The sequence below is a fragment of the Streptomyces sp. NPDC088812 genome (assembly GCF_044750285.1).
In the GTDB taxonomy this organism is placed as follows: Bacteria; Actinomycetota; Actinomycetes; order Streptomycetales; family Streptomycetaceae; genus Streptomyces.
In genome coordinates, this window is the sequence record NZ_JBIVJP010000023.1 from 59,735 (window position 1) to 117,405 (window position 57,671).

Here is a 57,671-nt window from a genome sequence, read left to right on the forward strand (position 1 = left end):
GAACACCCGACGGGCTGCGAACGGCCCCCGGCGCGGGCAGGCCGAACACCCGACGGGCTGCGAACGGCCCCCGGCGCGGGCAGGCCGAACACCCGACGGGCTGCGAACGGCCCCCGGCGCGGGCAGGCCGAACACCCGACGAGCTGCGAACGGGCCCCGGCGCGGGCAGGCCGAACAGCCGACGAGCTGCGAACGGGCCCCGGCGCGAGCGGGCCCCGGCGCGGGCGGCGGACGGCCGTCGGTCTCCGCGCTGCCGGTGCCCGCGCCGGCACCTCAGGGACACCGGATGCAGCGCATCGGCGCCGGAGGCGGCGCCCGCGCCGGCATCGCCGGTGACGCCGGACCAGGCGCTCCCGGTGACCCGCTCGGGGGAACCCCGCTCGGGGGAACCCCGCTCGAGCCGATCAGGAGATCCCCGCCACACACCCCTACGGCTCGACCGGACCGTCCACGTACCGTCGAGGCATGAGTCCCGCTCCCCCCGTCCGACGCCTGCGCCTCGGGATGCCCCGGCGCGTCTTCTCGCAGGTGCTGCTCATGCAGCTGGCGATCGCCGCCGGAGTCGTGGTGCTCGCGACGGGGCTGTTCCTCGCCCCGCTCGGCGACCAGCTGGACGACCAGGCGATGCGCCGCGCGCTCGCCATCGCCCAGACCACCGCGGCGGTGCCGCAGATCGCCGAGGACCTGCGCGACACCCCGCCCTCCGCGGACGGACCGGTGCAGCGGGAGGCGGAGCGGATCCGCCAGGCCAGCGGCGCCGAGTACGTCGTGGTGATGGACGTCCACGGCACGCGCTGGTCCCACACCGACCCCGAAGCGGTCGGTGGTCACGTCTCCACGGACCCCAGCCAGGCGCTGGCCGGCCAGGACGTCATGGAGATCGACGACGGCACCCTGGGCCGCTCCGCCCGCGGCAAGGTGCCCCTGCGCGACAGCGGGGGCGGGATCGTCGGGGCGGTCTCGGTCGGCATCGAGTACGACAGTGTGCGCGCCCGGCTCGTCCACGCGATCCCGGGGCTGTTCGCGTACGCCGGCGGCGCGCTCGCCGTGGGCGCCCTGGCCGCCTGGCTGATCTCGCGACGGGTCCAGCGGCAGACCCGCGACCTGGCCTTCTCCGACATCTCGGCGCTGCTCGCGGAGCGCGAGGCCATGCTGCACGGCATCCGGGAGGGCGTGGTCGCCCTCGACCGCGCGGGGCGCATCCGTCTGCTCAACGACGAGGCGCAGCGTTTGCTGGGCATCGGGGACGAGACGGTGGGGCGCTCGCCCGACGCGGCGCTCGGCGAGGGCCGTACGGCCGACGTCCTGGCCGGCCGGGTGACCGGCAGGGACCTGCTCACCGTGCGCGGGCAGCGCGTCCTGGTCACCAACCGGATGCCCACCGGCGACGGGGGTGCCGTGGCGACCCTGCGCGACCGCACCGAGCTCGAACAGCTGGGCCGCGAGCTCGACTCCACCCGCGGTCTGATCGACGCCCTGCGCGCCCAGGACCACGAGCACGCCAACCGCATGCACACCGTGCTGGGCCTGCTCGAACTGGAGATGTACGACGACGCCGTGGAGTTCGTGGGCGAGGTCGTCGGCGACCACCGGGCGACCGCGGAACAGGTGACCGAGAAGATCGCGGACCCGCTGCTGGCGGCCCTGCTCGTCGGCAAGGCGACGGTCGCGGCCGAGCGCGGTGTCGCTCTGCGGATCTCCGACGGCACCCGGCTCCCCGACCGGCTGGTCGACCCGCGCGGGCTGGTCACGGTCGTCGGCAACCTGGTGGACAACGCCCTCGACGCCGTCGCGGGCACGCCCCACGCGCGCGTGGAGGTCGAACTGCGCGCCGAGGGCGGCACCGCCGTGCTGCGGGTCCGCGACACGGGGCCCGGGGTCCCGGCCGAGCACCGCGAGTCGGTCTTCACCGAGGGCTGGTCCACGAAGGAGCCGCCGGCACACGGCGGGCGCGGCATCGGTCTCTCCCTGGTGCGCCGGCTCGCCGAGCGGCAGGGCGGCAGCGCCCGGGTCGGTCAGGCGCGCGGCGGCGGGGCCGAGTTCACCGTGGTCCTGCCCGACGCGCTGACCGGGTCCGGTCCGGAGACCGTTCCGGCAGGCAGCGCGCGGAGCGCGGTCGGAGAGGAGCCCCGATGATCGAGGTCCTGGTCGTGGACGACGACACGAGGGTCGCCCGGGTGAACGCCGCGTACGTGGAGAAGGTGCCGGGCTTCCGCGTCACGGGCGTGGCACACGGCGCGGCCGAGGCGCTGCGCCGGTTGGAGTCGTCGCCGCGTCCGGATCTGGTCCTGCTGGACCACTACCTCCCCGACGGGACGGGTCTGGAGGTCGTCCAGGAGATGCGCCGCCGTGGCCACCAGACGGACGTGATCATGGTGACGGCGGCGCGGGACGTCTCCACGGTGCAGGCGGCGATGCGGCAGGGCGCCCTGCAGTACCTGGTCAAGCCGTTCGCCTTCGCGGGCCTGCGCGCCAGGCTGGAGGCGTACGCACAGCTGCGCCGTACGCTCGACGGCGGCGGCGAGGCCGAACAGGCCGACGTGGACCGGATCTTCGGCGCGCTGTCCGCTCCGTCGGAGCCGGAGCTGCCCAAAGGGCACTCCCCCACGACCGCCGAGCTCGTACGTCAGTCCCTGATGGCCGCGCCGGGCCCGCTGTCGGCCCAGGAGATCGCCGACCGGACCGGCGTGAGCCGCCAGACCGCCCAGCGCTACCTGAAGCTCCTGGAGCGCACCGGCAGGGCCCGCCTGACCCTGAAATACGGTGACGCGGGCCGCCCGGAGCACCGATACGCGTGGGCGACCCGCACCTGAGGGAACGGCCCGCGTCGACGGCGCGCGCCCGCCCCTCGTCCCCTCCGAACAGCCCCCCGCAGCAGTTGCGTTGCCTCTGCCCCCGTCGCCTCCGAGCAGCCCTGCTCGTCTCCCGCGTCGCCCTCTAGACAGCGCCCGCTCCGGTCAGGGACCGCACCTCGGTCTCCGCGTGCTTGGCCTCGTCGGCGGCCTCGGCCGAGGTCACCGTGCCGAGCCAGCCCGCGAGGAAGCCCGACGGGATCGAGACCAGGCCGGGGTTGTCGAGCGGGAAGAGCTGGAAGTCGAGGTCGGGGAAGAGCGACGCGGGGTCGCCCGACACCACCGGCGACAGCAGGACCAGGCCCAGCGCCGGGACGAGACCGCCGTACACCGCCCATACGGCACCCCGTGTGGTGAAGCCCCGCCAGAACAGCGAGTAGAGCAGGACCGGGAGGTTCGCGGAGGCGGCGACCGCGAAGGCGAGCCCCACCAGGAAAGCCACGTTCAGGTCGCGGGCGAGCAGGCCGAGGCCGATGGCGACGACGCCGATCCCGACGGCGGCGACCCGGGCCACCGCCACTTCACCGCGCGGCTCGGCGCGCTTGCGCCGCAGGGAGGCGTAGAGGTCATGGGCCACCGACGCCGAGGAGGCGAGCGTGATCCCGGCGACCACCGCGAGGATCGTGGCGAAGGCGATGGCCGCCACGAGGGCGAACAGGACCGTGCCGCCCGTCGAGCCGGCCCCGCCGCCCAGGTCGAGCGCCAGCAGCGGCACCGCTGTGTTCCCCGCCGCGTTGGACGCGCGTACGGCGTCGGGCCCGACGATCGCCGCCGCACCGAACCCGAGGACGATCGTCATCAGGTAGAAGCCGCCGATGAGCCCGATCGACCAGACGACGGAGCGTCGTGCGGACCGTGCGGTCGGCACGGTGTAGAAGCGGGACAGGATGTGCGGCAGCCCGGCCGTGCCCAGCACCAGCGCGAGGCCCAGGCTCATGAAGTCCAGGCGCGCGGTCCAGTCCCCGCCGTACTTCAGCCCGGGCGCCAGGAACGCGGCGCCGTGGCCGCTGCGTTCCGCCGCCGTGCGCAGCAGCCGGTCGACGTCACCGTGGAAGCGGACCAGGACCAGCACGGTGAGGGCGACGGTGCCGCCGAGCAGCAGGACCGCCTTGACGATCTGGATCCATGTGGTGGCCCGCATCCCTCCCATCGACACGTAGATCACCATCAGGGCGCCGACACCGACGACGGTCCAGGCCTGGGCCGACTCACCGGTCTCGCCGAGGAGCAGCGCGACGAGACTGCCCGCGCCCACCATCTGCGCCACCAGGTAGAGAACGGACACGGTGACCGAGGAGGTTCCCGCCGCGATCCGCACCGGTCGCTCGGCCATCCGCGCGGCCACCACGTCGGCGAGCGTGAACCTCCCGCAGTTGCGCACCAGTTCGGCGACGAGGAACAGCACCACCAGCCACGCCACCAGAAAGCCCACCGAGTACAGCAGCCCGTCGTAGCCGAAGAGCGCGATGAGTCCGGAGATGCCCAGGAAGGAGGCGGCCGACATGTAGTCGCCCGCGATGGCAAAACCGTTCTCCATGGGGGAGAACAGCCGTCCGCCGACGTAGAACTCCTCCGCGGAGCCGTGCCGTTTCCGGCTCACCCACGTCGTGATGCCCAGCGTGACCGCGACGAACGCGCCGAACAGCAGCAGTCCCAGCGTCTGGTGGTCGCCGGTCATGACGCACCGCCCCCTGCTTCGCGCGTCAGCTCCTGTGTCTCCCAGCGCACCTCGAGCGCCGCGCGGTCCCTGCGCAGGCGTGCGTGCCGGGAGTAGGCCCAGGTGAGCAGGAAGGTGCTGAGGAACTGCCCGAGGCCCGCGAGCAGCGCCACGTTCACCGCCCCGGCGACGGGCCGTGCCATCAGTGAGGGGGCGGTCGTCGCGGCCACGACGTACCCCACGTACCAGAGGAGGAAACCGACGGTCGCCGGAATCACGAACCGCCGGTAACGGCTGCGCACCTCCTGGAAGGCCGCGCTGCGCTGCACCTCCAGGTAGACCCGGGCCGCCGTCGCGCCGGCGTCCTGCCGCTGCCGGCGGGCCGGCGGGATGTCGGCGGCGGGCCCGCTCGGGGTGTCCGACTCGCCCCAGCCCGAGGCGAGCGCGTCGTACCACGGATCCTCGTACCGCACGTCGCCGGCGGTCGGGGCGAACACCGGTCCGTGGTCCTGCTCGTGTTCGCCCGATCTTGCGGAACCGTCCCCGACGTCGCGGGGACGGCTGTTGCTTGACTGCATGCCCAAGAATGGGCAGAACGGGAAGATCGCCGACTCTCGTTCCCCCCGCTCTTCACCCCATCAGGTGACCGGGACGCCCGCGCTCCCCCTCTTCCGTGTGATCGGTCCGCCTGTCGACCCGCCGCCCGGTCCCGTCGGCCTAGGCGTCGATGCGCGAGCGGTCCAGCGTGGCCGCCGAGCTGGAGATGAACTCCTTGCGCGGTGCCACGTCGTTGCCCATGAGGAGGTCGAACACCTGCTCCGCCGCCTCCAGGTCGGAGAGGTTGATGCGGCGCAGGGTGCGGTGGCGCGGGTCCATCGTGGTCTCCGCGAGCTGGTCGGCGTCCATCTCGCCGAGACCCTTGTAGCGCTGGATGGTGTCCTTGTACCGGACGTTCTTGCTCTGGAACTCCATCAGCTTGTCGCGCAGCTCACGGTCCGAGTACGTGTACACGTACTTGTCCTGGCCCTTCTTGGGCTGGACGAGCTCGATGCGGTGCAGCGGCGGTACGGCCGCGAAGACCCGTCCGGCCTCCACCATGGGCCGCATGTAGCGCTGGAAGAGGGTCAGCAGCAGGCAGCGGATGTGAGAGCCGTCGACATCGGCGTCGGTCATCATGATGATCTTGCCGTAGCGGGCCGCGTCGATGTCGAAGGTGCGACCGGAACCCGCTCCTATGACCTGGATGATCGCGCCGCACTCGGCGTTCTTGAGCATGTCGGTCACGGAGGACTTCTGGACGTTGAGGATCTTGCCGCGGATCGGCAGCAGCGCCTGGAACTCGGAGTTCCGGGCGAGCTTGGCGGTACCGAGGGCGGAGTCCCCCTCGACGATGAACAGCTCGCTGCGGTCGACGTCGTCGCTGCGGCAGTCGGCGAGCTTGGCCGGCAGGGAGGAGGACTCCAGGGCCGTCTTGCGGCGCTGTGCGTCCTTGTGCTGGCGGGCCGCGATGCGGGTGCGCGCGGCGGCGACCGCCTTCTCCATGACGACCCGGGCCTGGGCCGCTGCGTCCCGCTTCGTGGACGTCAGGAACGCCTTGAGCTCCCGGGTGATCACGGTGTTCACGATCCGGCGGGCCGCCGAGGTGCCGAGCACCTCCTTGGTCTGCCCCTCGAACTGCGGCTCGGCGAGACGGACGGTGACGACCGCGGTCAGGCCCTCCAGAGCGTCGTCCTTGACGATGTCGTCCTCGGCGACGCGCAGCAGCTTTTTGGCGCGCAGGACCTCGTTCATCGTCTTGGCCACGGCCTGCTCGAAGCCGGCCACGTGGGTGCCGCCCTTGGGGGTGGCGATGATGTTGACGAACGAGCGCAGCGTGGTGTCGTAGCCCGTGCCCCAGCGCAGCGCCACGTCGACGCCGAGTTCGCGGGTGACCTCGGTCGGGGTCATCTGGCCGTGGTCGTCCAGGACGGGGACGGTCTCCTTGAAGGTGCCCTGACCGGTGAAGCGGAGGACGTCGCAGACGGGCTTGTCGGTGGCCAGGTACTCGCAGAACTCGCTGATGCCGCCGTCGAAGCGGAAGGACTCCTCGCCCTTGCTGCCGCCCTCACCGAGGCCGTACTCGTCGCGGACGACGATGGTCAGGCCGGGCACCAGGAACGCCGTCTGGCGGGCGCGCTGGTGCAGGTTCTCCAGGGAGAGCTTGGCGTCCTTGAGGAAGATCTGGCGGTCGGCCCAGTACCGCACGCGCGTGCCGGTGCGGGTCCTGGGGATCTTCTTGGCCTTGCGCAGGCCGCCCTCGGCCTCGAACCGGGCGTCCGGACCGTCGGCCGTGAACGCGCCGGGGACACCGCGGCGGAAGCTGATCGCGTGCGTGTGCCCGCCGCGGTCGACCTCGACGTCGAGGCGGGCGGACAGGGCGTTCACCACGGAGGCGCCCACGCCGTGCAGACCGCCGGAGGCCGCGTAGGAGCCGCCTCCGAACTTGCCGCCGGCGTGCAGCTTGGTCATGACGACCTCGACGCCGGACAGGCCGGTCTTGGGTTCGACGTCGACGGGGATGCCCCGGCCGTTGTCGCGGACCTCCACCGAGCCGTCGTCGTGGAGGATCACCTCGATGTGGTCGCAGTAACCACCGAGGGCCTCGTCGACGGAGTTGTCGATGATCTCCCAGAGGCAGTGCATCAGGCCACGACTGTCGGTCGAGCCGATGTACATACCGGGGCGCTTGCGTACGGCCTCGAGGCCCTCGAGGACGAGCAGGTGCCGCGCGGTGTAGTTGGAACCGTCCCTGTCTGCTCCTGCCAGCAGCGCAGTGGACGGCACGGACGTCTCGGCGGTCACGCGGTTCGCTCCTCGCTGAATTTCAAGTGGGCCCTCATGGGGAAGGGCGCGGCATCGTTCGCCGCCAAGAGGGTACCGAGGCCTGGTAGAGCCGTTGTAACGCCACCCTCGTCTGAACGCAGACTAGTCCAGAGTCGTATGAGTGTTCGATCCCTCGATGGAGTGAAGTACATATCACGTTCCCTTCGAGGCATGAACCATTTAGGCTCCGGGCACGTCCTCCTGAACAAACCGGCAATCCAGCCGGGAGGACGCGACCATGACCGACAGCGCGAAACCGTAAGACACACAGACACGCAATACGGCACATTCGCCGCCAAACCGGCAGCAGACGGCCACCTCGGAAGATTTTTTCGGGGAGAAGCCACGAGCGGGAACGTTTTGGGGCTGGTTGGATGTTGACCCTGGTACGACAGCTCGTCGAGCTAGAGAAGAGGCGACGTGACTACTGTTCTGACCCCCGCGAGCCCGCTGACGGCCGCTGACCGCTGCGACCGCTGCGGCGCCCAGGCGTACGTGCGCGTCGTCCTGCTCAGCGGCGGAGAACTGCTCTTCTGCGCCCACCACGGCCGCAAGTTCGAGCCGGAACTCAAGAAGATCGCCGCTGAGATACAGGACGAGACGGAGCGGCTGACGGCCGCTCCCGCTTCCGCCTCCGAAGAAGAACGCTGACCGTTCGCGTTCCACGCGTTCCACGACGAGCAGCTCCGGCGCAGGCCGGCACGTGGGCGGCCGCCCCTGTATCCCAGGGGCGGCCGCCCGCATGTCGTTGCCCGAAGCTTCCGCCCGGCCGCGTCAGGCGGTCCTGGGCAGCTTTCGGGAGCCGGTGCTCCAGCCCAGGGTCCGGACCAGGTCGGACACCCGTGTGTAGACGCCCGGGCTCCCGGCCCGGCCGCAGCCGCTCCCCCAGGACACGAGCCCGACGAGACGGCCCTGCGCCACCAGCGGTCCGCCGCTGTCGCCCTGACAGGCGTCGCGGCCGCCCCGCGCCTCGCCGGCGCACACCATGGTCCGTGCCACGTACCTGCCGTCGGTCGGGCCGGGATACGCCGCCTCACAGAGGCTGTCGGCCAGTACGTGGACGCGGGCGGCTCTCAGGCTGTGCGCGTAGGACCCGATGCCCGTGGTGTCGCCCCAGCCGTAGACCAGGGCCTCCGTCGCGGGCGCGTAGGCCGGGTCGCCCGCCGCGGCCATGCCGATGACCGAGGACCGCGGGAGCGGCTCGGTGAGCTTGAGCACGGCGAAGTCCCCCGAGTTGGTCGAGGTGTCGTAGGCGGGGTTGACCCAGACCTCCCCCACGGGGATCTCCCGGCCCGTGTCCGAGTAGAGGTCGGTCCGGCCCGCGACGACCTTCAGATCGGTCGCCCTCGGCTCCCCCAGGACTTCCTCCCCCATGCAGTGGGCCGCCGTGAGCACGGTGGACGGCCCGACGACCACACCCCCGCAGAACTGTCCCGACCGCATACCGCCGAACCGGTCACGGCTGGACAGCGCGACGGCCCAGGGGCTGGTGGAGACATCGACCGGGAAGCCACCCACGACGACGCCGTCCGACGGCGCCGGAGCGGCGGGTACAGCCGCGACCAGCGGTATCGCCATGGCCGCGGCTGTCAGGACCAACGGCCGGGCCAGGGCCCGGACAAAGGAACGACGCATGAACGCTCCTCACTCTGGAGTGATCGATGAACACCCAGGGTGAGGCAGCTCGTGACACCGCGCACCCGCGCGAGCACGCCGAAGGCCCGGCCCCCGCAGGGGGAACCGGGCCGTCGCTGTCGTCGTGGACGGGCCGCGTCTCAGTCGAGGTAGTCGCGCAGCACCTGCGAACGGGACGGGTGGCGCAGCTTCGACATCGTCTTGGACTCGATCTGGCGGATCCGCTCGCGCGTGACGCCGTACACCTTGCCGATCTCGTCGAGGGTCTTCGGCTGACCGTCGGTGAGACCGAAGCGCATGGAGACGACGCCCGCCTCGCGCTCCGAGAGCGTGTCGAGGACGGAGTGCAGCTGCTCCTGAAGGAGCGTGAAGCTGACCGCGTCGGCCGGGACGACGGCCTCGGAGTCCTCGATGAGGTCACCGAACTCGCTGTCGCCGTCCTCACCGAGGGGGGTGTGCAGCGAGATGGGCTCGCGGCCGTACTTCTGGACCTCGATGACCTTCTCCGGGGTCATGTCGAGTTCCTTGGCCAGCTCCTCCGGGGTGGGCTCACGGCCCAGGTCCTGGAGCATCTGGCGCTGGACGCGCGCGAGCTTGTTGATGACCTCGACCATGTGCACCGGGATACGGATGGTGCGGGCCTGGTCGGCCATGGCGCGGGTGATCGCCTGACGGATCCACCAGGTGGCGTACGTGGAGAACTTGTAGCCCTTGGTGTAGTCGAACTTCTCGACCGCGCGGATCAGACCGAGGTTGCCCTCCTGGATGAGGTCCAGGAAGAGCATGCCGCGGCCGGTGTAGCGCTTGGCCAGGGAGACCACGAGGCGGAGGTTGGCCTCCAGGAGGTGGTTCTTGGCGCGGCGGCCGTCCTCGGCGATGATCTCCAGCTCACGCTTGAGCTTCGGGGCGAGCTTGTCGGCGTTGGCCAGCTTGTCCTCGGCGAAGAGACCGGCCTCGATGCGTTTGGCGAGTTCGACCTCCTGCTCGGCGTTGAGCAGGGGGACCTTGCCGATCTGCTTGAGGTAGTCCTTGACCGGGTCGGCGGTGGCACCGGCGGCCGCGACCTGCTGTGCGGGGGCGTCGTCCTCGTCCTCGTCGGAGAGCACGAAGCCGGCGCTCTCGGCGCCCTCGGGCTCGTCGCCCGCCTTGGGCGCCTCCTCCAGCACCTCGTCCTCGAGGAGCTCGACGTCGTCCTTCTTGGCGGAGGTCTTCTTGGCCGCCGTCTTCTTGGCGGGGGCGGCCTTCTTCGCGACCGCCTTCTTGGCGACCGTCTTCTTGGCGGCCGCCCTCTTCGCGGGGGCGGATTCGTCTGCGGGGTCGTCCGCAGCGGGCGCGACCGGGGCGGCGGGGGTGGTGGCCTTCCTGGTGGTCACCGTCTTGGCCGCGACCGTCTTGGTCGCGGTGCGCTTGGCCGGACTCTTCGCTGCGACGCTCTTTCGGGTGCGCTTGGGCTCCGCGGCACTGACCATCAGCGTCACACCCTCTTCCTCGAGGATCTGGTTGAGGCTGCGCAGTACGTTCTTCCACTGAGTGGCCGGAATCTGGTCAGCTTCGAAGGCCCGACGCACATCGTCGCCGGCGATCTGCCCCTCAGCCTTTCCCCGCTCAATGAGCGCCATGACAGAGACGGACTCGGCGATCTCCGGCGGGAGCGTACGGGATGTGCTGGCCGACACGAACAACCTCTCGGAACGTTGGAAAACGGCTTCCGGCCCCGTCCGGTGTGGACAGGAGCCGACCACCGGCCTGGGGATGGGCCGACGGTGCGGGCGGGGGCCGGGGAGTTCCACAGCGCCTTGAACGGCGTCCGTATTCCCTCCGCGGCTGTCACCTCTTAGGTCATCGCGTTGTTTCCACAAGCGTTACGCCCAATCTTCGTGGCCCGAGTCACACCCCGTAAGCGCTCAAAAACGGTCAGACGCAGGCATAAAAGGTCACCAGCGACGTCTACCCATGCCGCGGCGACCCAACCCGCCCCGTCGCACCGTCGGACCCCGCAGGCCCGTGATCGGGTCCTGCGGGGTCCGACGGAGGGCGGGGCGGCAACTGAGGAGGACACGGTGGGCTGCGGGTCTCACCGACCCTGCCGCCCGCGGTGCGCGCTCAGTGCTCGCGTGGCGCCGGAACGACGCGTTCCACCTCGGGGTGGACGGTGAGCAGCTGGCGCATGGCCGCTTCCGCCCCGGCGCCGTCGCCCGCGGCCAGGGCGTCGACGATCCTGCCGTGGTGCGTCAGGGATGTCTCGGTCGGCCGGTCACAGCCCGTAACGGGGCCTCCCGAGACCTGCAGGGCGGCCGACACGATCCCGGAAAGGTGCTCCAGCATGCGGTTGCCCGCGATCTGGATGAGCAGCGAGTGGAACTCGGCGTCGGCGCGGGAGTAGGTGAGCGCGTCGCCCTGCCCCATGGCGTGCCCCATGATCTCGACCATGTCGGCCAGCCGCTGCTGGACCTCCTCGCGCCCGTGTCCGGCGGCGAGGCGGGCGGCGAGCGGCTCGATCGTCCACCGCAGCTCGCTCAGCTCGCGCCGTTGGTCGTCGCGCTGCGGTCCGAAGGCCCGCCATTCGATGATGTCCGGATCGAGGAGGTTCCAGTCGCTCACGGGGCGCACGCGCGTGCCCACGTTGGGCCGGGCGCTGACCAGGCCCTTGGCTTCGAGGACGCGGAGCGACTCGCGCACGACGGTGCGGGAGACCTCGAAGCGCTGGCCGATCTCCTCGGGCACGAGCGGGCGGTCGGCGCCCAGATCGCCGGACACGATCATCTGGCCCAACTGCTGGACGAGTTGGCCGTGCAGCCCGCGTCCGCGGCTGCCCGCGGCACGTCGGCCCACACGGCCCAGCTCGGGGTCCGCGCCCTCCCAGACGGGGGCTCCGAGGCGGTCCGCGGCGGGAGTCTCGGCGTAGGGGTAGCGGTCGAGATCGCCCGGGCCGGCCAGACCGGAGTCGGCGGAGCGGGCGGCGGTCATCATGGTGTGCGCAAGGGTACTCACGCATCCTTTGTCGGCGTCGTCCTCAACTCCCTTGAGGTCTTTGGTGAAAAGCACACGAAAGGGTGATCGCTCACGACGCCGTAATTGACGCCTTATCGGAAAGAAACGGGCTTTCTGCGGGGAGTTGTGCACATGCGGAGTCCGGATGCGCACGGACGGTCGTCATCGGACCCGGCTGCGCAGGGTCGTGAGCACATACGTGCACAGCAACGCGGCCAAGGCCAACGCCAGCGCTCCGCCCACCGGTTGACCGACCACCCGGCCCGCCGCGGTCAGGTAGCGTTCCCCGCCGAAGGGCCACTGCAACAGGAACACCTCGCGCGCACGGACCGAAAATCCTGCCGCGGTGCGCACGGACGCGCTCTCCACCGCTCTCTGCACGAGGGGTACACCGACCACGGGCACGGCGAGGACCGCGGCGAGCCCGGCCGTGGTGGACCGGAAGACACCCGCCGCCAGGACGCCGGCCCAGGCGCAGCCGACCACGAGTGCGACCCAGCTCGCACTCAGCGCCGGCCAGTCCGCGGGAACCTTGGCGAACTCCCGTCCGTGGACGAGGTAGAGCACTTCGGCGTCACAGCCCACGGTGAGGAAGGCCATCGTCACCGCGGTGACCGCGGTGACGACGAGTTTCGCGGTCAGCAGGCCCAGTCTGCGGGGCACGGTGCCGCGGTCCGCGGCGAGGGCGGGGTGGCGGAACTCGTCGCCGAAGGCGAGCGCGCCGACCAGGCCGGCACCGAGCGCCGCCGGGGGCAGCGGCAGGTGCGCGGGCCAGGCGGCCAGCAGCCGTGGGTGGGAGGTGTGGCCGATACGGGCCAGCAGGAGGGCGGTGACAGCGGAGACGATCAGCACGGCGGCCGTGGTGAGGAAACCGGTGCTGATGCCGGAGGCGCGGCGCACCTCGTAGCGCAGGGGGCGCAGGGGGCTGGGGGCGGGGCGGACGGAGATGGGGGGCGGAAGGGCGGGCAGGGAGTCGAGGGACCGGGACGGACCGGGACCGTTCGGCCCGCCCTCGCTGGGACGGGGGGCTCGGGCCGAGGGGTGGGCGACTTGGGTGGGGACGGCGTCCACCGGCGACGGGGGGGTGTCGGCGGCAGGAGCCGGGGGCTTGGCGGTCGCGGGATCGGTGGAGGCGGATGGGGGCGCGGCGGAGGCGGTTGGGGGCTCGGTCGCGGGGGCTGCCGGCTTGGCGCAGGCCGCCGCGGGATCGGTGGAGGCGGATGGGGGCTTGGGCTTGGCGGCGGGGGCCTGGGCGTGGGTGACGACGGTCGGTGGCGTGTCGGAGGAGTGTGGCGGTGCTTCACCGGTGGGCGAGGAGGGCGTTGCACCGGTGGACGAGCGTGGCGCATCTCCCGTGGGTGAAGGCGGTGCTTCGCCGGTGGCGGCCGCCGGTGCCTCGTCTGTGGTGGGCCGAGGTCCGGTGGCGGATGCCCGGGCTCCGGTGGCAGTGGTGGGGACGGGGACGGGGGCCGCATCAGCCGTGCCGGGGGGCGTGGCCTCGGCGGCCGGAGCGGAGGGCTCGGTCCGGCCCCTCTTGCGGGGCGCGCCCGTGCCGCGGGAGGCCGCCCGGTTCACGGGCTGGTGCGGCACCGGCGAAGGCCGCCGCTCGCCGCCGACCGCGGCGAGGGCCGGGCCGGTGGCCAGGGTTGGCACGGCCAGGGTTTGCGCGGCCTCGCCCGGCGGGCGGTCGCCCTCCCGGACCTGCGGGCACTCCTCTGCGGCACCCGGCCCCATGTCTCCGGTCTCGTCCGCGAGTTGGTGCACGAGGATGCCGTGCCGGAACGCCGTCTCGCCCACGTCGGCGCACGTACTGCCGTAGACGGAGAGCCGGTTGCCGCCTTCCTGCACGACCTCGACGGAACGCCGCCCGGTGCGGGCCTCCTTGGCGAGCAGGGCGGCGAGGCGGGCGGCGTGGGGGCTGCGGACGGCGACACGGGGGCGCAGCCGGGTGCGGGCGAAGTCGCAGGCTTCCTGGTCGGCCACGAGTCTGCCCTGGTCCAGGGTGACGACCCGGTCGGCGACGCGCGTGGCCTCCTTGGAGTCCGCCGTGGTCGACAGGACCGTGCCGCCCTGGGCGGCGTGCGCGCGCAGCATGCCGTGCAGCCACCGGCTCTCGCGCTCGGAGAGCCCCTCGGCGGGGTTGTCGAGCACGAGCGTATGGGGGTCGGCTAGAAGGGCGCAGGCCAGCCCGAGCCGGCGGTCCATGCCGCGGGAGAGTGTGCCGAGACGCTCTTCGCGGAGGCTGACGATGCCGACCACCTCGAGGACTTCGTCGGCCCGGCGGGCCGGAACGCCCGCGGCCGCGCACAGCATGCGCAGATGGCCGCGGACCGTACGGGCGGGATGTCCCGGCACGTCCCCCAGGAGCACGCCGACCTCGCGCGAGGGATGGGCGATGCGGTGCAGGGGGCGCCCTCTGAAGTAGGTGACGCCACGGCCCTGTTGGAGTTCGAGCATCAGCCTCAGCGCCGTGGTCTTGCCCGCGCCCGGCGCACCGAGCAGCACGGTGACGCGACCGGCCCGCGCCTCGAAGGAGACGTCGTCGAGGGCGGGCGGAAGCTCGTTGCGGGGATTGCTGGTCAGTCCGAAGGCCTGGATCACCCGTAGCAAGGTAGCGCAGTATGTCCCATTTTCTGGTATCGCGCGCCTGTATGTGCAGTTAGTGATGGGCGCCTGTCACACCTCGGGGCGCAGCATCGGCGGGTTGAGCAGGGTCGCGCCGCCGGCCCGGAAGAGCTGGGCAGGGCGGCCGCCCTGCCGTGTGGTGGTGCCGCCCGTCGGAACCAGGAAGCCGGGGGTGCCCGTCACCTTGCGGTGGAAGTTACGCGGGTCCAGCGCCACGCCCCATACCGCTTCGTAGACGCGGCGCAGCTCACCGACGGTGAACTCGGTGGGGCAGAACGCGGTCGCCAGCGACGAATACTCGATCTTGGAGCGGGCGCGTTCCACACCGTCCGCCAGGATCTGGGCATGGTCGAAGGCCAGCGGTACGGCCGGTTCACCCTCGCGGCCGTAACCGCCCGGTTCCAGCAGTTCCTCGACCGGTGCCCAGCGCGCGTTGCTTGCGTCGCCGCCGGCCCGGGGGGCGGGCAGGTCCGGGGCGAGCGCCAGGTGGGCGACGCTGACGACACGCATCCGGGGATCACGCTCGGGGTCGCCGTAGGTGGCGAGCTGCTCCAGATGGGCGCCGTAGTCCTGGGCGGGGGCGGAAGGGTCGTGGGCGTGCAGTCCGGTCTCCTCCGCCAGTTCGCGCGCCGCGGCCTGGGAGAGGTTCTCGTCGGCCCGTACGAAGCCGCCCGGCAGGGCCCATCGGCCCTGGTACGGCGGCTCTCCCCGGCGCACCGCCAGCGCGCACAGGGCATGGCGGCGCACGGTCAGCACGACCAGGTCCACGGTGACGGCGAAGGGCGGAAAGGCTGACGGGTCGTAGGGCATGCGGTGATCATAGTCGTCTCCCTGACGATAAGCACTCCCTTCGCCGGCCGCTTCGGCGGCTGATCGACTCCGGTCCGGCAGGGCTGTCGGGGTCCGGTCCCCGCTGCTGCCGAAGCCGAGCGTCATTCCAGTTCACACCCCCAATTGCAGTCCGTCGGCCGCTTCCTCCACCAGGGCGAGTCCGAGCCTGCTGACCCGTACGGAGAACGGAGCGCCCGCGACCCGCAGGCCCGTCAGTGCGATCTCCCCGAGGGGTGCGCTGCGCATGGGACGCAGGGTGACGGTCCCCGACGGAGCGTCCGGGCGGATGCCCACCACGGTGGCCAGCATCAGGATCCCGGCGGCGGCCGCGGTGGCCGCCGGACGGCACGCGGCCGGGTGGGGCAGCGGCACGCTCCCCTCGGTGCGCTGCTCCCCCGCGTACATCTCGGGGAGGCGGTGTCCGAAGGCCTCGGCCGCGGACAGGATGCCGCGCAGCAGGGAGCCCGCCTCCTTCTCGTAGCCCGCGGCGGTCAGGCCCGCGACGGCGACCGCCGTCTCGTGCACCCGCACGGCGCCGCTGCGGTGACCGAAGGGGTTGTGGCCCGTCTCTCTCGCGCCCAGTCCACGCAGCCCCCAGCCCGAGTCCATGACCGGGCTGCCGAGGAGCCGGGCGAGCTGCTCGGTCCGCACCTTGTCCAGCAGCCCGGGGGCGTGCTCGCCGCCGCCCAGCAGCCCCGTGTCCAGCAGGTGAGCGGCGGTCGCGCCCAGGTACGGCACCGGGCGTCCGTCCGGCGTGCGGGCGGCGGCGGGCCGGCCGCCGCCCGGGTCGTCGATCCAGAAGCCACGCCGGAACGCGGCCCGCAGCGCCCCCGCCCAGTCCCGCAGCCCGCTCCCGCCCGGTCTGCCGCAGGCGTCGAGGAGGTCGGCACCGAGCAGTGCCGCGCGGTGGGCGTGGGCCTGCGTCTCGCAGCGGACGGGTCCGCCGGGCTGGGGATCGGGCAGGTGGGTTCCCTCCCCCACGGCGGCCCGTAGCCAGGCGAGGCAGCGTTCGGCCGCCGGCAGCAGTTCCTCGGTCTCCCGGTCGGGCAGTCCCCAACGGCGGGCCTCCGCGAGGAGCACCGGGAACAGCAGGGTGGCCTCGGTACCCGTGCAGCCCGGCGGCAGGTGCGGCCCCGCGTCACGCCGGGGCCCGGGGATCAGGCCCGCTCTCGGTCCCCGGCCGGTGATCTGGGTGCGGGCGAGGGTGCGGAGCGTGCCCGCGGCGAGCCGGGTACCGAGGGGCAGCGCCATACGGGCCGCGGCGAGCGCCTCGGCCGGTGCGAGCCCGCAGCGCCACGGTGCTCCCGCAACCAAGTGTGTGTCCACGGGGTGTGCGGGGTCGCGCACCAGCAGGGCCCGCAGGTCCTCGACGCTCGTGCTCAGCAGTACGGGGACACGCGGGTCGTCCGCCGTCGCCCGCGCGGCGGCCAGCGGATTGGTCGCGGCGCGGGCCACGGCTCGCACCGGCCCGGCGCCGTCCAGACGGACCTTCAGCTCCACGGTGACGCTGCCGCCGGGCGGCACGTCGAACTCCCATCGAAGGAGCCCCGCGGAGGCGAGCGCGTCGGCGGGCGGCGGGTCGGCGGTGACGGACGACGTCCCGCCGTCGCCGGTCCAGCGCAGGCCGGAGTCATGGACGCTGGCCGGCAGCTCGGGACCGACGGCGCCGGCCGCGATCGCCCCGAGGTCGGCGAGATCCGTGCCGAGGGACACCTCGACCGGCAGGCGCAGCGGACGCGTGGCGGCGCTGTGCAGGGTGATCCGCTCCGTCCCGTCCGCGGTGCGGGTCCGTTCGACCACGATGTCCGGGTCCGGACCCCCGTGCGGGGTGGCCCGCAGAGTGCCGACGAAGCGGGCCCGGTCGGCCGAGGTCATCCGTGCCTGCACCCCGAGCGGTTCGCGTCCGGCCACCCGGACCTGGCAGCGGGCCAGGATGCGCCGCCCCGACCGGTAGTACCCCTCCAGCCCGTGTCCGGTCAGCTGCCCCCGCTCGGTGGAGACGGCGAGTCCCGGCAGGGCGACGCAGATCATCGCCGTGTGCGTGGCGGGCAGGTCGGTGGAGCGGCGCGGCACCGAGGCGACCGGCGGCACCGCACCCCGGTGTGCGGCGGGGGCGGGCGGACGTGCTGTGCCGGGCGGCGGGAGGGGCCCGTCCGTGAACGGCGGTTCGTCGGCCGGGGAGCGGAGAGGCTCGTCCCCGTCGGAGGCGGGACATGGGTCGACGGCGGAGGGCGAAGTCGGCTGATGCATACGGTGGCTTCTTCTGCTCTCTGTGCGCCTCGGGCATGGTCGGCGCCGGTGAAAGGCTCCGGCACGAAGGGTGCGCTGTGGCGGCACGCCCCGTACGGGCGCTCCGCCACTCAGGTGAACGGGGCGGGGCTCCCCCAGGTCACGCCCGGAGGCGGAGGCCACCACCGAATGGCGGCGCAGGCGGGGTGGCAGTCGGCGGGTCGGCAGCCGACGGCCGGCAGCCGACCGCCGCAGGTCACCGGCCACAGGTCACAGGCCGCAGGTCACAAGCCGCAGGTCACAAGCCGCAGGTCACAAGCCGCAGGTCACAGGCCGCAGGTCACAGGCCGGTTCCTCGGCGGGGCGGTTCGCAGGAGGGACGGCCGTGGGACGGGTCGCCAGGCGGTCGGGCGCCGAGCTACCGCGGCGGGACGGACGCCGGGCGGCCGCTCGGCGTCGCGTGTCGGACGGCCACTCGGCAGCCGGGTGATCGACGGCCGGGCGCCGGGACGACCGCTCGGCGAAGCGGTACCGGACGGCCACTCGATGAAGCGGTGCCGGACGGCCGCTCGGCGAACCGGTACCGGACGGCCACTCGGCGAACCGGTACCGGACGGCCACTCGGCGAACCGGTACCGGACGGCCACTCGGCGAACCGGTACCGGACGGGTGCTCGGCGAACCGGTGCCGGACGGGTGCTCGGCGAACCGGTGCCGGACGGGTGCTCGGCGAACCGGTGCCGGACGGGTGCTCGGCGAACCGGTGCCGATGGTCGACCGCCCGTGCGTCGGCTTCGCCCGGCGCGGTACCGACGGAGCCTCACCCCACCTCTTTCGTCTCAGCCCCGTCGGCCTGCACGCCGTCCGTGCAGGCACCCCGAGGCCGACCTGAGGTTCGGGTCGCGCCCCGGGAACGAGGTCGGGACTCGCCCCGTGCGGGTGCGGCGGGACCGGTGCCACGGGCAGGGGTGCGGGGGCGGAGCGTGTCGGCTCGCGGCTCGGGACGTTGCCCTGCCTCCGCCCGCGGGTGACCGCCGACGGCCCCCGAGGAGCGCGTACGGCGGCGGCGACGGCCCGTCGCCGACCCGGTCGCCGCCGGAGCCGTCGCCGCCGACTCGGCCACCGGTGCGCTCACATGCGGCGGGCCGGACGCGGTGGCATCCTCCGCCACACCGGGAACATCGAGGCCATCGGCCTCGCCGTCCGCATGGCCTCCGCACCACCCGCCGGCCCTCTCCCCTCCCGTGTCCTCGACCGAAGGGTCGGCCCGTTCCGTCACGCCCCGGCCGCGCCCCGCGCGTTCCGAGCGCAGGCAGCGCCGGACGGACTCCGGGTCGAGGCCCTCGTTGCAGGCCTGGTGCAGCAGGCGTGCGAAGAGGTAGTCGGGATCCGCTCCCAGGGCCATGGCGAGGGCCTCCCGGGCCTCCAGCTCGTCACCGCTGGACCAGGCGACCCACCCCGCGAGCGTGAGCGGCGCCGCCGCGTGTTCCGCGTAGGACCCGACGCAACGGCGTGCGAGCGCGCGCCACAGCCGTAGAGCGGGTGCTGCCTCGTCCCCCTCCATCCATTCGGCCGCGCGGTCGCGCGTCACTCGGTCCTGGAGGCCGAGAATGAGCGTCGCCGCCTCGTCCGGGGCCAGCAGTTCGTCGTCCCGGTGATCCGCCACGAGGGCCCCGGTCACGGGCGGCGCCTCGGCGAGGCGCCGCATGACACGGGCGGCCAACGTGATCGTCTCCTCCCTCACGGCCGCACGGCTCTCGTCCTCGAGGATCCGGGGCACCAGCCCCCTGCCGGCGGTGTCGAGCGCGAGTTCCTGTTCCAGCGCCGCACCGTTCTCCAGCGGGAGCAGACGGGCCCTCAGCTCCCTCAGTGTGCCGCGGACCTGGATGCCGGCGTAGGTGGCCGCCGCTGCCATGACGGACGTGCCGGGCAGGCCCATCGGCACCCCCTCCACCGGGCAGCAGCCCTGGCCCGCGCAGCAGTAGGACCAGAAGCGGCCCTCGGAGATGCACAGAGCCTCGATGACGGGGATGTCGAGCCGGCCGCATTCGATGCGGAGTTGCTGGGCCAGCGGCCGGAGCCGCTCCATGACCTGGCGGCCCGTCCCGTCCTTCGCCGGTTCCTGGCAGAGATAGGCGACCATCTGGGCGGGACGGGCACCCCTGCGTTCGCTGCCCGTCACCAGTCCCTGCGCCAACTGCCTGGCCACGGCGGCCCAGTCGCCCGGGCTCGTGGGGATGCCGAGCCGGGCGCGCCCTCCGAACCGGCCCCGCCCGCCCCGGTCGTGCAGGGCGACCAGGACGATGCTGTCCTCGGGCCGGTATCCGAGCAGGTAGGGAAGGGCGTCGGCGAGTTCCGCCGGGGTGCGCAGGGTCACCTGGTGTGCGGGGCCCGGGTCGTACGACGGTTGCCGCCCTTCGTGCGGGGCTCGCTCGTCGTGCGGGGCTCGCCCGTCGTGCGGGTCATGACCGTTGTGTGGGTCATGGCTGTCGTACGGGTCATGGCCGTCGTACCCCGCCCGACCGTCATGAGCAGGTCCGTCATATCCGTCAGCGCCGATGATGTCGCCGTTCTCAGAGGATCCCGTGGTTTCGCTGTGGTTCGTCATGCGACGACGATCTCGCGGATCGCCATCCTCCGCTTCGCCCTGTGGATAAGTCCGATCAGGAACACGTCACTCAAGCGACCGTTCGTCATGGCGTGCGCGTGCTCTGACATCCTTGGGGGGTGCTCCTGACCGATCCCACGGGCGTCGCGTTCTTCGACGTCGACGGCACCCTCGTCCCCGCCACGAGTTCCTCGGCTCATCTGTCCGGCTTCCTCGGCCACCGCGACGTGCTGGTCCGGGCCGAGGAGGGCTACGCCCAGGGCATCCTGGACAACCGGGAGGTATCCGAGATCGACGCGGCGGGATGGGCGGGCGTGTCCGAAGGGGAAGTGCTCGGCTGGCTCGACGAGCTCCCTGTGGTCGTGGGCATCACGGAGACCGTGACCTGGTGCCGGCGCAGTGGACTGGTGCCGGTGCTGGCCACGCTGGCCTGGTCGCCGGTCGGTGGCTATCTGGCCGACCGCTTCGGCTTCCAGGCCTTCTGCGGGCCTCGGCTGGAGGTCTCGGACGGCCGGTACACCGGTCGCGTCGCCCGTCATTTCGACGAGTACGACAAACGTGACTTCGCGCTCGCGCAGGCGCGGCGCCTCGGGCTGCGCTCCAGTTCGTGCGCGGCGGTCGGGGACAGCCGGTCCGACCTGCCTCTCTTCGCCTGCGTGGGGCTGAGCGTGGCGTTCAACGCGTCGTCCACGGCACGTGCGGCGGCGACGGTCACGGTGGACGACGACGACCTGCGCAGCGTGATCCCGGCCCTGAGCCGCCTGACCGGCCGCTCGGACCCCGAGGTGGCTCGCTGACGTGGGCCGGGTATGACGTAGGCCGTTCCGGACGGTGGCGCGTACCGATCGCGGCGGTGGCGCGTACCGATCGCGGCCATGGCGTATGCCGCTTCGGGCTGACCGTCGGGCCGCCCCCGCCGTACAGCCCGCCATACAGCCCGCCATACAGCCCGCCATACAGCCCGCCGTACAGCCCGCCGTACAGCCCGCCGTACAGCAGGTGGCCGGTGGTCCCCGGCGGGCGGTCGGTGCGTCCCGTCAGGCGGTGCTGTCGCCGCGCCATGACGTCCACAGCCGGCTGTACACGCCTTGGGCGGCGAGCAGTTCGTCGTGTGTGCCCGCTTCCACGACGCGGCCCCGGTCGACGACGGCGATGCGGTCGGCGTCGTAGGCGGTGTGCAGCCGGTGCGCGATCGCCACGACCGTCCTGCCGGCCAGGACCCGGTTGAGCCCCGATTCGACCTCGTGCGCCGCGGTGGGGCTCATCATGGACGTCGCCTCGTCGAGGACGAGGACGTCGGGCCGGGCGAGGAGCAGCCGGGCCAGGGCGACCTGCTGGAGTTGGGCGGGCCCCAGGTCCGTGCGGTGTCCGCCGACGGGGGTGGCGAGCCCTTCGGGGAGGGCGTCGGCCCATTCCGCGGCGCCGACGAGTGTGAGGACCCGCTCCAGTTCGGCGTCGTCGGCCTGGGGACGGGCCATGCGCAGATTGTCCGCGAGGGTTCCCAGGAAGAGGTGCTGCTCCTGCGTCGTCAGCAGGACGGTGGCGCGCAGCCGTCGGTCGGTCAGCGAGGTCAGCTCCGCTCCCCCGGCGGTCGCCGTACCGGTGTCCGGTGGATGGATGCCCGCGATGATGCGCCCCAAGGTGGACTTGCCGGCGCCGGTCGGGCCGACCAGAGCCAGTCTCTCGCCCCGTCGGACCGTCAGGTCGACCCCGGTGAGCACGGGGCGCCCGGGTGCGTAGCCGAAGTGGACGGCTTCGAGCCGCAGGACGGGATCAGCGCCCGGTGCGGGCACCGCGTCGGAGACACTCCGGTCGGACGGAATGTCGGCGACGCCGACGAGACGGCGCAGCGACGCCGATCCCAGATGCAACGAGTCCAGGCTCCTGACCACTTCGACGACCGGTGCCGCGAGCATCTGCATCATCAGTGCCACGGTGGCCACTTCTTGCAGGCCCACCCGTCCGTCGGCCGCCAGGAGGCCGCCGAGGAGCAGCGTCGTCATGCAGGGCAGCAACGCGCCGAGGTCGAGTGCCGGGAAGAGCACGCAGCGCAGACGGAGCGTGCGGCGCTGGGCGGCCCACATCCGTTCGACGCGCTCCTGTGTCCGCGCGGTCCGCCGCGCCTGCCAGCCGAGGGCCTCCACGCTCGTCGCACCGTCCGCGGTCTCGGCGACGGTCGCCGAGAGCTCCGCGTGCCGGGCCAGGACGTCGGCGAACGCGGCCGGGGCCCGGCGCAGGTACCAGCGCACCACCGGAAGCAGCACCGGGACGATCACCAGGACGGCCAGGGTGAGGGACGGGGACGTGGCGAAAGCTCCCGTCACCACCACGCACGCGGTCACGGCGTTGCCGAGGAGTTGCGGAAGGGCTTGCTGAGCGGTGTGGTTGACCTCGCCGGTGTCCAGGGTGGTGCGCGCCAGCAGGTCGCCGGTGCCGGCGCGCTCCACGACGGAGAGGGGCAGGTGCACGACCCGCTCCATGAAGTCCAGGCGCAGCCGGGACGCCATGCGCTCCCCGAGGTCGAAGGTGGCGCGGGCCGCGGCGAAGGTGAGCGCCGTCTGGAGCACGAGGGCGGCGCCCACCCACAGGGTGAGTTTGTCGAGCCGGTCCACGAGCCCGTCGGGATGCCGTGCGATCAGGTCCGTCATCCGGCCGAGGAGGTGCGGCACCACCAGTGCGGCGCCGGCCGCGGCGGCGTTGAGCAGCAGGACGGTCGCCACCTGCGCCCGCGCGCCGCGCAGCAGGGACCGCGCGTAGCGACGGGTGCGGACGGGCGACGCGACGGGCAGCCCGGTACGCGTCGCGCTCAACGGGTCACCGCCTTCGCGTAGTCGGGGTGGCGCATGAGGTCGGCGTGCGGTCCGGTGAGGATCTCGTCGCCCAGGAAGACGACGGTGTCGCAGGCGGCCAGCAGGTGCGGCGACTGGGTCCGGATCGCCGTGGTGCGCCCCGCGCGGTGACGGGCGAGCCGGGTCGCGATCCGGGCTTCCGTGTAGGCGTCGCACGCGGACGTCGGCTCGTCGAGCAGCAGCACCTCCGCGTCGGTGAGGAGGGCGCGTGCCAGGGTGAGGCGCTGGCGCTGTCCGCCGGACAGCCCCCGTCCGCGCTCGGTCAGCGGGAGATCGAGGGTGAGGGCGTCGGCGTCCGGGAGTTCCCCGTCGTCCGTGCGGGCCGGGTCCAGGCCGACGACGTCGAGCGCCGAGGCGGTGTGCAGTGCCCGGACGACGTCCGCCGTGGTGCGCCGCCCGTCCACGTCCAGCTGCTCGTCGAGGCGGCCCTGGAACAGGTGGGCGTCGCCGGTCAGGAAGTGGATGTGCCGGCGCAGTCCGGCCGTGGCGTACGCGGTGACGGGGCGCCCACCCAGCACGGCGGGCCGCTCGGGGTCGTATCCGGCGAGGCGTTCGAGGAGCCCGTCGGTGCGTCGCGCCGAATCCGCGGCGACGCCGGTGATCCGCCCCGGGGCCAGGTGGAGGCCGGTGACCGGATCGCGGAGGGCGTCGTCGCGCCGGGGGACGGCGGTCCGCGCGGTGTCAGCCAAGTCAGTCCGCGCAGCGTCGGCCGGGTCGGGCAGCGCGGTGTCGGCCGGGTCGGGCAGGGCGGTGTCGGCCGGGTCGGGCAGGGCGACGACGGCACGCAGGCGGCGCGCGGCGACCAGGGCGCGGATGGTCCCGTCGATGCCGAGGATGGCGAACTGCACGGGCCGGGTGAGGAACATCAGGTAACCGAAGAGGGCCGAGAACTCGCCGGTGGTGAGGGCGCCTTCGGCGGCCAGGTGACCCCCGGCCCACACCACGGCGAGCAGCAGCGCACCGGGCAGCACCACCCGGGCGGCCTCCAGGACCGCCCGCGTGCGCGCCGCCCCCAGCCCCGCGTCCCGTACCCGGGCGGATCCGGCGCGGTACCGGTCGAGGAAGTACTCCTCCCCTCCGACCCCGCGCAGCACGCGCAACCCGCGGACCAGGTCGACGGCCTGCGAGGAGAGGTCACCCAGCCGTTCGCGCTGCACGCCCTGCCGTGCGTCCATGCGCAGGAACAGGGGGCGCAGCGTGAGCATCAGTACCGGCATCCCCACCGCCACCAGGACCGCCAGGTCCAGGGCCTGGGTGGCCATCAGGACGACGGCGAGGACGAACGCCACGAGCGCTCCGGCCAGCAGGCCGAGCTGCTCGGCGAACGTGCCCAGCGCGGCCGCGTCCACGGTGGCCGCCGCGACGACGTCGCCCGGGTCGACGTGGTGGCGCAGCCGGTGGCCGAGCGCCACGATCCGCCGTACGAGGAGCTGCTGGGTGCGGAAGAGCGCGTCGAGGCGGCACCGCACCACCAGCAGATGGCTGGTGATGCCGGCGCCGGCCTGGACCAGGACGACGACGCCGAGGGCGGCGCCCCACCAGGCCAGGCGTCCCGTGTCGCGGGCCAGAACGCCCTCCTGGAGTCCGCGTCCGACGACGTACGGCACGAACTGCTGGCTGCCGAAGAAGACCGTCGCCACGGCGGCCGAACGGACGAGCCGCCCCGACTGGGACCGGACGACCCAGCCGAGGACGGCCGGCTCGGGCCGTCCGGTGATCCGGGGAGCGCCCGGGTCCGTCGCGGGGAAAGGTGCCTTCACCCGTCCTGTTCCCCCAGTCGTATGCGCAGCGGGACGCAGGCGCTGCTGATGCTGGAGCGGTACAGCTCGTTCCAGTCGTCGCCGGGGGGTTCCAGGAACCGCCCTGCCTGGAGCAGGGCCGGGACGGTGCCGGAGGCGTCGCGGTGACGTTCCAGCACGGCGGTGGGGAGGGTGACGCGGACCGTCCAGCCGTCGTGTTCCACGTGCCAGGTCGCCGTGCAGCCGGTGTCGGCGGGCGGCAGCCGGAAGTCCGAGCGGTAGACGTCGTACGCGGTATGGACGATCTCGTTGCCGAAGAACAGGACGAACTCGTCGAAGAACACACCGGGGGCGCCGGAGGCGTGCAGCTCGAGTACGACGTCGTCGGCGTCCCGCCCGATCACGCAGTCGAAGTCGAACCGGCCCCGTTCGGGCCGTGCCGTGGCGGAGTGCAGCACCGCGAACGAACCGCCGGCCTCCGCGCGGGTCGCCCTTGTGGACACGTGGTTCGTGTCCCGGCCCAGATCGACGTCGACCGCCCCGAGCCGGTCCAGCACCTGTCCGTGGTGGTCGGACCGGACGAGCAGGTCGGGCAGGGCCGTGCGGGCGTCGACGAGAAGGCCGAAGCCTATCTCCTGCGGGTAGGAGGCCGGTTCCTCCAGGGCCGGGTCCAGGTCCCGTAGGGGTCGGTGTGGTACGTCCAGGGACGCCAGCAGGGTGCGGGAGAGCGCCGCCGCGTCCTGTGCATGATGGTCGGTCACCAGCGTCCCGAACAGCGTGGTGTCGAACTGGGGGTGGGCGAGCAGGTCACGCAGTTCGCACAGTTCGGCCAGCCTGACCTTGGCCACCGGCTGGCAGAGGGCAGGCGCCACGTAGTCGTGGAAGATGTGCAGGACCAGCACGAACGCGGTCATCGTCACGTCCGTGACCCGCAGCAGGCCCGACCGGTCCTCGGGGTGGGGCATCGACGCGGCGAGCACGGTGTCGTAGGTGAGCCGTTCGGCCCGTACCCAGTCCGACATGGTCAGCTCGTACCCGTCGGGTGACCGTCGGTGGTAGGCCCCGCGTGGGTAGCGCCACACGGGGAAGTACCGGTGCAGGTCGACCGAGGGGCTTCCGGGGCGGTCCAGCGACGCCTCTTCGTGGCAGAAGGCGTGTCCGGACGACTGGAAACCGAGCTTCTGCAACCGCAGGGAGGTCTCCCCGGGGTCCGCCGCGAGCAGGTCCAGGTCCGCGGTGGCGCGGTGCACCCGGGTACCGGTCAGGAACCGGGCCGCCGAGTTCCCCTTCAACAGGATCAGAGGGGAACGGTCCTGCTCCGCCCGGGCACCGAGTTCGGTCACGAGGCGGAGGGCGTGCTGTTCGAGGGCCACCGCCTCCGCCTTCTGGTCGCGGTAGCGGGACTCGAGCGAGGCGACGACACCGTTCGGAACGGCCAGGCCGCTCGGGGCGGTGGCGGAACCGCCCGGGGAGGTGCGACCGCTCGGGGCGGTGCGACCGCTCGGGGCGGTGCGACCGTTCGGGGCGGTGGCGGGGCCGTCCGGGGAGGTGCGACCGCCCGGGGAGGTGCGACCGCTCGGGGCGATGACGGAACCGTCCGGGGCGATGACGGAACCGTCCGGGAAGGTGCGACCGCTCGGGGCGGTGGCGGGGCCGGCGAGACCGGCGGCCTCGAGGCGGTCGAGGAAGCGGCCGGTCACCCGGTGCTCGTCGAGCAGCGCGTGGAACGGCGGGTGCGCGGCCAGTTCGGGGGTCATACGGCCGGCCGGCGCGCCGCCGGCCCAGAGCAGCCCGGCGACCAGGTCGGCGTGGGCGAAGGCGTCAGCCATGGGCGGTGCCCACCTCCAGGGAACCGATCGCCGCCAGGGTCCTGTCGTCGAGCCGGAGCCGGGCCGCCGCCGCGTTCGTCTCCGCGTGGCGCGGGTTCCTCGTGCCGACGGCGGCGGCGACGACACCGGGCTGCCGCAGCAGCCAGGCGAGCGCAAGTTGAGCGATCGTGCAGCCGGCCTGCTCGGCGAGCGGACCGAGCGCGCGGACGACCGACAGGTGCCGGCGGCGGGCCCGGGGGGCGAAGAAGCGGGGGTGGTTCTCGGCGCAGAAGAAGTCATGGGCCATGACCTCGCCGCCGCGCCAGTCGTCGAAGACGGTCTCCTCGTCGACCGCTCCCGTCAGCAGGCCGTAGGCGAGCGGTCCGTAGGCGAGCAGCCCGATGTTCCGCTCGGCGCACAGGGGGCCATGGGCGTCGAGTTCCTCGCGGTGGAGGAGGGAGGCCTGGATCTGGACGTAGTCGACGGCTGCCAGGTCGGCGCAGCGGGCGACGTCCTCCACCGGATAGTTGGACAGCCCGATGGCGCGCACGAGGCCCTCGTCGCGGAGCCGGGCCATCGCCTTCCAGGTCACTTCGAGGGGCAGTCGCTGTGCCGGCCAGTGGAGCAGGTACAGATCGACGCGGTCCCGTCCGAGGCGCTCGAGTGACAGTTCCAGCGCCTGTCGCAGACCGTGCTCGGTGTACCGCTCGTCGTCGGGCTCGGGGGCGACCTTGGTGCAGATCCCGACCTGCGGCAGATCCCGCAGCGCCTCGCCGACCACGCGCTCGGCGCCGCCTCCGCCTCCGTACACCTCTGCGGTGTCGACCCAGTTCATGCCCAGCGCCACCGACCGGTGGACGGCCGCCACCACCTCCTCGTGCGAGGTGTTGGGGCCCCATGTGGTGCCGCCTCCGGCCTCCCAACTGCCGTATCCGAGCGGCGACAGTCCGAGCCGGTTGCGTATGGAGGAGGACATACGACTTCGCTCCCTTCCGGGGTGGTTCACGTCGGGCTTCCGGGGTGGTTCACGTCGAGCTTGCGGCGTGGTTCACGTCGAGCTTGCGGCGTGGTTCACGTCGAGCTTGCGGCGTGGTTCACGTCGAGCTTGCGGCGTGGTTCACGTCGGGCTTGCGGCGTGGTTCACGTCGGGCTTGCGGATGGTGTGCCTCATGCTTCCGAGGTGGTGAGGTGGTTCACATCAGGACGGGGACCGGGAGGTCCTTCACGGTCTCCCACGCCTCGCCCGGCGCCGTGTCGACGGCACGGACCGCGCAGGCCAGGGCAGTTCGGTACTGCTCGCGGTGGTCCTCGACGTGCCGCTCGACCGCGGTGCGCCACTCGGCGAGGGGAAGCCCGATGTCGTCGGCACGGACCAGGTGCCGGAAGAGCAGGCGCCCCCAGCCGTTGAGGCGGCACTGCCGTTCGTCCCCGTAGGCGCCGCGGAACTTGAAGGCGACCGGGAAGCGGTAGAGCAGCTCGAACGACTGGAGTTCCTCGATGTGGCGGGTGAGCGTTCCGCTTCTGCGCGCCCCGGCGACCCCGAGCAGGGCGTCCACGGCGCCTTCGCTGGCCAGGTAGGCGTTTCCGTCGAAGACGCCCTGCACCCGCAGCGTCTCGTCCCACAGGGCCATGCACACGACGATGTCGAGCAGGGGACGCATCTCGGGCGTGGCGCGGCCCGACGTCAGCAGGGCGAGGAGCGCGGCCCCCGACACGGGTCCCTGACGCACGGAGACGGTGACGTCGTCGAGCTGGGCGAGCAGCGGGACGGGCAGGTCCTGCCGCCCGTCCGGCACACGCACCCGGAGCGGGGTCCGTCCACCCCGTCCGTTGAGGCCGGGCCAGGCCAGCAGGCGCAGATGCGGAGGCAGGGCGCGCAGCGGGACGCTCGAGGGACCGCCGTCAGGCCGTGGCATGGACACCCTCCCGCTGCCAGGTGCAGTCGCCGCCGCTGCGTACGGCCGTGGCCCACGACAGCAGGCTCCGCCGGTGACGGTCGTCCGCCGCCGTCCGACGGGAGGCGACGAGCCAGACGTCACCCCGGAACAGTTCCTCGTGGACGACCAGGCCGTGGCGCTGGAGGGAGCGTCCGGTCTCGACGCACTCCACCGCGAGATCGGCCAGGGTCGGCACGTAGGACTCGCAGGCACCGTGCACCTTGCGGACCGTGGCTCCCGGATGGCGCTGTGCGGCGTACTCGGTGGCCAGGGTGGGATATTCGGAGACGATGCGCCGGGCGGTGGCCGGCTCCTGGCCGGGCAGTCCGATGGCGCACACGCGGATGTGGTACCAGCACAGCGGCATCAGCCGCTCGACGCCGGCGCCGGACTCCCTGATCCACTCCTCGGACGTGATGCCCGCGTCCAGGGACCCGTCCGCCACGAGGCCGGGGATGTCCTGCAGACGCAGGAGCCATGAGTCCGCTTCCTGCGGCGCCGTGGCGCGGGCCGCTTCCGACTGGCGAAGAAGCCGTCCTTTGGGCAGGCCGATCCTCATGCGGTCATCTCCTGGGAGGTGTAGGGGCGTAATTCTCCGTATGTGCTCAACTGGCGGCTGTGTTCTTCGTGCAGGGCGCGCGACAGCGAGACGCCCAGGTCCACGCGCGTGATGTTGGCCATGCACAGGCACCATGCGGCGACCTGGCCGAGCTCCTCCTCGATGCGCGCGGACGGCTCCGCCCGGCGCACCGCCTGGGCGAGTTCGCCCAGTTCCTCCAGGAACCAGGACAGGGCCCGCTCCGGTTCGAGCTCCCCGTACAGACGGCGCGCCTGGTGCTGGAGGTCACGCAGTCCGTCGAGGGCGGTCGCGATGTCCAGGCGTTGCCCGGCGTGCGCGGCATGGGCGGCGTCGAGCGGCAGGGACCTCGTGACGGCCGGCAGGGTGCGCCGCGCGGTGCCGGCCGCGAGGGCGAGGAGCTCCTCGTCGATCCGTGCGGCGTGCGGGGAATGGGCGGTGGCGCACGGGACGGCGGCCTCGGCGAGCGGCTGGGCAGACCGAGCCGTTGGCGGATCCGACGAGCAAGCGCTTTCATCGTGGACGTCGGCCAGTGTGCGCCAGTCCGAACCGTCGTACACCGCCGTCCCGCGGACCACGACGAGCCGACGGACGCACCCGGGTTCGTGCGGGCCGACGGCGAGCCTGCACGAACCGTCGGCCCCCACGTCCACCGTGGCGTACAGGGCCACGTCCCCGGACAGCGCGGCCAGCGCCCGCAGCAGGACGTCGTCCTGCAGCAGGTCCCGGGGGACGACGAGCCCGGTGGGCAGCCGCCGGACGCTCGCCGGCTGCCCGTACGCGGTGACCGGATCCACCGGATGCAGCAGGACGCGGGGTTGCCGGGGCGCCGTGGACTCCGGGCAGCCGGGCGGCGAGATGTGCACCGTGTACGGCCCGATCCGGGTGGAGGCGCCGCGCGTCAGGGACGTGGTGGGCGCGGCGGGTCCGGTGGCCGCGGCAGGTCCGGCGGGTCCGGCGGACGCAGTAGGCCCAGTGGCCGCGGTGGACGCGGTCGACGCGGTGGGCCCGATGGCCGCGGCAGGTCCGGTGGATGCGGTCGACGCGGTCGACGCGGTGGGCCCGATGACCGCGGCAGGTCCGGTGGACGCGGTCGACGCGGTGGCCGCGGCAGGTCCGGTGGCCAGGGCAGGTCCGTCGGGTCCGGTGGATCCGGTGGATCCGGTGGACCCGGTGGACCCAGTAGGCCCAGTAGGCCCAGTGGCCGCGCTGGCCGCGCTGGCCGCGGTGTCCCCGGTCGCTGGTTTCACGCTCCCTCACCCCACAACCGCGGGGCGAGGAGACCGTCGACGATCTCGTCGCACAGGCTCTCCGGCGTGCGCTCGCCGACGGCGAGCCGGTACCAGCCCCAGTCGGCCGCCGCCTTGGTGAAGTGAGCGGTGCACTCCTCCTGCAGCGACAGGAACGACTGCGCGCCCTCACGCCCCGACAGCGCGTAGTCCTCGGCCACTCCGACCCCTCGCCCCTGCAGGCTGCGCCGCGCGTGCGCCGTACCGGGGTCGCCGTCCAGCAGGATGCCGACGTCCGGCTGGAGGAAGGGGTCCGCGTAGATGTCCGTGACCCGCTCCACCATCCGCTGCACGACCTCGGAGGGGACCGTGTCCTCCTGGCAGGCGGCCGCGATGAGCAGCGCTTTCAGTACGGGCTTGTAGCCGTAGCTCTCCCGGACGACCACGACGCCCTCCGCCGCCCGGGGGCGGACCACCTCCGCCTCGATGACGAAGTCGAGGGCGGCCTCGACCAGACCGGACGCCAGCGGGCCGGAGGAGCGCACGCCCTGGGCTCCCAAGGGGAAGGTCTCCTCGGCGCGCAGCGCCGCGAACTCGTCGAAGGTGCGGGGGATCCGCTCGTCGACGGAGCTCTGCTGAACCGTTCCTCCCCCGTACAGCAGCCGCCAGTCCTCCACCCACAGCTGCTCCACGGCCGTCTGGGGGTACGGCCGTGGAGCCGGCCGCCCGTCGATCAGACGGCGCCAGCTGACGACGTCCAGCTCCACGCCCCGTTCGGCGAGCCGGTCGCGGATCGCTTCCGTCAGGGTGGTCTTGCCGATCCCGTCCGGACCCAGCATGGCGACGCGCAGCCCTGTTGCCGCGTTCATGGCCCTCACCCCAGTTGCAGGTCGCGGTCGGCGAACTCGACACCGAGGTGGGGCACGCACAGCGAGCGATCGCCCGCGACCACCTCACCGGCGTTCCAGGCGCGGTACCCGGCGGCTTCGGCGAGGCGCACGGTCTCGTCCGCGTCGTCGGCGGCGACGACCGCGGCGTAGCCGATGCCCATGTTGAGCGTGCCGTACGCCTCGGCGGCCGACATGCCGGTCCGGCGCACGAGGAACTCGAGGACCTCCGGCACGTCCGGGACGGACTCCAGCACGTACCGGACCCGGGTGGGGGCGCGCATGACCTTCATGAGGCCGTGTCCGGTGACTCCGTTCAGGAACTTGGGGCGTACGCGGGACTCCAGCAGCGCCCTGACGAACCCGGCGTAGATGACACTCGGGTCCAGCAGCGCCTCCCCGAGGCTGCGCCCGCTCGGCAACGCGGTCGCGTAGCCGTCCGGGAGGCCGGCCGCGACCGCCCTGGCCAGGGAGGCCCCGTTGGCGTGGAGGCCGGAGCTGGCGAGGAGGACGATCCGGTCCCCGGGGACGACGTCGCGGCCCAGTACCGGCTCGCGTCCGGGCGGTACGATCCCGAGCGCGCTGCCCGCCAGTTCGAGGCCGTCGGCGGCGACCAGGCCGGGAAGGGCCGGTGACTCGCCTCCGCCCCAGGCCGCACCGGACTCCTCGCAGGCTCGCTGCCAGCCCGCCAGCAGGGCGGTGGAGCGGGCCTCGTCCGCGTACCAGGCCGCGTCCCCGGTGGAGAAGTACGCCGTGACGACCAGGGGTGCCGCACCGACGGAGATCACGTCGTTGACGATGGCGGCGACGGCGTCGACGGCGACGTCCGCGTAGCGGTTGACGCCGCTGTCCTGGAGAACCTGCTGGGCGATGAGCGACTTGGTGCCCAGGCCCTCGGTCACCATCGCCATCGTCATGCCACCGGCTCGGAACACGTACGCCGAGGCGCCTCGGGACTCCGGCACCTCGGCGGCACCGGCGAGTGACAGCAGGCCGCTCGTCGCCTTGGCGCGGTCGATCGCCTCACGCTTGACGCGGTCGAGCACGCTGTAATCGACTCCGGAGTCACGGTAATTGGTCAGCTTTGCCATGAGCCTTTCCCTGGTTGAGCGAATCGTGCCGAAGGGGCTCGCGTCGGTGTGCGGGGTCAAGGGCGGGGAGAGGGCCGAAGGGTGCGCCACCACAAGTCGTTCGCAATACCGAACCTGAGCCCCGATATCGAACGGGCGCCTGCCGACCGTAGGGGCGCCGATCACAACAAGTCAACGGGGTGAACTCCGCATGAACTGGCGGGCATTGCCCTGCACGTCCCTACGGGGCGCGCATCAACGCGCGTCGACACACGGTGCCCAACCGACGTGTCACCTGCGATGTTTGCTTGCCGAACCCACTTGTTTGCGCAGCACTCATACATGCCTGAACAGCATGCGAAACAGCCATGGGACGCCGCACCCGACGACCGGTCACCGATGCGCGGATAAAACCGCTTTCCTGCACCACTGTGTCATTGCTGTGCGGTGCACGGCTCTTGATATGAGGCGGGTGACGGGCTGAGTATCGGCGTGGCGGACGACCTTCGCCTTCCTCCTGCCGTCACATGCGCCCCGCGCCTCGCACCCCGCTGCGTCCTGGCCCATGTCCCCTGTCCGTTACCCCCTGTCCGCCGGAGGAGAACTGGAGTCCGGACGCCACCCCGCCGGCGGACGCGGGCCGCCCCGGCGGTCCGGGACGGTGACGTGAGGGGGCTCAGCCCGCCGCGGCGAGTACCAGGGGAAGGACCTGTTCGCTGCCCGCCCGGCGCAACAGACGGGCGGCGACCGCGAGGGTCCAGCCGGAGTCGGTGTAGTCGTCCACGAGCAGGACAGGGCCCGGGGAGCGGGTCAGGGCGCCGGCCAGGTCCTCGGGAACGGCGAAGGCGCCGGACAGTGCCCTGAGGCGTTGGGCGGAGTTGCTGCGCCGTGCGGCGTGGGCGCCGCCCGGACCGGAGTACGCCAGCGTCCCCAGAAGCGGGATCCGGCCGACGGACGCGATGCCCTGGGCGAGCGAGCCGACGAGGTGCGGGCGGGCCAGGGACGGCACGGCGACGACTCCGACCGGCCGGGCGGAGGCGTTCGGAACGTCCGGCGCCCAGCCACCGGGTGACCGTGCCCAGTCGGCGAGGACCGCCACCGCGGCCCGCAGGACGTCGTCGGGGACGGGCCCGTCGGGGGCGTTCTCGGCCAGCAGCGGACGGAGCCGGTTGCCCCAGCCGATGTCCGAGAGCCGTCCCAGCGCGCGCCCGGTGGAACACTGCTCCGTGGCCGGGATGCGCCCCTTGAGGTCGATGCCCAGTGCGGGCATTCCCGTCGGCCACATCCGGCGCGGCTCGATCTCCACCCCCGGGCGGTCCAGCTCCTTCGCCGCCCCGGTCAGCGTCTGCGCCGAGACGGACGCGTCGGCCCAGGCTCCCGCGCAGTTGTCACAGCGGCCGCACGGGGTGGCCCCCTCGTCGTCCAGCTGCCGGCGCAGGAACTCCATCCGGCATCCGTCCGTGCTCACGTAATCGCGCATGGCCTGCTGCTCGGCCGCGCGCTGCCGGGCGACCCAGGCATACCGGTCGGCGTCGTACACCCACCGCTCACCGGTGGAGATCCAGCCGCCCTTCACCCGTTTGACCGCGCCGTCGACGTCCAGCACCTTCAGCATCGTCTCCAGCCGGCTGCGCCGCAGGTCCACCGACGCCTCCAGGGCCGGCACGGACAGCGGCCGTCCCGCCCCCGCGAGGGCCGACAGCGTCTGCCGGACCTGCGCCTCGGGCGGGAAGGCGGTGTCGGCGAAGTAGCGCCAGATGGCCTCGTCCTCCTTGCCCGGCAGCAGCAGCACATCGGCGTGGGCCACACCGCGGCCCGCGCGCCCCACCTGCTGGTAATAGGCGATCGGTGAGGAGGGCGAGCCGAGATGGACCACGAAGCCCAGGTCCGGCTTGTCGAAGCCCATGCCCAGCGCCGACGTGGCGACGAGCGCCTTGACCCGGTTCTCCAGCAGGTCGGCCTCGGCCTGCAACCGGTCGGCGTTCTCCGTGCGCCCCGTGTAGGAGGCCACGCGGAAGCCGCGCTGCCGCAGGAAGGCGGTGGTCTCCTCCGCCGCCGCCACCGTCAGCGCGTAGATGATCCCGGAACCCGGCAGCTCGTCCAGGTGCTCGGCGAGCCAGGCCATCCGGTGCGCGGCATCCGGCAGCCGGACCACACCCAGCCTCAGGCTTTCCCGGTCGAGCGGACCGCGCAGCACCAGGGCCTCGCCGGCACCGGTCCCCAGCTGCTCGGCCACGTCCGCCGTGACCCGCGCGTTGGCCGTCGCCGTCGTGGCCAGCACCGGTACGCCGGGCGCGAGCTCGGCGAGCATCGCCCGCAGCCGCCGGTAGTCCGGCCGGAAGTCGTGTCCCCAGTCGGAGATGCAGTGCGCCTCGTCGACCACCAGCAGACCGGTCGTGGCCGCGAGCTTGGGCAGCATCTGCTCGCGGAAGTCCACGGAATTAAGACGTTCCGGACTCACCAGGAGGACGTCGGTCTCGCCGCGCTCGACCTCCTCATGGATGGTGTCCCATTCCTCCGGATTGGCCGAGTTGATGGTGCGAGCCCGGATACCGGCCCGCGCCGCCGACTCGACCTGGTTGCGCATCAGCGCCAGCAGTGGCGAGACGATGACCGTGGGGCCGGAGCCGCGTCGGCGCAGCAGGGCGGTGGCGACGAAGTACACCGCCGACTTGCCCCAGCCGGTGCGCTGCACCACCAGCGCTCGCCGGCGCTCACGCACCAGGGCCGCCACCGCCTGCCACTGGTCCTCCCGCAGCCGAGCGGAACCCGCCGGGTCACCGACGAGCTCGGCGAGGATGGTGTCGGCTTCGGTGCGCAGCTCCAGGTCGTCCATGCCTCCATGCAACCCGATGGCACTGACAATCGGCCACCTCACGCCGAGTGACAACCTGCTCACGAACGGTCCACATGCCTCGCACCGACCGGCCTGCGGCCTGCCGCCCCTGCCGCCGAACCGCTCCGGCACGCTGATGCGATGCCGGTGTCCTCCTCACCCAGGACGACGGATCGTCGCGGCCGCACTGCTGGACTGCACGCTCCACTTCCACACCGACGGAGAGGACGACAGTACGACAGGTACGGTGTTCGCCGGGGAGGACCGGGCGGCACCGGACGGCGGCCGGCTGCTGTGTCCGCCGCCCGGCAGCTCACCCTCATCGCGCCCGCCGTCCTGAGCGTGGGACCGCTCGGGCGGAACCGGCTCCCAGGTTTCCGCCTCACCGGACGATCGCCGGACGTCCGTGACCAGGTGTCGCCCGGACCGGCTGCCACACCCCGAACGGCGGCTGCCCGACGACGCGACGTCTCCCCATGCCGACGGCGCACCATCGGGAACACCACCACGACGGCGGGTGAACCAGACGTGTACGGCGGGCGGACGCGTCATGGCCCACCCAGTGGGTAGGGATATAAGACCCGCACCGCCATATAACGGTCGGTGGCCCCAATTGCTCGTTGCCGCATCCCAGTTCGACAGGAAGAATTGAGTTCCGCTCCCCCGCATGGCTCGCCCGTGGTCCGGTAGGGCTTTGCCGTGGTGTGCGCTCCCCCGAAACCGACCCGCCCGCAGTGTGGTCCGTAGCCGAAGGGAGGCTCGTGACCCTCGGATTTGCTCCGTCCTCGGCGGCATCGTTGTCGACGTCCACGTCCGCCGCTTCCGCCAACCGCTTGCTCGAGCCTGCCGAGTGGGCCGCGGCCGGTATTCCGCTGCTGCGCAGTCCGCGGGAGGTCGTCAGCGGGCTGCACGCACGCCATCGGCCCAGACCGTCCACCGCCGTGGTGGCCGTACTGGATCCCGATGAGCGGCTGCTGGCCAGCGCCTCCTTCACCCGGCGTCAGGCGTCCGCCGACGGCTGGATGTTCCGCAACGCGCTGCTCGCACAGTTGCGCCGGGTCATCCCGCACGACTTGCGGCGCCGCACACCGGTGCGTACCGCCGTGCTGCTCTACTGCCGCGACGGCGACGCACGCTGGACGGAGGAGGACGGCGCCTGGATGTGGGGGCTGCGCGACGCCTGCACCCTGCACGGCCTGCGCTGTGGGGCGTACATCACGCTGACGCGGGACGGCTGGCAGGTCCTGGGTGAGGGCAGGGGAGGCCGCCGCCCCAACGCGGATTCGGCTCCGGAGCCCTTCGGGCTGTCGGAGGCCCCGCCTCTGCTGCCCCGCACCGGTGGCGTCGCCTCGGAGGTTCTGCGCCGCGCGGCCGCCCGCTGAGGGCCTTCGGCCGGACAGAGCGGCCGCGGCGGACCCCGCCCGTCTTCGATCCCCTTCGAGGGACGAGGAGGCCGGGTCGACCGCCGTATGTGCCGCCGCGGAAGCGGACACCGCCCGCGGCGGCACATACGGCGGTCTCCTCGGGTGCGCCGACGGCACGCCTGTCCGACGCGCCGTCGGCGCGCATCTCCCGGGACACCCCGAGGCATACGCGCCGAGACTCACGTCATCCGCGCACACCGAGGACGACCGTGGAGGTACCGCAGCCGCGACACCTCCGCCGGTCCGGTGCCGTCCCAGGTGACCGGGACCGGCTCAGACGCCCGCGCCCAGCACCGCGTTGACCTGCTGCGGGTCGCCGCAGACGATCAGCAGGGCACCGGCTCGCTTGTGGGCCAACGGCAGGACGGTGGCCGCCGTGGCTTCGTCACCGCCGTTGACGGCGACCACGACCACGGGACGCACGCCTGCCCGGTCCGCGACGGCGGCGTCCGCGTAGAAGACGTCGTCCCCCGCCTCGTGCTGCGCCCAGTAGGACGCCTCACCGAAGGACAGCTCGTGGGCGGCCCAGGGGTGCTGCTCGCCGGTGGTGATCACCAGCACCTCCCCCGGGGCGCGACCCGCGTCGAGGAGCAGGTCCAGGGCCTCCTCGGCCGCGTCCAGCGCGCCCTCGGCCGAGGCCGGGATCAACTGGATCTGGGGAGCCGCGGGGGCAGCCGCGGAGGGGACAGGGGCGGCCGGGGCCGGAGGCCCGGGCTTGGCGGCGACGTCACGCGGTGCGCGTTGCACCGGCGGCGTGGGCCGCTGGGGTCCGGGACGCCCGGGACGCGACGGAGCCGCGGGACGGGGACCGGGTACGGGTCGAGGGGTCGGCGCGGTGCGGCCGCTGGCCGGAGTGGCGCGGGGACCCTGGGCACTCTCGTGAATCTGAGGCTCCTCGGGAATGAGAGGCATGAGCTGTTATTTATCAAACGTTGGTGCGGCTCGCGCCAGCGGGTGGCACATGCGTGCGAGCGGAATCGTCAGAAGTCGAAGCCGAGCTGACCCTCGATCTCCGGAACGCTTCCGTCCGCCCAGCTTCGGGCCTTCTTGAGATGCCGCCACTGGGGCAGCGCATCAAGATACGCCCACGACAAGCGGTGGTACGGGGTGGGGCCCCGCTCCTTCAGTGCGGCCTTGTGCACGGGCGACGGATACCCGGCGTTGTCCGCAAATCCGAAGTCTGCATGGTCGATACCCAGTTCGGCCATCATTTTGTCGCGCTGAACCTTGGCGATCACCGAAGCCGCCGCGACCGCCACACACGACCGGTCGCCCTTGATCACCGTGCGGACCTTCCAGGGGGCACCGAGGTAGTCGTGCTTCCCGTCGAGGATCACCGCATCGGGGCGGATCGGCAGAGCGTCCAGGGCGCGTACGGCGGCGAGCCGCAGCGCGGCCGTCATCCCCAGGTCGTCGATCTCCTCGTGCGAGGCATGACCCAGAGCGTACGAGGTCACCCATTTCTCCAGTTCCGCGGCGAGCACGGTGCGGCGCTTGACGGAGAGGAGCTTGGAGTCGGTGAGCCCCACGGGAGGCCGGCGGAGTCCGGTGACCGCCGCGCAGACGGTGACGGGACCGGCCCACGCGCCCCGGCCCACCTCGTCGACACCGGCAATGACCTTCGCTCCGGTCGTGGCGCGAAGGGAGCGCTCGACGGTGTGAGTAGGCGGTTCGTACGGCATGGCGCCCTTAGGGTACGCCGCCTGGATCCTCTCGCGACACCCAGGTTTCCCTGTGCGACTCCCCTGCCCGCGGCGAGCACGTCCGGGACCCCCTCACCCGGCGCCGGGTCGCAGCAGCGGCAGCATGAGCTGGTCGACCATCTCCTCCAGATCCCGATCATTCCATTCGCTCGTGCACATCTTTGATCGGTACATCATCATGGCCGGAATGACGTCCAGGACGTAACCGTTCGCCGCTCCGGACCGCACCTCACCCCGCTCTACTCCACGACTGATGATCTCGTGCAAGACTTTGACCGTCGGTTCCACCACCCCTTTCACGATCAGCGCATGGAAGCGTTCCACCTGCGATGGATCGCATTCGTGAATGATCGACCGCACCGCCAGCCCCGGTCTGGACATCATCGCGTCACGCGCCGTCCGGCACAGTACGAGCAGATCCTCACGCACACCCCCCCGGTCGGGCACGGCATCCAGCCGGGGCAGCCCGGCACGCAGGGCGTCCGCGACCAGGTCCTCTTTGGAGGGCCACCGGCGGTACACGGCAGCCTTGCCGGTCTGCGCCTCGGACGCGACCCCCTCCATCGTGAGGCCGTTCCAGCCGACGGTACCCAGTTGCTCCAGAGCAGCATCGAGGATCGCGCGTTCGAGTACGGCGCCACGCCGGCGCGAGGAGGCCGCCCGAGCGGGGGCGGCGGTCCAGCGCGAAGTAACCATCTGAGTGTCTCCAGCGAGCAGAGGGAGGAAGGGGAGGGGAATCGCGGGGAGGGGGATCGCGGGGAGGGGGACGCCGGGCGGCAGTGACGAGGGGCAGGCCGGGGGACGACCCCTCAAGTGAACGCTTGCGTTCACTACTGGGGACTCACTACCGTTGACGCAACAGTGAACGCCAGCGTTCACTAACGCCTTCGTGGGGGACCCATGGTGACGACCTCTCAGTTAACCGAAAAACAGAAACCGGGTGGGGGCTCAGCCCGTGGGCAAGGACATCCGGGCATCGCGCTGACCGTCATCGCCGCGTGCCAACTCATGGTGGTACTCGACGCGACGATTGTGAACATCGCGCTCCCGCACATTCAAGACGCGCTCAGGTTCAGCACCACCGATCTCACTTGGGTGGTCAGCGCCTACACGCTCACCTTCGGCGGTCTGCTGCTGCTCGGTGCCCGAGCCGGTGACATCCTCGGCCGCCGCCGGATCTTCCTGACCGGCATCCTGCTCTTCACGTTCGCCTCGCTCCTGGGCGGAGTGGCCCAGGAACCCTGGCAGTTGCTGGCCGCCCGCGCCCTGCAGGGCATCGGAGGTGCCATCGCCTCGCCCACCTCGCTGGCGCTCATCACCACCACCTTCCCGGAAGGTCCTGAACGGAACCGGGCCTTCGGCGTCTTCGCCGCGGTGTCCGCGGGCGGCGGCGCCATCGGGCTGCTCGCCGGCGGCATGCTCACCGAGTGGCTCGACTGGCGGTGGGTGCTGTTCGTCAACGTGCCGATCGGTGTCCTCATCGCCGTGCTCACCCCGCTGTACATCAGCGAGTCCGAACGCCACCCCGGCCGCTTCGACATCGCGGGCGCGCTGACCTCGACGGTCGGCATGGCCTCCTTGGTATATGCCTTCATCCGCGCGGCGGAGGAAGGGTGGGACGACAGCCTGACCCTCGGGGCCTTCGGTCTCGCCCTGGTCCTGCTGGTCGCGTTCGTCTTCACGGAGATGCGGGCTACGGATCCGATCACGCCGTTGAAGATGTTCGCCGACCGCAACCGCTCCGGCACGTACGTGATCATGCTGAGTCTCGCCGCGGCCATGTTCGGCATGTTCTTCTACATCGTTCTCTTCGTGCAGAACGTGCTGGGTTACAGCCCGATCAAGGCAGGGCTCGCCTTCCTCCCGGTGACCCTCGCGATAGCGGTCGGGGCGGGCCTGTCGCAGCGGTTCCTGCCCGTCCTGGGGCCCAAGCCGTTCATGCTCGGCGGCTCCGCCCTCGTGGTGATCGGCCTCATCTGGCAGACGTTCATCAGCCCCGACAGCTCGTACACGGGCGGGGTGCTCGGACCGATGGTCACCTTCGGGTTCGGCATGGGTCTGAACTTCGTGACGGCGACGGTCACCGCGGTGTCGGGTGTCGCCCAGCACGAGGCGGGCGCCGCGTCCGGTCTGCTCAATGCGACGCAGCAGGTGGGCGGGTCGCTGGGACTGGCCATTCTGACGACCGTCTTCGGCTCGGCGAGCAAGGACGAGGCGGAGAGGCAACTGCCGGACTTCCTCGCGCACGGGTCGGCGGAGCAGAAGGCCGCTTTCGCCACCCAGCACCAGCTTCCCGCGCCTTGGGGGCATGAGGTCCTCGCACAGGGCATCTCGACGGCCTTCGTACCGGCCGCCGCGATGGCCGCGCTCGCCCTGGTGACGGCCTGGCTGGTGATCCGCGTCCGCAAGAGCGACCTGGAGGCCCTGTCCGGCACGGCGGGGCCCATGGCCGGCTGACGACACACAGGGCTCACGGGCCGGCCTCGGGCCGTCGCCGACGCACGTCAGCACGAACGTCGTGCGCACGCGCCCGGAGCCGGTCGCTCCCCCCACTCTGGCGGTCGGCGGAACCACGCCTCGCCGCCCCGCCGGGGTCGTCGCCCGCCGGACTCTCGCCGACCACGCCGACCCCACGGACCCCACGGACCCCACGGACCCCACCGCCCAGAAACCGGTCACGACCAGCACGACCAGCACCGCCAGCACGAACCGCATGCTCACCCCCGACGCTTCAGCTGTCCCCACATCTCTCGGACACCCGCTGCCGCGCACAGACCTCGCACAGCGGACACCCGAAGAACGAGAGCGTGGTCACGCTGAGTTCCCGCCGAGCACGGACAGTTTCTACCGGACGACCCGGCCGCGCCTCAGGACACCGTCACACAGCCGTCGGCACCCATGCCGGGAACGCCTCGACCTGCTCCGCCCAGGACTTCGGAGGTGCCCCGGCCTTCCCCGATGCCAGCACGCCGCCCACGATGGCGCAGGTCGTGTCCACGTCTCCGCCCACCTGGGCCGTGGTCCAGAACGCCCTCTCGAAGTCGCCCAGCGACCGGGCAGCGGACCAGAGGGCGAAGGGCACGGTGTCGTGGGCCGTCGTGCGTCGCCCGCACCCCAGCACCGCCGCGACGGTGGCGGCGTCGCCGTAGTCGAGCATGTCCCGGGCCCGGCGCAGGCCGGCCCCGACGGCGCTCTTCGGGACGAGGGCGATGACGCCGTCCAGGAGTGCCCCGGGGCTGGGCGGCCCGTCGGGCGAGCCGGCCAGCGCGGCGGCCGCGGCGACGGCCATGGCCCCGACCACGGCCTCCCGGTGCTGGTGCGTGGGATAGGCGGAGATCTCCGCCTGGTGGGTCGCCTGCTCGGGGTCGTCGGCGTACCAGGCGCCCAGCGGAGCGATGCGCATGGCGGCACCGTTGCCCCAGGACCCCTGACCGTTGAACAGCGCGGCCGACAGCTCGCGCCAGTCGCCGCCCTCCCGGACCAGCCGCAGCAGCCGGTTGACCGCCGGTCCGTAGCCGCGGTCGAAGTCGTGGTGCTCCGCGAAGGAGTGGGCCAGTGCGTCCTGGTCGATGCGGTGGTGGGCGGCCAGGACGGCGACGACGGAGCAGGCCATCTCCGTGTCGTCCGTCCACTGCCAGGGGCCGAACGGCAGCTCGCGGCGCTTCAGCAGCGGGTAGTTCGCCGGCACGAAGAACTGCGAGCCCAGCGCGTCTCCCACCGCGAGGCCGCGCAGGCCGGCCAGGGCACGCTCCAGGCGCCCTTCGGAAGAGGAGTCAGCGGTCATCTTCCTGCCACTCTATCCGCCGATCCCGTACGGCTCCGGGTCTCGCCACCGGGCGAACGGCCGGTCAAGGAGGTACTTGCCGTCGTCTCCGAGAACGAGTACGCGCATCTCGGCGTTCCCCGGGTTCGACAGCGACTCGAACTCGGCGACCGTCCAGTGGAACCAGCGCATGCAGAACAGGCGCATGGCGAGGCCGTGGGTCACGATGAGGACGTTCGGCGGGTGGTCCGGTGCCTCGAAGCTGCGGAACAGGCTCTCGAGGAAGCCACCGACCCGGTCGTAGACGTCGGCCCCGCTCTCTCCTTGGGCGAAGCGGTAGAAGAAGTGCCCGTAGGCGTCACGGTAGGCCTTCTGCAGGCGGACGTCGTCGCGGTCCTGCCAGTTGCCCCAGTCCTGCTCGCGCAGCCGGGGCTCCTCGCGCACCCGTATCAGGTCGGGGTCGAGATGGAACGCGCGGAGGGTTTCGTGTGTCCGCCGGTAGGGCGAGACGTACACGCTGACGCGCTCCGAGCCGAACAGCTCCCGGAGGGTCTTCCCCGTCTCCTCCGCCTGCCGCCAGCCCCGCTCGGTCAGAGCCAGTGCGTGGTCCGGTTCACGCTCGTACACGGTGTCATCAACATTGCCCGTTGACTCCCCGTGTCGGACAAGGACGATGCGCCGTGGTCGTGCCATGCCGAAACACTAGATCGGGTGGCGGCCGATCGGGCAATCCAACGGTCCCTGTACGGCGTACGTCACATGAATCCCACGCCGGAACGCTGACGAGGCCGCACCCCCCGCGAGTCCCGACCTCAGACAGTCCAGGTCGGTTCGAGGGGCACGATGTCACCGGTGAGGGAGGAGATGTCCGCCTCGATCTGGGCGCGCAGTGCGAGCCGCTCGACACGCTCGGTGCGGTACTTGCCGTGCTCGGCCTCCGAGCGCCACATCGACAGCACCAGGAACTCATGGCCCGGCGCCTCCGCGAACAGGCCGCGGATCATCCCCGGGGATCCGGCCATGGCGGGGTTCCACACCTTCTCCTGCATGAGCGTGAAGTGCTCGGCGCGCTCCTCGCGCACCCGGCACAGGGCGACCCGCAGCAGGTCGGAATCGGTGAAGCGGGGTTCGAAGCCCGTCTTCACGTCGAAGCGGTGGTCGAACAGCCGGACCTGGGCATCCGTGAAGGTGCCCGCCTGGGCGGCCGCGAGCCGGCCGTGGGAGCGCGCCATGAAGGAGTCGTAGAAGGCACGGCTCTCCCAGAAGGCGAAGACATGCGCGACGGAGGGCCGTGTCCTGCTCCAGCCCCCGCCCTGTCCCCGAAATCCCGGCTCCCCCAGAAGCCCCGCCCACTTCCGCTGCCCCCGCTCGAAACCGCGGCGGTCGACCACGGTGCAGCGAATCCACTTGACCAGCACCGCGCCATCGTACGGCCACCAGGCACGCTGCCGGTCTCCTCGGGCACCGAGCGGTCCTGTGCGGGCGCACACGCGCGTGGCAGGATGGACAACCGGCCCTGACGATCCGGCAGTTCGGGGCGACGGCAGACGGGGAACGGGGAGGGCAGTCCGGTGAACGGCCTCAACAAGGGGATCGGCAAGGTCGAGATAGCGCTGAAGTGGGATCCGAGTCCGGCGGGCCGACCGCCCACCGATCTGGACCTGGTGGCCGCGGCCTACTTGGCGGACGATCCGCAGGGCGCCCCCGCCTACGTGGTGCACTTCGACAGCCGCTCCCCCGACGGCACCGTCCATCTCAATCGGGACAGCAAGGACGGCAAGGGCTTCGGCTGGGACGAGGTCATGGTGGTGGAGCTGAACCGGCTGGATGTCCGGTACGCGCGCGTGGTGGTCGGTGTGGTCATCCAGCAGCAACCCGCCCATAGGACCTTCGTCAGCGTGCTCAACCCCGCCGTCCGCATCCGCGAGGGCTACACCGACCTGGCCGTGGACGACTTCGGCGGCGTCCTCGGCGCGACGGCGGCGACGGTCGCGGAGTTCAGGCGTGTCTCGGCCGACGGATGGGCGTTCGACGCCGGTGTCCGGGGTTTCGAGGACGACCCGGCGACGTTCACGCAGATCATGGGCCGACTGCACCAAAGCTGAGCTGCGCCCGGGAGCCGGGCACGCATGCACCAGGGCGGTGGCGCCGGGTGACCGGCTCCACCGCCCTGATCATCAGGTTTCACGCCACGACGGCGCCAGAAATCAGCTGCAACCGCTGGTCGAGCCGCAGCCCTCGCAGATGTAGCAGGAACCGGCCCGCTGCATCTTCGTGCCGCAGGAGAAGCACAGCGGGGCGTCGGCCTGGATGCCCAGCTGCATCTCCACCAGTTCGGCGCTGGTGTGGGCCTGCTTCAGGGCGGGCGCGGCCGTACCGGCCTCCGCCTTCGGCGTGGCCACGGCCTTCAGGTCCGTCTGGCGCGGAGCCGACTGGGCCAGACCCTCGACGTCGACGTCCTCCTCGGCCGGCTCGTAGGAGCCGGTCTCCAGGTGCCGCTGGCGCTCCTCGGCGGAGTGGATGCCGAGTGCGGACCGCGTCTCGAAGGGCAGGAAGTCGAGCGCCAGGCGGCGGAAGATGTAGTCGACGATCGACTGGGCCATCCGCACGTCCGGGTCGTCCGTCATACCGGCCGGCTCGAAGCGCATGTTGGTGAACTTCGAGACGTACGTCTCCAGCGGAACGCCGTACTGAAGGCCGACGGAGACCGCGATGGAGAAGGCGTCCATCATGCCCGCGAGCGTGGAACCCTGCTTCGACATCTTCAGGAAGACCTCGCCGAGACCGTCGTCCGGGTAGGAGTTGGCGGTCATGTAGCCCTCGGCGCCGCCGACCGTGAAGGAGGTCGTGATGCCGGGACGGCCCTTGGGGAGGCGCTTGCGGACCGGGCGGTACTCGACGACCTTCTCGACCGCGGTACGGATCGTGTCCTCGGCCTTCTCCGTGATCTCGGCCTTCTCCTTCTCCTTGGTCTTCGCGGAGAGCGGCTGGCCGACCTTGCAGTTGTCGCGGTAGATCGCGAGCGCCTTGACGCCCAGCTTCCAGGCCTCGTAGTAGATCTCCTCGACCTCCTCGACGGTCGCCGTCTCCGGCATGTTGACCGTCTTGGAGATGGCACCGGAGATCCACGGCTGGATCGCGGCCATCATGCGGACGTGGCCCATCGGGGAGATGGCGCGCTCGCCCATGGCGCAGTCGAACACCTCGTAGTGCTCCTGCTTGAGGCCGGGGGCGTCGATCACGTTGCCGTTCTCGGCGATGTGGGCGACGATCGCCTCGATCTGCTCCTCCTGGTAGCCCAGGCGGCGCAAAGCCTGCGGGACGGTGCCGTTGACGATCTGCATCGAACCGCCGCCGACCAGTTTCTTGAACTTGACCAGGGCGAGGTCGGGCTCGACGCCGGTGGTGTCGCAGGACATCGCGAGACCGATGGTGCCGGTCGGGGCGAGCACGGACGCCTGGGCGTTACGGAAACCGTTCTTCTCACCGAGGCGCAGCACGTCCTGCCAGGCCTCCGTGGCGGCGGCCCAGACCGGGTTGTCCAGGTCGTCCATGCGGACGGCCGCGCCGTTGGCGTCGGCGTGCTGCTTCATGACGCGGTTGTGGGCGTCCGCGTTGCGGGCGTAGCCGTCGTACGGGCCGACGACCGCGGCCAGCTCGGCGGAGCGGCGGTAGGCCGTGCCGGTCATCAGGGAGGTGATGGCACCGGCCAGGGCGCGGCCGCCGTCGGAGTCGTACGCGTGGCCGGTCGCCATCAGCAGGGCGCCGAGGTTGGCGTAGCCGATGCCGAGCTGGCGGAACGCGCGCGTGTTCTCGCCGATCTTCTGGGTCGGGAAGTCCGCGAAGCAGATGGAGATGTCCATCGCGGTGATGACGAGCTCGACGACCTTCTGGAAACGCTCGGCCTCGAAGGACTGGTTGCCCTGGCCGTCGTCCTTCAGGAACTTCATCAGGTTCAGCGAGGCGAGGTTGCAGGACGTGTTGTCCAGGTGCATGTACTCACTGCACGGGTTCGACGCGGTGATCCGGCCGGATTCGGGGCAGGTGTGCCAGTTGTTGATGACACCGTCGTACTGGATGCCGGGGTCGGCACAGGCCCAGGCGGCCTCGGCGATCTTGCGGAAGAGCGACTTGGCGTCGACCTTCTCGATCACCTCGCCGGTCATCCGCGCACGCAGGCCGAACTGACCGCCCTGCTCGACGGCCTGCATGAACTCGTCGTTCACGCGGACCGAGTTGTTCGCGTTCTGGTACTGGACGGACGTGATGTCGTCGCCGCCCAGGTCCATGTCGAAGCCCGCGTCGCGCAGGACGCGGATCTTCTCCTCTTCCTTGACCTTGGTCTCGATGAAGTCCTCGATGTCGGGGTGGTCCACGTCGAGGACGACCATCTTGGCGGCGCGGCGGGTGGCGCCACCGGACTTGATGGTGCCGGCGGAGGCGTCGGCACCGCGCATGAAGGAGACCGGGCCGGAGGCGTTGCCACCGGAGGAGAGCAGTTCCTTGGAGGAACGGATGCGGGAGAGGTTCAGGCCGGCGCCGGAGCCGCCCTTGAAGATCATGCCCTCTTCCTTGTACCAGTCGAGGATCGACTCCATGGAGTCGTCGACGGACAGGATGAAGCAGGCGGAGACCTGCTGGGGCTGCGGGGTGCCGACGTTGAACCAGACGGGGCTGTTGAAGCTGAAGATCTGGTGCAGGAGGGCGTAGGAGAGCTCGTGCTCGAAGACCTCGGCGTCGGCGGGCGAGGCGAAGTAGTGGTGGTCCTCTCCGGCCTTCCGATAGGTCTTCACGATGCGGTCGATCAGCTGCTTGAGGCTGACCTCGCGCTGCGGGGTGCCGACGGCGCCCCGGAAGTACTTGCTGGTGACGATGTTGACCGCGTTCACCGACCAGAAGTCGGGGAACTCGACGCCACGCTGCTCGAAATTGACCGAGCCGTCGCGCCAGTTGGTCATGACGACGTCACGGCGCTCCCAGGCCACCTCGTCGTACGGGTGCACGCCGGGAGTGGTGTGGATGCGCTCGATACGCAGCCCCTTGGTGGCCTTGGTGCCCTTCGCTCGGGAACCTCGTGCCGGACCGCTCGCCGTCTCTGTCATGCCGCCTCCCTGTACAGGCAAAAACGCCCTGAAATGCCACGATGTTCCGTGGCACGGTGTTGTGTCTTGTACTGCGGGCAACCACACGCCTGCGCCCGCAGCAAGTCTTCTTCGCCGCCGCCCGGCCGGATCCGGGTCCTGGCCCCGTTCCGGCCCGCCGGTCAGTCGGCGGCGTGGGCGGGCTCGGGGACCTGTACGGCCCCTCCGCGCCCGCCGTCGTCTTCCCGGGCCCCCGCGACAGCGCCTTCGGCGTCCTCGCGGTCGCCGTCGTCCGCGGCGGGGTGTCCCGTCTGCTCCCTGAGTTCCGCGATCGCGGCCTCGAAGTCCTCGAGCGAGTCGAACGCCCGGTAGACGGAGGCGAACCGCAGATAGGCGACGAGGTCGAGCTCCTGCAACGGTCCGAGTATGGCCAGCCCGACGTCGTGGGTGGTCAGCTCGGCGCTTCCGGTGGCCCGCACCGCCTCCTCGACCCGCTGGCCGAGCTGGGCGAGGGCGTCCTCGGTGACGGGCCGGCCCTGGCAGGCCTTGCGCACGCCGTTGATGACCTTGGTGCGGCTGAAGGGCTCGGTGACGCCGGACCGCTTCACCACCATCAGCGAGCACGTCTCCACGGTCGTGAAGCGACGGGAGCAGTCAGGACACTGGCGGCGCCTGCGGATCGACGTGCCGTCGTCGGTCGTACGACTGTCGACGACGCGGCTGTCGGGGTGCCTGCAGAAGGGGCAGTGCATGGATTCCCAACCCTCCTCACAGCAGACTTTTGCGCCTCAGGGGCCTCATGGACCCCTCGAAGCAGCCCCAAGCATAGGCGATCCATGAGGATGCGATGACCCGGGGGACCACAACTTGTGGGCCGCTGCCGCCATCCAACCACTAGATATGGGGCTTGACTCATTCGCCCAGGCTGTTTCGCGTGTCGCGCCCACAGCCCTCACGCACCGCTGTTCGGACGTCACACCGGGCACACGAAAGCCACGCTCACGCGCGCGTGCACAGGCGCCGCACCGCCGCACCCACGGGGATACGGTGAGCACCACGAGGAGGACCGGTAGCACTCTCGCGCAGAGCCGGGCCCGGTTCCCGGACGAGGGGAGGGCGGATGGCAGACTGGGGCGACACCCCGCAAGGCCATCGGCCCCGGCGGGGAAGAGTACAACAATGAGCTCCCCCGTCCGCCGGTCAGCGCGTTAGCCATACACCCAAACACATGATCAAGTCAGGCAATACACGCTTTTTCACTCGAACGTGTGTTTGGCGCAACCTTTCGAAAGCAACTACCGTTGTCCAGCAGGGAGACCATCGAGAGGGGCCGACGTGACCACCACCGCAGACAGTGCCACCATCACCGCCCAGGACCGCTCCCAGGGCCGACTCGAGCCGGTGCATGCGATGAACGAAGCCACGAATCCCGAGGGACACAAGCGCTCCCTGCCGGGCCGACCTCCAGGCATCCGGGCGGACAGCTCGGGGCTCACGGATCGGCAGCGGCGGGTGATCGAGGTCATTCGGGACTCCGTGCAGCGGCGCGGTTACCCGCCGTCCATGCGGGAGATCGGCCAAGCGGTCGGCCTGTCCAGCACCTCCTCGGTCGCGCATCAGCTGATGGCGCTGGAGCGGAAGGGCTTCCTCCGCCGGGACCCGCACCGTCCGCGCGCGTACGAGGTGCGCGGCTCCGACCAGGCGGCCGCCGTGCAGCCCACGGACACCGCCGGCAAGCCCGCCGCGTCGTACGTTCCCCTGGTGGGCCGGATCGCCGCCGGTGGCCCCATCCTCGCCGAGGAGTCGGTCGAGGACGTGTTCCCGCTGCCCCGGCAGCTCGTCGGTGACGGTGAGCTGTTCGTGCTGAAGGTCGTGGGCGACTCGATGATCGAGGCCGCGATCTGTGACGGCGACTGGGTGACCGTCCGCCGCCAGCCGGTCGCCGAGAACGGCGACATCGTGGCCGCGATGCTCGACGGCGAGGCCACCGTCAAGCGTTTCAAGCGTGAGGACGGCCATGTGTGGCTGCTCCCGCACAACGCGGCCTACGAGCCGATCCCCGGCGACGACGCGACCATCCTCGGCAAGGTGGTAGCCGTGCTGCGCCGGGTCTGACACCGGCGACGGACGGGCCTTCTCGACCCGCCCCCCTGACTGGGCCCCGGGATCCTTGCGCCGGTTCCGGGGCCCTGTGCTGTGCTCGGCCGGATGCCGTGCCCATCGGTTCGGTTCCTCCCAGGACAGACCTCCCTCACCGCGCCGTCGCCGCTACCGCTTCTGCTTCCGCCTTCTTGGCCACCGCGTCGATCGCCGCCAGCGACTTCCGGACCTGGTTGCGGTCCGTGGTGTACCAGAAGTCCGGCAGGGACGCCTTCAGGTAGCTGCCGTAGCGGGCTGTCGCCAGGCGCTGGTCCAGTACGGCGACGACACCGCGGTCACCCGACGCGCGCACGAGCCGGCCCGCACCCTGCGCCATCAGCAGCGCGGCGTGTGTGGCGGCGACGGCCATGAAGCCGTTGCCGCCCGCGTCCTCCACCGCTTTCTGGCGGGCGCTCATCAGCGGATCATCGGGGCGCGGGAACGGAATCTTGTCCATGACCACCAGCTGACAGCTCGATCCTGGTACGTCGACACCCTGCCAGAGCGACAGCGTGCCGAAGAGGCAGGTCATCGGGTCCGCCGCGAAGTTCTTGATCAGCTCACCGAGGGTTTCCTCGCCCTGCAGCAGGACCGGGAACTCGGGGATGCGCGTGCGCAGCTCCTCGGCGGCGAGCTGGGCGGCCCGCATGGAAGAGAAGAGGCCGAGTGTGCGACCGCCGGCCGCCTGGATCAGTTCCGTCAGCTCGTCCAGCATGTCCGCCCGGTCGCCGTCGCGCGCGGGGCGGGCCAGATGCTTGGCGACGTACAGAATGCCCTGTTTGCGATAGTCGAAGGGCGAGCCGACGTCGATGCCCTTCCACTGGGGGACGTCCTCACCCTCTGTGCCCTCCGGGGCGAGGCCCAGTGAGGCGCCCACACCGTTGAAGTCCCCGCCCAGTTTCAGGGTCGCCGAGGCCAGCACCACGGAGCGGTCCGTGAAGAGCTTCTCCCTCAGCAGACCGGACACATTGAGGGGGGCGACGCGCAGGGAGGCGCCGAAGCGGTCGTGGCGTTCGTACCAGACGACGTCGTACTCGGAGCCGTTCACGAGGCGCTCCGCCACGTCGTGCACCGTCTCCACGGAGGCGAGTGCCTGCTTACGAATGGCGTCCTCGTCCTGGACCGACTTGTCACGGGTCGCGCCGATCGCGGAGATGACGGTGCGTGCGGCGTCGCGCAGCGCCATGAGGGCGTACCCGAGGTCTTCGGGAATCTCCTCCAGGCGGCCGGGCAGCGCCAGCTCCATCAGCCGCTCGAAGCCTTCGGCGGCGGTCTGGAGCTGGTCGGCGGCCTTCTCGTTGACCAGCTTCGCCGCGCGGCGTACCGCACGGTTGACCTGGCCTGCGGTGAGCTCGCCGGTGGCGACTCCGGTGACCCGCGAGACCAGTTCGTGCGCCTCGTCGACGATGAGCACCTCGTGCTGCGGGAGGACCGGGGCGCCCTCGATGGCGTCGATGGCGAGGAGGGCGTGATTGGTGACGACGACCTCCGACAGCTTGGCGCGCTCGCGGGCCATCTCCGCGAAGCACTCCGCGCCGTACGCGCACTTCGAGGCGCCCAGGCACTCCCGGGAGGAGACCGACACCTGGCTCCAGGCGCGGTCGGAGACGCCGGGGGTCAGGTCGTCGCGGTCACCGTCCTCCGTCTCGTCGGCCCAGTCGCGCAGCCGCAGCAGGTCCTGACCGAGCTTGCTGGTGGGTGCGGCCGCCTCGAACTGGTCGAAGAGGCCCTCTTCCTCGTCCTGCGGCATGCCTTCGTGCAGCCGGTGCAGGCAGAGGTAGTTCGACCGGCCTTTGAGCATGGCGAACTCCGGGCGGCGGCGCAGCAGCGGATGCAGCGCGTCGACCGTGCGCGGCAGGTCGCGCTCCACGAGCTGACGCTGGAGGGCCAGGGTGGCGGTCGCCACGACGACTCTCTCCCCGTGGGCGAGCGCGGGCACGAGGTACCCCAGCGACTTACCGGTACCGGTGCCGGCTTGGACCAGCAGATGGGAGCCGTCGTCGATGGCCTCTGCGACGGCTTCGGCCATGGCCACCTGGCCGGGGCGCTCCGTACCGCCGACTGCGGCGACGGCGGCATGGAGGAGTTCGGGGAGTGAGTGCTTCGTCATAGCGCGACCACCCTACGGCCCGGCACTGACAAACGGGTGGCCATGCAGATGACCGGTGGTGAGAACGGAGGCGTGATCGCTGTTCGGACGCTTCTCGGGTCGGGCGTGGGGCGGAGAGAGGGAAGGGGCCAACGGGACTGGCGGGGCTGAAGGGACTGAAGGGGCCGAAGGAGCTGAAAGGAAAGGAGCTGAAGGAGCTGGAGAGATCGAAAGGGGGCGGGTGCGGAAAAAAGTTCGGACGGCGGGGAACCGGCTCGCACGGCGGTCCGTTCCATGTGTGACGACTTGATCGCAGAGAGTCATGGCAGGGAGGGTGGGTTCCGGTCTCGGAGCAAGAGGGCTGCTCGCTTGGCGGGCAGGTCGATCTCGGCGGAGAGCCGGAAGCCGGCGTTGAGGAAGGCGGCTACGGAGGCGATGTTGCGAAGGTCGGGTTCAGCGATGATGCGCGCGCAGGCGGGTCTGCCGCCAAAGACGAGGTCGGCGACGGCTGCGATCAGAACGCCGCCGAGTCCGCGCCCACGGTCGGCGTTACCGCCGATGAGGAGGTGGATGCCGGTGTCGTGAGGCAGGGCCGGATAGTGACGGGCCAGCGGATCGAGATCTGCCCGGTAGATCTCCCAGTAGCTCATCGGTGAGCCCTCCAGCAGGCCGATGCAGGGAACACTGTGGCCGTCGCCGTCCAGTTGGCGCCGCAGATGTTCCTCGGTCACGGACGCCGGGCCGGCCAGTTCCCAGAACGCGGCGACAGCGGGGTCGTTCATCCAGCCGACGATGCGGAGCAGGTCCCTCTTGATCCGCACCGACGCCAGGCGGAAGGCGCCGGCCGCAGTGGTGATCGGCCTCTCGTCGTCGAGGCGGTCCAGCAGGTCGTCGGCGGGCGGACGCGCGGTCCGCACGACCTCGACGGTTGTGGGGGCCATGGTGAGGTTCCTCTCTGAAGGCAGGAGGGGGCTGGGCCGGGTGGGGAGGAGGAAGGAAGGGGACTGGCTCCCCGGGGCGGTGAAAGCGGTGGTCGGGCGGATGAACGTGTCAGGAGTGCAGGGGGTTGGCGATGGAGACGTACACGGACTGGGTGTCGACCGGGCCGACGAGTTCGTCGAGGCCGTGGAGTCGGGTCAGCAGATTGGCCTTGCACCGCAGGACGGGTGAGTCGAGCAGGCGGGTGGGGAGTGGGCTGCGCGTCCGGTCCCGGCCGTGGGCCGCATTGGTGAGGAACCGGCGGAAGGCGGCGAGCAGCACGTGCTCGTCGGCGAGTCTCTGGGAGCCGAACGCGCCGATGAGTCCGAAGACGTTGTTGATCCCGAGGTAGTAGGCGAAGCGCTCGTCGGTGATCTCGTCGGAGACGAAGGTGTCGCTGCGTTCGCCGATCCCCGGCAGTCGGCCGTCGAGTTCCGCGCGACGGGACGTGCGGAAGTAGTAGCCCTGGTTGTCGCGGTAGCGGCCTCCGCCGGGCCAGCCGTCCGGATCCAGCAGAAGAAGCGTGTTCTGCTGGTGTGCTTCGAGGGCGACGCCCGCCTCGCCGTCGAGCCACAGCACCGGACGGACGACCTGCTCCAGGTAGCGCAGGAACCACTCGGTGGCCACGGCCCCCAGCGGGCGGCCCGTCTTCCGGGCGAGGCGCGTGACGAGCGCGGCGAGACGGGACGGCAGACGGGGAGCCGGGTCCTGGACCGGCGGGTCCGCCTCGGCACAGGGGTGCTCCGGTCCGGCGTTCCGCTGGACGTGCGGGCGGGGCGCGACGAGGGCCGCGACACAGGTGACGTCGTCGGACGGCGTGAACGGGTTGTGCCGGATGACGACGTCGAGCCCGGTCACCGGAAGGCCGTCGGGTCCGTCGACCGCGAGCCATGCCGGGTCGCGGACGATGTCGAAGCGCGAATGGGCCGCCTGCCAGTGCCTGGACAGGCCGGTGCGCAGCAGGCGGTGCACTTCGACACCACGGTGGAGTTCCTTGCGCAGGTTCTCACGACGGGAGTTGGTGATACGCAGTCCCAGCGACAACTTGAGCATCGCCGGGGCGCCGGAACGGTAGACGGTTCGGACGGAGGAGGTGGGATGCCAGGGGAGGCCGTGGACACCGAGGTCCCGGAGCAGTCCGGCGTCGAGCAGGGCCGCGACCTCAGGACGGTGGCGGGCTTCGCGCATCTGCCACGGATGCAGCGGCAGGGCGGCGTGATCGTCGGGCAGTGGCAGCCCGGCACCGGCGAGGAGGCACGTCAGCCGGTCCGCGGGCACACGGCGACCGCGCTGGGTCCAGGCGGAGTCGGAAGCGATCAGGGGCGGGGCGACGGCCAGCCAGTGCACCGGGAAAGAGCCGCACGCCTCAGGTGAGTACAACGCCGCTTCGGCGTCGGAGAGGCCTTCGCGGCTCTTCGGGGTCGGATGGAGGGGATGCCCGAGCATCAGCGCCTGTTCGGCGGAGAGGAACAGGTCGGGCCGGTCGGCCGGGCGTTCCCGGTGGGCGCTGATGAACGTCGCGGTGCGGCGGACGGAGTCGGCGACGCGGGCTACCAGGTCGGCGCTGTCGAGGACGTCGTGCGCGGTCGGCGTGGGGCGGGGTGCCGGGATCCCGGCGGTGGGTGTGCCCTGACGCGAGCCGGGGTGTGGCCCTCGGCCGACGGCTCGCCCTGCGGGTTCCGTGGCTGCGGTGCGGATCCGGAGCGCTTCACGGGCCAGTAGGGCCGCGAGGGTGACCGCGTCCACGGGTGGGCTGTGCTCAGGGGCTGCCACCAGGCGCGGGAGGCCGAAGCGGTGCCAGCCGGTCGGGGACCAGTAGTGGACGGGGGTGATCAGCGCGGTGCCGGTGGCGGGCAGCGCAATACGCAGGAGGCTGTCGTCGGGGGCGGTCAGGCCGCTCTCGCGGACCCAGCAGCGCAGCAGGTTCTCCACGGAGGCCGCCTGGGCCACCGTCGACGGATCGGGGTCGTGCAGGAGATCGGTGACACCCGAAGGGCCGGCGGCGGAGCCCTGCGGTTCGGCGTGCTCGGTGCGGTGCCCCTGGTCGGCGCGGTCGGTGTCCTCCGGTCGGCGGGGGACGGGGAGAGCGGGAGCGGAGAACGATGACGGAACGAAGGAGGTCGACGCGGATGCGGGGGAAGGGGCAGTGGTCCGGGGCGCGGAACCGGCGGACTGGGGGGACGTGGTCAAGGTCGTTCCTCGTCGGATGGGGGCGGCTCGGTCGGCGACGCAGCGAGGTGCGAGGGTGCGTGTGTTCGTCGGAAGACGCCGGGATGCGCGTCGAGGCCGAGAGGTGGGTTCTCGGCGGGAGGGGCCTGGAGTGGCCGGCCCGAGGTGACGGGGGTGGCCGCGGGTGGTCGGCGGGGCTGCTCCCTCGTGGGTGGCGGGAGCCTCGCGGTACACGGGCCGCCGGTGGGCTCGGCCTTCGTGGCAGGTCTGTGCGGGCGTGGGCCGGGTCAGCTGTCGCCTTGGGCACCGGCGGCCCCTGGCGGCGGGGGTGGACCGGTCGGCTGTTGCGGTGGGCCGGGTCGGTGGTGGCGGGCGTGGCCCGTGCGGCCGATGTGGCCAGGTCGCCCGGCGTGACCCGGGTGACCGGCCTGGCACGGTCGGTCGGCGTGGGTGCGGGCCACCACCTCCATCGCGTCCGCCAGCCGGTCGAGTACGGCGGCCGCCTGCTCGTCGGTGATCGTGAGGGGCGGCAGCAGGCGGACGACGCTTCCGTGGCGCCCGCCGAGTTCGACGATCAGGCCGCGTCGCAGGCACTCGCGTTGGACGGCCACCGCCAGGCCGGGAGCGGCGGGGTGAGGGCCATGGGCGGCTTCCGGGGTACTCGTCGCGCCGGCCGGCGGGTGCGGTGTGGAGGGGACGGCTCCGGCCGGGCCACTCGTCCGGTCGCACGCGCCCTCGGGGTCCACCATCTCGATCCCGATCATCAGCCCTCGCCCTCGGACGTCGCCCATGTACGGGACGCGCTGGGCGAGTTGCCGGAGCTGGGAGAGCATGCGGGCGCCCAGGCGGGCGGCGTGGTCGGCGAGGCCGTTGGCGCGGACGTAGGCGAGGGTCGCCGTTCCGGCGGCCATGGCGAGCTGGTTGCCGCGGAACGTACCCGCGTGGGCGCCGGGTTCCCAGACGTCGAGGCTGTCGCGGTAGACGATGACGGCGAGGGGGAGGCTGCCGCCGATCGCCTTGGAGAGGACCATGACATCGGGGGTGACCCCGCTGTGTTCCACCGCCCAGAAGGCGCCGGTCCGGCCCACGCCCGTCTGGACCTCGTCGGCGATCAGCGGGATGGACCGTTCGGCCGTGATCTGCCGCATGCGCTGCATCCAGGCGTCCGGTGCCGGAATCACCCCGCCCTCGCCCTGGACGGGTTCGAGGATCATCCCGGCGGGTGTTCGCACACCGGACTTGGGATCGTCGAGCACGGACTCCGTCCAACGAGCGGCGAGTTCGGTGCCCCGCTCGCCACCGACACCGAACGGGCAGCGGTAGTCCTGCGGATAGGGCAGGCGCGTCACCCGTACGTCGAAGGCACCACCGGATGCGTCGAGGGAGCCGGCGGTCATGCCGTGGTAGGCGCCGGTGAACGCCAGGACTCCCGTACGGCCGGTGGCGGCCCGCACCAGCTTCAGCGCGGCCTCCACCGCGTCCGTGCCGGCCGGTCCGCAGAACTGTACGCGCGCGCGGTCGGCGAGCCCGGACGGCAGACTGCGGAACAGCTCGGTGGTGAAGGCGTCCTTGACGGGGGTGGCCAGGTCGAGGACGTGCAGGGGTGCGCCGGAGTCCAGGACCTTGCGGATGGCCTCCAGCACGACGGGGTGGTTGTGGCCGAGCGCCAGGGTGCCGGCGCCCGACAGGCAGTCGAGGTAGCGGCGGCCGTCAGCGCCCTCGATGGTCAGCCCGCGCGCCCGCACGGGCACGATCGGCAGGGAACGCGCATAGGTGCGCGCCGCCGACTCGCGCAGGGACTGCCGCCGCAGGATCCCCTCCTGGGCCGGGCGACCTCCTGCCGACGCCCGCGCAACGGGAGCGCCCTCACCGACGGCACTCCGCGCCTCGGGCACCCTGCCGGCGGAGGGCTTGGGCATGGAAGTCCCGAGGGTCGGGGTCCCGTCTGCGGTGAGCCCGTCCGCGGACATCCCGCCCCCCGGAGCCCCGACATCCGAGGGAGAAGTCCCGCCGGCGGGAGTCACAGTCGTGGACCTTCCCACGTCAGCTCCCCCGGCCGGGGCTGTCCACAGGGCGACGTCTCCGTCGTCGCCTGAGCACCTCGATGGCACCTCCCCCGGTACAGGCTCGGTCACGGCCACGGCTCCTGTTCCTCCCGCTGTGCAGAGGCGAGTCGGTGCGTGGCGGAACCCTCAAGGGCCGGCGCCGGGTCGTCGACCTTGGGAAACGGCGTTCCCCATGCCCTCGGTGAGGTTCCGCACGCGGGGCAGCACACAGACGGCAGGCCCCATGGCTACCAACCCCGACAGGTCCAGCGGGTTACGGGTTACGTCGAGACTCGTGCGGTGACGCCGTCGAGGCGGTGAGGGCGCGACCCGGCATGCCGCCTTCCCCTCATCACTCGGCCACGATCAGGGCCACCTGTTGCCCTACTCACCCACCACCTCCCCCTCGCCCCTCACCTCACCCCCCTTGCAGATGTTGTGCATTTTATTGACTGCGACACAATAATCGCCCTACATTCCGGGACGCTCGCATCGGCCGGCAGCCACACCCGCCCCCACGCCCAACGCCTCACCCCCCACGACAGGAGTCGCCTCATGCGTGTCCGTCCTGCACTCACCCTCGCCGCCGCGGCCACCGCCCTGATCACGTCGCTGCTGTCAGCTCCGGCCGCACAGGCGGAAATTGCGGTCGCCCGCCTCACCGGCACCCTGGCCGACGGCGCCACCTGGATCGCCGACGTACCCGCCGACTGGAACGGCACCCTCGTCCTGTACAGCCACGGCTTCGGCTCGCTCGTCGCGCAGAACGCGCCCTCCGACGCCGTGCGCGCGGAACTGCTCGCCGAGGGCTACGCGCTGGCCGGCTCCTCCTACGACCCCAACGGCTCGAAGTGGGCGCTGGCCAGTGCCGAACGCGACCAGTTCGCCACGCTGGACGCGGTCACGGCCGAGATCGGGGAGCCCGAGCGCACCCTCACCGTCGGCCAGTCCATGGGAGGACTCGTCAACGCTCAGCTCGCGCGGGACGGAGCCGGCCGGATCGACGGCGCGCTGGGGCTCTGCGGGCTGGTGGCGGGCGGCACCGACCTGGACAACTAC

General features: G+C 71.8%; 41 protein-coding genes (1 of these 41 cut by a window edge). 9 read left to right on the plus strand and 32 right to left on the minus strand.

Features of this window, described 5'->3' with window-relative positions:
- The first annotated feature begins 465 nt into the window (after positions 1 to 465).
- Positions 466 to 2,136, plus strand: coding sequence for an ATP-binding protein (locus ACIP67_RS33255; RefSeq protein WP_401696779.1), 1,671 nt, complete (start codon positions 466 to 468; stop codon positions 2,134 to 2,136).
- Positions 2,133 to 2,813, plus strand: a complete 681-nt coding sequence (locus ACIP67_RS33260; protein ID WP_401696782.1) for a response regulator — start codon at positions 2,133 to 2,135, stop codon at positions 2,811 to 2,813. Before ACIP67_RS33255 ends, ACIP67_RS33260 begins: the two co-directional genes overlap by 4 nt.
- Positions 2,814 to 2,937: 124 nt before the next feature.
- Here ACIP67_RS33260 and ACIP67_RS33265 read toward each other — a convergent pair whose 3' ends face one another.
- The 3 genes from ACIP67_RS33265 to ACIP67_RS33275 all read right to left on the minus strand — a co-directional run bounded on the left by ACIP67_RS33265 (position 2,938) and on the right by ACIP67_RS33275 (position 7,350).
- Complete coding sequence (locus ACIP67_RS33265; RefSeq protein WP_401696783.1) at positions 2,938 to 4,530, minus strand: cation acetate symporter; 1,593 nt, start codon at positions 4,528 to 4,530, stop codon at positions 2,938 to 2,940.
- Positions 4,527 to 5,087, minus strand: coding sequence for a DUF485 domain-containing protein (locus tag ACIP67_RS33270; RefSeq protein WP_401696785.1), 561 nt, complete (start codon positions 5,085 to 5,087; stop codon positions 4,527 to 4,529). Before ACIP67_RS33270 ends, ACIP67_RS33265 begins: the two co-directional genes overlap by 4 nt.
- A gap of 139 nt (positions 5,088 to 5,226) precedes the next feature.
- Complete coding sequence (locus ACIP67_RS33275; RefSeq protein ID WP_401696786.1) at positions 5,227 to 7,350, minus strand: type IIA DNA topoisomerase subunit B; 2,124 nt, start codon at positions 7,348 to 7,350, stop codon at positions 5,227 to 5,229.
- Between the two features lie 441 nt (positions 7,351 to 7,791).
- Here ACIP67_RS33275 and ACIP67_RS33280 point away from each other — a divergent pair, with 441 nt between their 5' ends.
- Positions 7,792 to 8,022, plus strand: a complete 231-nt coding sequence (locus tag ACIP67_RS33280) for a hypothetical protein (RefSeq protein WP_053749190.1) — start codon at positions 7,792 to 7,794, stop codon at positions 8,020 to 8,022.
- Between the two features lie 123 nt (positions 8,023 to 8,145).
- Here ACIP67_RS33280 and ACIP67_RS33285 read toward each other — a convergent pair whose 3' ends face one another.
- From ACIP67_RS33285 to ACIP67_RS33315, 7 genes are all read right to left on the minus strand, one after another.
- Complete coding sequence (locus ACIP67_RS33285) at positions 8,146 to 9,006, minus strand: S1 family serine peptidase (protein ID WP_401696788.1); 861 nt, start codon at positions 9,004 to 9,006, stop codon at positions 8,146 to 8,148.
- Between the two features lie 140 nt (positions 9,007 to 9,146).
- Complete coding sequence (locus ACIP67_RS33290; RefSeq protein WP_401696789.1) at positions 9,147 to 10,682, minus strand: RNA polymerase sigma factor; 1,536 nt, start codon at positions 10,680 to 10,682, stop codon at positions 9,147 to 9,149.
- Positions 10,683 to 11,109: 427 nt separating this feature from the next.
- Entirely contained in the window at positions 11,110 to 11,997 is an 888-nt protein-coding gene (locus tag ACIP67_RS33295; protein ID WP_401696792.1) for a FadR/GntR family transcriptional regulator, read from the minus strand.
- 162 nt (positions 11,998 to 12,159) lie between these two features.
- The gene (locus ACIP67_RS33300) at positions 12,160 to 14,598 is read right to left on the minus strand and encodes an ATP-binding cassette domain-containing protein (protein ID WP_401696794.1); all 2,439 of its coding nucleotides are present in this window, start codon (positions 14,596 to 14,598) and stop codon (positions 12,160 to 12,162) included.
- A 75-nt stretch (positions 14,599 to 14,673) separates the two neighbouring features.
- Positions 14,674 to 15,432, minus strand: a complete 759-nt coding sequence (locus ACIP67_RS33305) for an NUDIX domain-containing protein (RefSeq protein WP_389515751.1) — start codon at positions 15,430 to 15,432, stop codon at positions 14,674 to 14,676.
- A 132-nt stretch (positions 15,433 to 15,564) separates the two neighbouring features.
- On the minus strand, positions 15,565 to 17,703 hold the full coding sequence (locus tag ACIP67_RS33310) for a glycogen debranching N-terminal domain-containing protein (protein WP_401696796.1): 2,139 nt from the start codon (positions 17,701 to 17,703) through the stop codon (positions 15,565 to 15,567).
- Positions 17,704 to 18,501: 798 nt separating this feature from the next.
- Positions 18,502 to 20,289, minus strand: coding sequence for a DUF4192 domain-containing protein (locus ACIP67_RS33315; protein ID WP_401696798.1), 1,788 nt, complete (start codon positions 20,287 to 20,289; stop codon positions 18,502 to 18,504).
- A gap of 119 nt (positions 20,290 to 20,408) precedes the next feature.
- Between ACIP67_RS33315 and ACIP67_RS33320 the strand changes: the two genes are divergently transcribed.
- Positions 20,409 to 21,086, plus strand: coding sequence for an HAD family hydrolase (locus ACIP67_RS33320; RefSeq protein ID WP_401696799.1), 678 nt, complete (start codon positions 20,409 to 20,411; stop codon positions 21,084 to 21,086).
- Positions 21,087 to 21,326: 240 nt separating this feature from the next.
- On the opposite strand, the gene ACIP67_RS33325 is transcribed toward ACIP67_RS33320, so the two are convergent.
- The 10 genes from ACIP67_RS33325 to ACIP67_RS33370 form a co-directional block, all read right to left on the minus strand.
- Entirely contained in the window at positions 21,327 to 23,099 is a 1,773-nt protein-coding gene (locus ACIP67_RS33325) for an ABC transporter ATP-binding protein (protein ID WP_401696802.1), read from the minus strand.
- On the minus strand, positions 23,096 to 24,898 hold the full coding sequence (locus ACIP67_RS33330; protein WP_401696803.1) for an ABC transporter transmembrane domain-containing protein: 1,803 nt from the start codon (positions 24,896 to 24,898) through the stop codon (positions 23,096 to 23,098). Before ACIP67_RS33330 ends, ACIP67_RS33325 begins: the two co-directional genes overlap by 4 nt.
- A complete protein-coding gene (locus ACIP67_RS33335) occupies positions 24,895 to 26,706 on the minus strand; it encodes a nucleotidyltransferase family protein (RefSeq protein ID WP_401696804.1) in 1,812 nt (603 codons plus the stop codon). Before ACIP67_RS33335 ends, ACIP67_RS33330 begins: the two co-directional genes overlap by 4 nt.
- The gene (locus tag ACIP67_RS33340) at positions 26,699 to 27,661 is read right to left on the minus strand and encodes an aldo/keto reductase (protein WP_401696806.1); all 963 of its coding nucleotides are present in this window, start codon (positions 27,659 to 27,661) and stop codon (positions 26,699 to 26,701) included. Before ACIP67_RS33340 ends, ACIP67_RS33335 begins: the two co-directional genes overlap by 8 nt.
- 217 nt (positions 27,662 to 27,878) lie before the next feature.
- Positions 27,879 to 28,601: a hypothetical protein gene (locus tag ACIP67_RS33345; protein ID WP_401696807.1), complete on the minus strand. Its 723-nt coding sequence runs from the start codon at positions 28,599 to 28,601 to the stop codon at positions 27,879 to 27,881.
- Positions 28,588 to 29,181 (minus strand): ATP phosphoribosyltransferase, encoded by a 594-nt coding sequence (hisG, locus tag ACIP67_RS33350; protein WP_401696809.1) that lies wholly within the window; start codon positions 29,179 to 29,181, stop codon positions 28,588 to 28,590. Before hisG ends, ACIP67_RS33345 begins: the two co-directional genes overlap by 14 nt.
- The gene (locus ACIP67_RS33355) at positions 29,178 to 29,996 is read right to left on the minus strand and encodes a MazG nucleotide pyrophosphohydrolase domain-containing protein (protein WP_401696811.1); all 819 of its coding nucleotides are present in this window, start codon (positions 29,994 to 29,996) and stop codon (positions 29,178 to 29,180) included. The genes hisG and ACIP67_RS33355 overlap by 4 nt, the downstream gene beginning before the upstream one ends.
- Positions 29,997 to 30,445: 449 nt before the next feature.
- Positions 30,446 to 31,297, minus strand: coding sequence for a hypothetical protein (locus tag ACIP67_RS33360; protein ID WP_401696812.1), 852 nt, complete (start codon positions 31,295 to 31,297; stop codon positions 30,446 to 30,448).
- Positions 31,298 to 31,302: 5 nt separating this feature from the next.
- A complete protein-coding gene (locus ACIP67_RS33365; RefSeq protein ID WP_401696813.1) occupies positions 31,303 to 32,406 on the minus strand; it encodes an AIR synthase-related protein in 1,104 nt (367 codons plus the stop codon).
- A 655-nt stretch (positions 32,407 to 33,061) separates the two neighbouring features.
- Positions 33,062 to 35,221: a RecQ family ATP-dependent DNA helicase gene (locus ACIP67_RS33370; RefSeq protein ID WP_401696814.1), complete on the minus strand. Its 2,160-nt coding sequence runs from the start codon at positions 35,219 to 35,221 to the stop codon at positions 33,062 to 33,064.
- Positions 35,222 to 35,982: 761 nt separating this feature from the next.
- On the opposite strand from ACIP67_RS33370, the gene ACIP67_RS33375 reads away from it, so the two are divergent.
- Positions 35,983 to 36,603, plus strand: a complete 621-nt coding sequence (locus tag ACIP67_RS33375) for a hypothetical protein (RefSeq protein WP_401696816.1) — start codon at positions 35,983 to 35,985, stop codon at positions 36,601 to 36,603.
- Positions 36,604 to 36,918: 315 nt separating this feature from the next.
- Here the strand turns inward: ACIP67_RS33375 and ACIP67_RS33380 are convergent, their stop codons facing one another.
- The 3 genes from ACIP67_RS33380 to ACIP67_RS33390 form a co-directional block, all read right to left on the minus strand.
- Positions 36,919 to 37,557: a hypothetical protein gene (locus tag ACIP67_RS33380; RefSeq protein WP_401696818.1), complete on the minus strand. Its 639-nt coding sequence runs from the start codon at positions 37,555 to 37,557 to the stop codon at positions 36,919 to 36,921.
- A gap of 68 nt (positions 37,558 to 37,625) precedes the next feature.
- Positions 37,626 to 38,327, minus strand: a complete 702-nt coding sequence (locus ACIP67_RS33385; RefSeq protein WP_401696819.1) for a ribonuclease HII — start codon at positions 38,325 to 38,327, stop codon at positions 37,626 to 37,628.
- A 93-nt stretch (positions 38,328 to 38,420) separates the two neighbouring features.
- The gene (locus ACIP67_RS33390) at positions 38,421 to 39,044 is read right to left on the minus strand and encodes a TetR/AcrR family transcriptional regulator (RefSeq protein WP_401696821.1); all 624 of its coding nucleotides are present in this window, start codon (positions 39,042 to 39,044) and stop codon (positions 38,421 to 38,423) included.
- Positions 39,045 to 39,248: 204 nt separating this feature from the next.
- On the opposite strand from ACIP67_RS33390, the gene ACIP67_RS33395 reads away from it, so the two are divergent.
- On the plus strand, positions 39,249 to 40,805 hold the full coding sequence (locus ACIP67_RS33395; RefSeq protein ID WP_401696822.1) for an MFS transporter: 1,557 nt from the start codon (positions 39,249 to 39,251) through the stop codon (positions 40,803 to 40,805).
- A gap of 421 nt (positions 40,806 to 41,226) precedes the next feature.
- Here the strand turns inward: ACIP67_RS33395 and ACIP67_RS33400 are convergent, their stop codons facing one another.
- The 3 genes from ACIP67_RS33400 to ACIP67_RS33410 all read right to left on the minus strand — a co-directional run bounded on the left by ACIP67_RS33400 (position 41,227) and on the right by ACIP67_RS33410 (position 43,529).
- Entirely contained in the window at positions 41,227 to 42,132 is a 906-nt protein-coding gene (locus ACIP67_RS33400; protein ID WP_401696823.1) for an ADP-ribosylglycohydrolase family protein, read from the minus strand.
- Between the two features lie 12 nt (positions 42,133 to 42,144).
- A complete protein-coding gene (locus ACIP67_RS33405; RefSeq protein ID WP_401696825.1) occupies positions 42,145 to 42,804 on the minus strand; it encodes a histidine phosphatase family protein in 660 nt (219 codons plus the stop codon).
- Between the two features lie 119 nt (positions 42,805 to 42,923).
- Positions 42,924 to 43,529 carry a YdbC family protein gene (locus tag ACIP67_RS33410; protein WP_401696827.1) on the minus strand — a complete coding sequence of 202 codons (606 nt, stop codon included), beginning with the start codon at positions 43,527 to 43,529 and terminating at the stop codon, positions 42,924 to 42,926.
- 153 nt (positions 43,530 to 43,682) lie between these two features.
- Between ACIP67_RS33410 and ACIP67_RS33415 the strand changes: the two genes are divergently transcribed.
- Positions 43,683 to 44,216, plus strand: coding sequence for a TerD family protein (locus ACIP67_RS33415; protein ID WP_401696829.1), 534 nt, complete (start codon positions 43,683 to 43,685; stop codon positions 44,214 to 44,216).
- Between the two features lie 102 nt (positions 44,217 to 44,318).
- On the opposite strand, the gene ACIP67_RS33420 is transcribed toward ACIP67_RS33415, so the two are convergent.
- Both ACIP67_RS33420 and nrdR read right to left on the minus strand, forming a co-directional pair.
- On the minus strand, positions 44,319 to 47,213 hold the full coding sequence (locus ACIP67_RS33420) for a vitamin B12-dependent ribonucleotide reductase (RefSeq protein WP_401696831.1): 2,895 nt from the start codon (positions 47,211 to 47,213) through the stop codon (positions 44,319 to 44,321).
- A 161-nt stretch (positions 47,214 to 47,374) separates the two neighbouring features.
- Positions 47,375 to 47,944 carry a transcriptional regulator NrdR gene (nrdR, locus tag ACIP67_RS33425; RefSeq protein ID WP_401696833.1) on the minus strand — a complete coding sequence of 190 codons (570 nt, stop codon included), beginning with the start codon at positions 47,942 to 47,944 and terminating at the stop codon, positions 47,375 to 47,377.
- Between the two features lie 583 nt (positions 47,945 to 48,527).
- Between nrdR and lexA the strand changes: the two genes are divergently transcribed.
- On the plus strand, positions 48,528 to 49,307 hold the full coding sequence (gene lexA, locus ACIP67_RS33430) for a transcriptional repressor LexA (protein ID WP_365458901.1): 780 nt from the start codon (positions 48,528 to 48,530) through the stop codon (positions 49,305 to 49,307).
- 136 nt (positions 49,308 to 49,443) lie between these two features.
- Here lexA and ACIP67_RS33435 read toward each other — a convergent pair whose 3' ends face one another.
- The 4 genes from ACIP67_RS33435 to ACIP67_RS33450 all read right to left on the minus strand — a co-directional run bounded on the left by ACIP67_RS33435 (position 49,444) and on the right by ACIP67_RS33450 (position 56,486).
- Complete coding sequence (locus tag ACIP67_RS33435) at positions 49,444 to 51,441, minus strand: ATP-dependent DNA helicase (RefSeq protein WP_401696836.1); 1,998 nt, start codon at positions 51,439 to 51,441, stop codon at positions 49,444 to 49,446.
- A 299-nt stretch (positions 51,442 to 51,740) separates the two neighbouring features.
- Positions 51,741 to 52,463, minus strand: a complete 723-nt coding sequence (locus tag ACIP67_RS33440; RefSeq protein WP_401696947.1) for a GNAT family N-acetyltransferase — start codon at positions 52,461 to 52,463, stop codon at positions 51,741 to 51,743.
- 7 nt (positions 52,464 to 52,470) lie between these two features.
- The gene (locus ACIP67_RS33445; RefSeq protein WP_401696837.1) at positions 52,471 to 54,588 is read right to left on the minus strand and encodes an IucA/IucC family protein; all 2,118 of its coding nucleotides are present in this window, start codon (positions 54,586 to 54,588) and stop codon (positions 52,471 to 52,473) included.
- A 266-nt stretch (positions 54,589 to 54,854) separates the two neighbouring features.
- Positions 54,855 to 56,486 carry a diaminobutyrate--2-oxoglutarate transaminase family protein gene (locus tag ACIP67_RS33450; RefSeq protein WP_401696839.1) on the minus strand — a complete coding sequence of 544 codons (1,632 nt, stop codon included), beginning with the start codon at positions 56,484 to 56,486 and terminating at the stop codon, positions 54,855 to 54,857.
- A gap of 681 nt (positions 56,487 to 57,167) precedes the next feature.
- On the opposite strand from ACIP67_RS33450, the gene ACIP67_RS33455 reads away from it, so the two are divergent.
- Positions 57,168 to 57,671, plus strand: the 5' end (the start) of a protein-coding gene (locus tag ACIP67_RS33455; protein WP_401696841.1) for an alpha/beta hydrolase. It continues 867 nt past the right edge of the window; the window shows 504 of its 1,371 coding nt (coding positions 1-504); it begins with the start codon at positions 57,168 to 57,170; its stop codon lies off the right edge, out of view.

What these genes read in the sequence shown, in the direction of transcription:
- nrdR (WP_401696833.1), bottom strand. Translation starts at nt 47,944, where the DNA reads ATGCACTGCCCCTTCTGCAGGCACCCCGACAGCCGCGTCGTCGACAGT.
- ACIP67_RS33420 (WP_401696831.1), bottom strand. Translation starts at nt 47,213, where the DNA reads ATGACAGAGACGGCGAGCGGTCCGGCACGAGGTTCCCGAGCGAAGGGC.
- ACIP67_RS33385 (WP_401696819.1), bottom strand. Translation starts at nt 38,327, where the DNA reads ATGCCGTACGAACCGCCTACTCACACCGTCGAGCGCTCCCTTCGCGCC.
- ACIP67_RS33380 (WP_401696818.1), bottom strand. Translation starts at nt 37,557, where the DNA reads ATGCCTCTCATTCCCGAGGAGCCTCAGATTCACGAGAGTGCCCAGGGT.
- ACIP67_RS33335 (WP_401696804.1), bottom strand. Translation starts at nt 26,706, where the DNA reads ATGGCTGACGCCTTCGCCCACGCCGACCTGGTCGCCGGGCTGCTCTGG.
- ACIP67_RS33395 (WP_401696822.1), top strand. Translation starts at nt 39,249, where the DNA reads ATGGTGACGACCTCTCAGTTAACCGAAAAACAGAAACCGGGTGGGGGC.
- ACIP67_RS33435 (WP_401696836.1), bottom strand. Translation starts at nt 51,441, where the DNA reads ATGACGAAGCACTCACTCCCCGAACTCCTCCATGCCGCCGTCGCCGCA.
- ACIP67_RS33315 (WP_401696798.1), bottom strand. Translation starts at nt 20,289, where the DNA reads ATGACGAACCACAGCGAAACCACGGGATCCTCTGAGAACGGCGACATC.
- ACIP67_RS33340 (WP_401696806.1), bottom strand. Translation starts at nt 27,661, where the DNA reads ATGTCCTCCTCCATACGCAACCGGCTCGGACTGTCGCCGCTCGGATAC.
- ACIP67_RS33365 (WP_401696813.1), bottom strand. Translation starts at nt 32,406, where the DNA reads ATGGCAAAGCTGACCAATTACCGTGACTCCGGAGTCGATTACAGCGTG.
- ACIP67_RS33390 (WP_401696821.1), bottom strand. Translation starts at nt 39,044, where the DNA reads ATGGTTACTTCGCGCTGGACCGCCGCCCCCGCTCGGGCGGCCTCCTCG.
- ACIP67_RS33270 (WP_401696785.1), bottom strand. Translation starts at nt 5,087, where the DNA reads ATGCAGTCAAGCAACAGCCGTCCCCGCGACGTCGGGGACGGTTCCGCA.
- ACIP67_RS33285 (WP_401696788.1), bottom strand. Translation starts at nt 9,006, where the DNA reads ATGCGTCGTTCCTTTGTCCGGGCCCTGGCCCGGCCGTTGGTCCTGACA.
- ACIP67_RS33400 (WP_401696823.1), bottom strand. Translation starts at nt 42,132, where the DNA reads ATGACCGCTGACTCCTCTTCCGAAGGGCGCCTGGAGCGTGCCCTGGCC.
- ACIP67_RS33345 (WP_401696807.1), bottom strand. Translation starts at nt 28,601, where the DNA reads ATGCCACGGCCTGACGGCGGTCCCTCGAGCGTCCCGCTGCGCGCCCTG.
- ACIP67_RS33265 (WP_401696783.1), bottom strand. Translation starts at nt 4,530, where the DNA reads ATGACCGGCGACCACCAGACGCTGGGACTGCTGCTGTTCGGCGCGTTC.
- ACIP67_RS33370 (WP_401696814.1), bottom strand. Translation starts at nt 35,221, where the DNA reads ATGGACGACCTGGAGCTGCGCACCGAAGCCGACACCATCCTCGCCGAG.
- ACIP67_RS33255 (WP_401696779.1), top strand. Translation starts at nt 466, where the DNA reads ATGAGTCCCGCTCCCCCCGTCCGACGCCTGCGCCTCGGGATGCCCCGG.
- ACIP67_RS33405 (WP_401696825.1), bottom strand. Translation starts at nt 42,804, where the DNA reads ATGGCACGACCACGGCGCATCGTCCTTGTCCGACACGGGGAGTCAACG.
- ACIP67_RS33305 (WP_389515751.1), bottom strand. Translation starts at nt 15,432, where the DNA reads ATGCCCTACGACCCGTCAGCCTTTCCGCCCTTCGCCGTCACCGTGGAC.
- ACIP67_RS33310 (WP_401696796.1), bottom strand. Translation starts at nt 17,703, where the DNA reads ATGCATCAGCCGACTTCGCCCTCCGCCGTCGACCCATGTCCCGCCTCC.
- ACIP67_RS33260 (WP_401696782.1), top strand. Translation starts at nt 2,133, where the DNA reads ATGATCGAGGTCCTGGTCGTGGACGACGACACGAGGGTCGCCCGGGTG.
- hisG (WP_401696809.1), bottom strand. Translation starts at nt 29,181, where the DNA reads ATGAGGATCGGCCTGCCCAAAGGACGGCTTCTTCGCCAGTCGGAAGCG.
- ACIP67_RS33450 (WP_401696839.1), bottom strand. Translation starts at nt 56,486, where the DNA reads ATGCCCAAGCCCTCCGCCGGCAGGGTGCCCGAGGCGCGGAGTGCCGTC.
- ACIP67_RS33360 (WP_401696812.1), bottom strand. Translation starts at nt 31,297, where the DNA reads ATGAACGCGGCAACAGGGCTGCGCGTCGCCATGCTGGGTCCGGACGGG.